We start from the raw sequence: 57,671 nt of genomic DNA on the forward strand, positions 1-57,671 counted from the left end.
CGACCTGGCCGCTGGCTGAGGCGCACGGTCACTCGCGGCGCGGTGAGCGTGTTCTCGACGACTCCGGCCGCCGCGCCGCCGCTCGCGCGAACGCACCTCACTCGGCTGAGGGTCGCACCGGGCCCGTCGGCGGCGATCATGCGTCCGTCCCGCGGGTGACGTGCGCCGAACGAGCAACCAGTGGCGTCACTGAGCGGCGGAGACTCCGGGCACGCCACGGCCGGACCGGGGGTGGGGTAAACGGCCAGCGGCGTGCTACGCTCGCTGTGCACCGACGTTCTGCTGGTCGGTTTCCCATGGTGGTGACGTTCGTCTCCAAAGACCATGGTCTTCGTCCAACATCCCGGGTTCGTATGCGCGAACACAGGATAGGCGGCCCATCAGTTGCGTCGGAATTTCCTCGGGGAACCACCCGAGGTGTTCGATGCACCGGCCTGTCTGGTCGGTGCCGGTCCAGGGAAGGACCCTGAGTGACTAATACCGAGATCCCCGGCGTCGGCGATACGCCGGACGTCCAGGCGTCGGCAGACGCCGCAGCTGCGAAGCGACCGCGTCGTCGCGCAGCGGGCCTCGAGGGCATGGTTCTTGCCGAGCTTCAGCAGCTCGCCGCCGGCCTCGGCCTGAAGGGCACCGGCCGGATGCGCAAGGGCCAGCTGGTCGAAGCCATCAAGGCTGCTCAGTCCGGCGGCTCGGCGCCGGCAGCGGACAACGTACTTCCGGTCGGCGCGGACTCCGCCCCGGCTACCTCGGACGCTTCCGCCGGTTCGGCCGCGCCGGCCACCGGTTCGGCCGGGTCGCGACGGCCGACGCGTCGCCGCGCCGAGCGCCCGCAGGCCGCCGCCGAGAACCGCGCTGACGAGGTCGTCGCCACCGCGGAGCAGAGTGCCGCGTCGCAGGACGCCACCCAGGCCGCCGCGCCCGCCGAGACCTCGGCCGCGCCGGCCGCCGCCGAGACGACGGCGGAGCGGGCCACCGGCCGCGACGAGACCGCCGGCGACACGAGCAGCCGGGACGACTCCGGCCGCGACGACCGCCGCGGCGAGCGCGAGAACCGCCGGCAGGGCGGCCGCAACCGCGACAACGACCGTGAGGGTGGTCGTAACCGTGACGGCGACCGCGAGGGTGGTCGTAACCGTGACGGCGACCGCGAGGGTGGTCGTAACCGTGACGGCGACCGCGAGGGTGGCCGTGAGAGCGGACGCAACCGCGACAACGAGCGCAACCGCGACAACGACCGTGACGGCGACCGTGAGAGTGGTCGCGAGGGCGGGCGTAACCGTGACGGCGACCGCGATGGTGGCCGTGACGGCGGGCGTAACCGTGACGGCGACCGCGACGGTGGTCGCGAGAGCGGCCGTAACCGCGACAACGAGCGCAACCGCGACAACGAGCGCAACCGCGACAACGACCGCGACGGCGGCCGCGACAACGGCCCGCGCGACGATGACGACGACGACCGCGGCCGGCGGCGCCGCCGGCGGGACCGGCGCGGCGGCAACCGTGACCGCGACCGTCGCGGCGGCGGCTCCAACCGTGAGCGCATCGAGGAACCGCAGGTCTCCGAGGACGATGTCCTCATCCCGGTGGCCGGCATCCTCGACATCCTCGACAACTACGCGTTCGTGCGGACCTCCGGCTACCTGCCCGGTCCCAACGACGTCTATGTGTCGTTGGCCATGGTGCGCCGGTACGGGCTGCGCAAGGGCGACGCCGTCACCGGTGCCGTCCGGCAGCCGCGCGAGGGTGAGAAGCAGCAGAAGTTCAACGCGCTGGTCCGGGTCGACACCATCAACGGCGCCGACCCCGAGGCCGCGAAACAGCGTGCCGAGTTCTCCCGCCTCACCCCGCTGTACCCGCAGGACCGGCTGCGTCTGGAGACCGACGCGGCCACCATGTCGACGCGCATCATCGACCTGATCGCGCCCATCGGTAAGGGCCAGCGTGGCCTGATCGTCTCGCCGCCGAAGGCCGGCAAGACGCTCATCATGCAGGCGCTGGCGCACGCGATCACGCAGAACAATCCCGAGACCCACCTGATGGTGGTGCTGGTCGACGAGCGGCCGGAGGAGGTCACCGACTTCCAGCGCACCGTCAAGGGCGAGGTCATCGCGTCGACGTTCGACCGCCCGCCGGTCGACCACACGATGGTCGCCGAGCTCGCCATCGAGCGAGCCAAGCGGCTGGTCGAGCTGGGGCACGACGTCGTCATCCTGCTCGACGGCATCACCCGGCTGGGGCGCGCCTACAACCTGGCGGCGCCGGCCAGCGGCCGCATCCTCTCCGGTGGTGTGGACTCCAGCGCCCTGTATCCGCCCAAGCGGTTCTTCGGCGCGGCCCGCAACATCGAGAACGGCGGCTCGCTGACCATTCTGGCCACTGCCCTGGTCGAGACCGGCTCGAAGATGGACGAGGTCATCTTCGAGGAGTTCAAGGGCACCGGCAACATGGAGCTGCGGCTGCGGCGGGACCTCGCCGACAAGCGGCTGTTCCCGGCCATCGACGTCGACGCCTCCAGCACTCGCCGTGAGGAGATCCTGGTCTCCCGCGAGGAGCTGGCCATCATGTGGCAGCTGCGCCGGGTGCTGTCCGCGCTCGACCCGCAGCAGGGCATCGAGTTGCTGCTGGACCGGCTCAAGAAGACCAAGAGCAACGCCGAGTTCATGCTCACGGTCCAGAAGACCACCCCGGCTGTGGGCGGCAACGGCAACTCGAAGGACGCCGACTAGCCCGCGCTATCCGCTGATCGTGTTCCCTGGCGGTCGCTGAGCGTCCGCCAGGGAACACGATCACGGTTCCGGGCGTTTATACTCACCTGTTGGTTCCGGTTCACGGTTCGGCACCCTGCCGCACCGACCCGGCGGCCCTTGAAATCCCAGGAGTACGCATGAAGTCCGACATCCACCCGGCGTACGTGGAGACCACGGTCACCTGCACCTGTGGCAACACGTTCACCACCCGCAGCACCGCCGAGAACGGCGTCATCCACGCCGACGTCTGCTCGAACTGCCACCCGTTCTACACGGGCAAGCAGAAGATCCTCGACACCGGCGGCCGCGTCGCGCGCTTCGAGTCGCGGTACGGCAAGAAGAAGGCCGACGCCAAGTAGGTCTTGGGTGGGGGTGCCCGTACTGCGCTGCCGGCCGCGCCGGCTCCCGCGGTACCGGCACCCCCACCGTTTTTGTGTCATCGTCGCTGCGTGGTGAAGGAGCTTGTGGTGTTCGAAGGGGTCCAGGCTCTCGTCGCCGAGCACGCCGAGCTCGAGCAGCGGATGGCCGACCCGTCGGTGCATGCCGACCCCGCCCTGGCCAGGCGGCTCGGCCGGCGCTACGCCGAGCTGAGCGCCATCGTGAAGGCCCACGAAGCCTGGCGCACCGCCGGTGACGACCGCGCCGCCGCGCTGGAGCTGGCCGCGGACGACTCCACGTTCGCCGCCGAGGCCGAGCAGCTGGGCCGGCGGGAAGCGGAACTGGCCGACCGGTTGCGCCGGCTGCTGCTGCCGCGCGACCCCAACGACGACCGCGACGCCATCCTGGAGATCAAGGCCGGCGAGGGCGGCGCGGAGTCCGCGCTGTTCGCCGCCGACCTGCTGCGCATGTACCTGCGTTTCGCCGAGCGGGCCGGTTGGAGCACCCAGGTGCTCGACGCCGAGGAGTCCGACCTCGGGGGCTACAAGGACGTCTCGGTCGCGGTGAAGGCTCGCGGGGCCTACGAGCCCGGCACGGCGCCGTTCGCCCGGCTCAAGTACGAGGGCGGCGTGCACCGGGTGCAGCGCGTCCCGGTCACCGAGAGCCAGGGCCGCATCCACACGTCGGCCGCGGGCGTGCTGGTGCTGCCGGAGGCGGAGGACGAAGCTGAGGTCGAGATCAGTCCCAACGACCTTCGCATCGACGTGTTCCGGTCCTCCGGGCCCGGCGGCCAGAGCGTCAACACCACGGACTCCGCCGTGCGCATCACCCACCTGCCCACCGGCATCGTCGTCTCCTGCCAGAACGAGAAGAGCCAGCTGCAGAACAAGGAGCAGGCGATGCGCATCCTGCGGGCCCGGCTGCTGGCCGCCGCGCAGGAGGAGGCCGACCGTGAGGCCGCCGATGCCCGGCGCAGCCAGGTCCGCACCGTCGACCGGTCCGAGCGGGTGCGCACGTACAACTTCCCGGAGAACCGCATCTCCGACCACCGGGTCGGCTACAAGGCCTACAACCTCGACGCCGTGATCGACGGTGACCTCGAGGCTGTAGTACAGGCGCTGGTCGACGCTGACGCCGCCGCCGCGCTCACCGCCACCAGCGAGGCCGGGACGGCATGAGCGCACCGTCGCTGCGCGAGCAGCTGAGGTCGGCCACCGACCGGCTCGCCCGGGCCGAGGTGCCGTCGCCGCGCCACGATGCGGAAGCGCTGGCCGCGCACGTGCTCGGCGTCGAACGCGGTGCGCTGGTCACGCACCCGGAGCCGGGGGAGAAGTTCACCGCCCGCTACGACGACCTCGTGCGTCGCCGGGCCGAGCGGATCCCGCTGCAGCACCTGACCGGGCAGGCGCACTTCCGGCACGTCACGCTGCAGGTGGGCCCAGGTGTGTTCATCCCGCGCCCGGAGACCGAGCTGACCGCCGGGGTCGCGGTCGACGAGGCCCGGGCTGTGGTGGCGGCCGGCCGGGTGCCCGTCGTCGTCGACCTGTTCTCGGGCTCCGGCGCCATCGCGGTCTCGGTGGCCACCGAGGTGCGCCCGTGCATGGTGCACGCCGTGGAGCGCGAGGACGACGCCGTGGCCTGGCTGCGCCGCAATGCCGCCGGCAACTCCATCATCGTGCACCGCGACGACGTCGCCCTGGTGGCGCAGCGCAGCCTGTCCATGCTGCTCGGCCAGGTCGACGTCGTCGCCGCGAACCCGCCGTACGTGCCGGCGGCCGCCGACATCCGCGACCCCGAGGTGGCCGAACACGACCCGGCCGCGGCGCTGTGGTCCGGCGACGACGGCCTGGACGCGATGCGGGTGCTCGCCGACGTGGCGGCGCGGCTGCTGCGGCCCGGCGGCCTGGTGGTGGCCGAGCACGCCGACGTGCAGGGCGAGGCGGCGCCGGAGGTGTTCCGCCGGCACGGCGCGTGGGCCGACGTCGCCGACCACCTCGATCTGGCCGGCCGCCCCCGGTACGTGACTGCCCGCCGCGCCACCCCCGTGCACGCGGAGAAATGATCACGTTCACCATGGGTGCGGACACACGCCTGGCAAATGGGCGGACCGGTGACGCACAACACGACCCGCGCGAGGGATGATGACGGCGTGAGCCCCTTGTACGACTGCTCGGACGAGACCAAACGCCAGCGCGGAGTGGGCGCGGCCAAACGCGCCGTGCGCAACGGCAAGCTGATCGTGCTGCCCACCGACACCGTCTACGGCGTCGGCGCCGATGCCTTCTCACCCGACGCGGTCACCGCGCTGCTGACGGCCAAGGGCCGCGGCCGCGACATGCCGGTGCCGGTGCTGGTCGGCTCGACCGCCACGCTGGGCGGCGTCGCCGTCACCGACGACACCATCGAAGCCCTGGTCAAGGCGTTCTGGCCGGGTGGGCTGACGCTCGTCTGCGCCGAGCAGCCATCGCTGCGCTGGGACCTCGGCGACACCGGCGGCACCGTCGCGGTCCGCATGCCCGACCACGAGATCGCCCTCGAGGTACTCACCGAGACCGGCCCGCTCGCGGTCAGCAGCGCCAACGTGTCCGGCCAGCCGCCGGCACAGTCCGCCGCCGACGCCCGCGCCCAGCTCGGCGACTCCGTCGCGGTCTATCTCGAGGCCGGCCCGACCGGCAAGGACACACCGTCCACCATCGTCGACGTCACCGGCCCACTCCCGCGGGTGCTGCGACAGGGCGCCATCGGCCTCGCCGAGCTGCAGGCCGTCGTGCCCGAGCTGCGCGGCCTGGACCAGTAGGAAGCGCGGGAAGCCGATGCGCGAGTATCTGCTGACGTTCTTCATCGCCGCTTCGGTCACCTACCTTGTCGCCGGGCTCGCCGGCCGGTTCGCGTACTGGGTGGGCGCCGTGCCGCCGACCCGGGAACGCGACGTCCACCGCGAGCCGGTGCCTCGGCTGGGCGGGCTGGCGATGCTCGCCGGGATGCTCGTGGCGATGCTGGTCGCCAGCTACCTGCCGCACCTGCGCGGCGTCTTCGAGGAGTACGCCGACGCTCGAGCGCTCGTCACCGCCGCCGTCGTCATCTGCCTGGTCGGTGCCGCCGACGACATCTGGGACCTCTCCGCGCTGGCGAAGTTCGCCGGCCAGCTGGTCGCGGCCGGGCTGCTGGTGGCCCAGGGCGTGCAACTGCTGTACCTGCCGCTGCCGGGCGGGACGTTCGTGCTCGACCAGACCCAGGGTGCGCTGTTCACCGTCATCCTCGTCGCCGGCGCGGCGAACGCGGTCAACTTCGTCGACGGTCTGGACGGGCTGGCCGCCGGCGTGGTGGGTATCGGGGCGGCGGCGTTCTTCTCCTACGCCTACCTGCTGGACGTCGAGAACGGCGTCAGCCGCATGAGCACGCCGGCGCTGGTCTCCGTCGTCATCATCGGCATCTGCGCCGGCCTGCTGCCGCACAACTTCCACCCGGCGAAGATCTTCATGGGCGACTCCGGCGCCATGCTGATCGGCCTGCTGCTGGCCGCGGCCTCGATCAGCCTGACCGGCCGGCTGCCCAGCCAGGACGTGCAGTCGTCGAGCTTCCTGCCCACGCTGCTCCCGCTGGTGCTGCCGCTCGCGGTCATCCTGCTGCCGTTCCTCGACATGATGATGGCCGTGGTGCGCCGTACCCGGGCCGGCAAGTCGCCGTTCGCGCCGGACAAGCAGCATCTGCACCACCGGCTCCTGCAGATCGGGCACTCGCAGGTGCGGGCGGTCACCATCATGTGGGTCTGGGCGGCCATCGTGTCGTTCGGCGTCGTGGTCATCGCCATGGTCGGCGGATGGACGACGTACGTCCTGCTGGCTGTCGCGGTCCTGGTGATGATCGCGTTCACGACGGGGCATCCGCGGCGGTTGTTCCGGCGCGGCGTACCCGTCGGCACCTGATCGTTTAGGAGCTGCGGCGGTCGTGCCCGTACGCTGGTGGCGCCATGACTGAGGAACTGCGTTCTAACTCTTTCCGCGCACCGATGCGCCGGGTCCTGGTGGCCTGCGGCGTCGGCTTCGGGGTCGCCATACCGGTGGCCACGGTGGTCGGCTGGCTGGCCGGCGGGTCGACGGTGGGGCTCGGGCTGCTGCTCGGGCTCGCGGTGCCGGCGCTGTTCTTCGGCTTGACCGTGCTCGCGGGGGTGTTGGCGGCCAGGCTCGACAACGGCCCGTTCGTCGGCGTCGTGATGGGCTCGTGGTTGCTCAAGGTCCTCGCGTTGATGCTGCTCATGGCCGCGATCCGCGATGCCGAGTTCTACGACTCCGTCGCGTTCTTCGCCGGGTTCGTGTGCGGCGTGGTCGGCTGGCTGGCCGCCGAGATCGTCGTGGTGCTTCGCGCCAAGACGCCGTACGTGGAGGTGTCGGGGGGTGCCTGACATGGCACGGGCCGGCACTTGGTATGGTCAGGGCACGTCATGAGTGGCAGTTCGAACGAATCCCCCCATGGCGGGGAATCGATCGTCTGGTCCATCATGGCCACCCTGATCGCCGGTCCAGTGCTGTACGGCCTGATCGGCCTCGGGGTAGACAGCTTCTTCGCCACGTCCTTCGGTGTTCCGGTCGGGATCGTGGTGGGTTTCATCTTGTCCGGCTACATCATCTACCTGCGGTACGGCCGGGAGTGACCTCCCGAGCCCTGATCTCACGGAGACCATCCTGAGTACGCTCACGACGACGACGTACCTCGCCGCCGAGGGCGGAGGCGGGTTCCATCCGCCGTCCCTGGTCGACTTCTTCCCGCCGGCGATCATGTTCGAAGGCACGATCTTCGAATTCACCCGCATCAACCTCGTCCAGGTCATCATGACCGTCGCGGTCGCGGCGTTCTTCATCGTGGCCTTCCGCAACCCCCAGGTCGTCCCGCGGGGCGTGCAGAACCTCGGCGAGATCGCCATCGACTTCGTCGACAAGCAGATCATCCAGTCGATCATGGGCGCGAGCGGCCGCAAGTACCTGCCCTACCTGGCGACGCTGTTCTTCTTCATCCTGGCGCTGAACATGGCCGGCGTCGTCCCGGGCCTGAACATCGCCGGCACCAGCATCGTGGCCATCCCGATGCTGCTGGCCGTCGTGGCCTGGGTGACCTTCAACGTCGCCGGCATCCGCAAGCACGGCTTCCTGACGTACATGAAGTCGAACCTCTTCCCGCCCGGCGTGCCGGCACCGATCTACATCCTGCTGACGCCGATCGAGTTCCTGTCCACGTTCATCCTGCGCCCGATCACGCTCACCATCCGTCTGCTGGCGAACATGATGGCCGGGCACCTCATGCTGGTGCTGTTCTTCTCCGGCGCCACCTACCTGTTCCTCGACGCCGACACCGTGCTCAAGCCGCTCGGGATCGGCGCCGCCGCGATGGGCTTCGCCATCACGGCGTTCGAGATCCTGGTCGGCTTCCTGCAGGCCTACATCTTCACGTTGCTCACCGCGCTGTACATCGCCGGCGCGGAGAGCGAACACCACTGACGCACCAATCGACGTCCGGGTAAACGCACCCGGACGCCAAACAGAAAGGGAATCCCGTGGAGCTTCTCGCTGCGGTCGAGGGCAACGTCAACGCCATCGGCTACGGCCTGGCCGCCATCGGCCCGGGCATCGGCCTGGGCATTCTGATCGGCAAGGCGCTCGAGGGCATGGCCCGTCAGCCCGAGGCAACCGGTGTGCTGCGTATCAACATGTTCATCGGTATCGCGCTGGTCGAGGCCCTGGCCCTGCTCGGTATCGTCGCCGGCTTCCTCTTCACGTGAGCCCGGACATGATTCGCGCCGCCGCCGAAGGGGACGTTCCCGAGGGGATCGACCTGTTCATCCCGCCCCTGTACGACATTTTCTGGGGCGCGGTCATGTTCGTCGCGCTGTTCCTCATCTTCTGGAAGTACGTGCTGCCCAGCCTCAAGACCACTCTCGAGGCACGCAGCGACGGCATCGAGAAGAAGCTGGAGCAGGCGGAGGAGGACCGCAACGAGGCCCGCGCCCTGCTCGAGCAGTACCGCGAGCAGCTGGCCGAGGCGCGTTCCGAGGCGGCCAAGATCCGCGCCGACGCCCAGAGCGACCGGCAGTCCATCCTCGCCGAGGCCCGCGCCGAGGCGCAGGAGGCGGCCGCGGCCGTCACCGAGCGGGCTCAGGCGCAGCTGGCCGCCGAGGCGGCGCAGGTGCGGGCGACCCTCTCGCGTGACGTCGGCCGCCTGGCCGTCGAGCTCGCCGAGAAGGTCGTCGGCGACTCGCTGGACCAGCAGCGTGTCTCGGGCACGGTCGACCGGTTCATCGCCGACCTCGAGACCGCGACGGCGGACGGGACGACACGCTGATGCTCGGGACGAGCAAGACATCGTTGGCCAAGGCGCGCGAGGCGCTCACGGCCCGCGTGAACGCGTCCAACGCCGACGACGTCGCCGACGCGCTGCTGTCGGTCACCGAGGTGATCGCCACGTCGGCCGCGCTGCGCGGTGCGCTGGGCGACAGCGGTGCGGTCAGGGGCTCGCGTGCGGCGCTGGTCGGCTCGGTGTTCGCCGACCGTGTCGACGCGACCGCCCTCGAGGTGGTCCGCGACGTGGTCGAGCGGCGTTGGTCGACCGGCCGCGACATGGTCGACGCCATCGAGTCGCTCGGCTTCGAAGCCGCGCTGATCGGGGCGGAGGCGCGGGGCGTCCTCGACACCGTCGAGGACGAGCTGTTCCGGGTCGACCGCGTGGTGGCGGGCGACCAGCGGCTGCGTCTGGTGCTCACCGATCCGGCCGTTCCCGACACCACCAAGGGCGACATCTTCGCGGACCTGCTCGGCGGGAAGGCGGACCCGACCACCATCACGTTGGTCCGGTACGCGGTCACGCATCCGCGCGGGCGCAAGCTGGAAGACGTGCTCGCTGCCCTGGTCACCGAGTCCGCCCGGCGGCACGAGCGGCTGCTCGCCCGGGTGACGGTGGCCGACCAGCTGACCGAGGACCAGCACCGCCGGCTGGCGGCCGCGCTGAGCCGCGTCTACGGGCGTGACGTCGACCTGCAGGTCGACGTCGACCCGTCCGTGGTCGGCGGCGTGGTCGTGCGGGTCGGCGACGAGGTCATCGACGGCAGCGTTCGACACCGCGTCGACCAGATCCGGCGCCGGCTCGGCGTCGCTTAGGCCCCCTAGCCCTTCCCACGAGTTCAACCAGGAGACAGGACCAACCATGACGGAGCTGACGATCCGCCCGGAGGAGATCCGCGACGCGATCGAGCGACACGTCCAGTCGTTCACTCCGGAGGCCTCCCGCGAGGAGGTCGGCCGGGTGGTCGACGCCGGCGACGGTATCGCTCACGTCGAGGGGCTGCACTCGACGATGGCCAACGAGCTGCTGGAGTTCGAGGACGGCACCCTCGGGTTGGCCCAGAACCTCGAGGTCACCACGATCGGTGTGGTCGTGCTCGGCGACTACGCCGGCATCGAGGAGGGCCAGACGGTCCGCCGTACCGGTGAGGTTCTGTCGGTGCCCGTGGGCGACGCGTTCCTCGGCCGGGTCATCGACCCGCTGGGCGCGCCGCTGGACGGACTCGGTGAGATCCAGGCCGAGGCTCGTCGTGCCCTGGAGCTGCAGGCGCCGTCGGTGATTCAGCGCAAGAAGGTCGACGAGCCGCTGCAGACCGGCATCAAGGCAATCGACGCGATGACGCCGATCGGCCGCGGCCAGCGGCAGCTGATCATCGGTGACCGGCAGACCGGCAAGACCACGGTCGCCATCGACACCATCCTGAACCAGCGCGAGAACTGGCGCTCCGGCGACAAGTCGAAGCAGGTCCGCTGCATCTACGTCGCCACCGGCCAGAAGGGCTCCACCATCGCCGGCGTGCGCCAGCAGCTGGAGGAGGCGGGTGCTCTCGAGTACACCACCATCGTCGCCTCGCCGGCGTCGGACGCGGCGGGCTTCAAGTACCTGTCGCCGTACACCGGCTCGGCCATCGGCCAGCACTGGATGTACCAGGGCTACCACGTCTTGATCGTCTTCGACGACCTGTCCAAGCAGGCCGAGGCGTACCGCGCGGTCTCGTTGCTGCTGCGCCGCCCGCCGGGTCGTGAGGCGTACCCGGGCGACGTGTTCTACCTGCACTCGCGGCTTCTCGAGCGTTGCGCGAAGCTGTCGAACGAGCTCGGCGGCGGCTCGATGACCGGCCTGCCGATCATCGAGACCAAGGCCAACGACGTGTCGGCCTTCATCCCGACCAACGTCATCTCGATCACCGACGGCCAGTGCTTCCTGGAGTCCGACCTGTTCAACTCGGGCGTGCGCCCGGCGGTGAACGTCGGTATCTCGGTGTCGCGAGTCGGTGGCGACGCGCAGATCAAGGCGATGAAGTCGGTCGCCGGTACGCTGCGCCTGGACCTCGCCCAGTACAACGAGCTCAAGGCCTTCGCGGCGTTCGCGTCCGACCTGGACCCGGCCAGCAAGGCACAGCTGCAGCGCGGTGAGCGTGTGACCGAGCTGCTCAAGCAGCCGCAGGGTGCGCCGCTGGCGGTCGCCGAGCAGGTCGTGTCGATTTGGGCGGCCACCACCGGCCGGCTCGACGAGGTCCCGGTCGAGGACGTCCGGCCGTTCGAGACCCAGTTCCTGGACTACGTGCGGCGCGAGCAGGCGGGCGTGCTGGACTCGATCACCAACAGCGGCAAGCTCAGCGACGACGACGTGCTCCTCCTGGAGCAGGCGATCGGCCGGTTCAAGGACCAGTACGTCACCGTCGCCGGCGAGCAGCTGGTGAAGGACGAGCCGGTCGCGGCGCTCGAGGACGAGGACGTGGAGCAGCTGACGCTCAAGCGGCGGCGGCACTCCAGCACGGACGTCGAGAACGTCGCGGGTCCGGCCGGCGACACCGGCGGGCCGCCGGCGTGATCCCTGGAACGCTCGCAGAGACCCGCGAAGGGAGGATGACGTCCGATGGCCGCACAGCTGCGTGAACTACGACGCCGGATTCGCTCGGTCGAGTCCACAAAGAAGATCACCAAGGCGCAGGAGCTCATCGCCGCATCGCGGATCATCCGTTCGCAGCAGCGGGCGGAGGCCGCGCGGCCGTTCAGCCGCGCGCTCGTCAGTGCGCTGGAGGCCGCGGCTTCCCGGGCGCAGCTGACCCACCCGCTGCTGTCCAGCGACGTGGCGCCGCGCCGGGCCGCGGTGCTGGTCGTGACGTCCGACCGTGGCTTCGCGGGCGGTTACACGGCCAACGTGCTGCGGCAGGCCGAAGGGCTGCGCGGGTTGCTGGACAGCGAGGGCGTCGAGGTGCGTCCGTACGTCGTGGGGACCAAGGGCGTCACCTGGTTCCGCTTCCGCGGCCGGGAGATGGACGGCGCATACGAGGGCTTCACCGGTGCGCCGAATCCCGCGAATGCCCGCGAGATCGCCAACGACGTGCTGGCGGCCATGAACACGCCGACGGACGAGGGCGGCGTGGACGAGATCCACATCGTCTCGACCCACTTCCGCAACATGGTCAGCCAGGAGGTGCGCACGCGGCGGCTGTTCCCGATCGTCGTCGAGGACGTCGAGGAACCGCTGCACACGGCGTCCGGCTCGGGCGACGGGGGCGGCACGACCGCCGCCGGCGGTGGCGAGGTGCGCGAGCGGCCCGGCCGCCCGGCCGAGCACGACGAAGTACTGCCGCTGTACGAGTTCGAGCCGTCGCCGGAGGCAGTGCTCGACACCCTGCTCCCGCAGTACGCCAGCAACCTGATCTACACCGCGTTGCTGGACGCGGCCGCCTCGGAGTGGGCGGCGCGGCGGCGAGCCATGAAGTCGGCCACCGACAACGCCGGGGAGTTGCAGCAGAGCCTGACCCGGCAGGCCAACTCGGCGCGCCAGGCCGAGATCACCCAGGAGATCAGCGAGATCGTCGGCGGGGCGGACGCCCTGGCGGCCGCGACCACGGAATGAAACGGTGAGTGAGGACATGACCACCACAGTCGAGGAGACCGCTGTGCGGACCGGACGTGTCGTCCGCGTGATCGGTCCCGTCGTCGACGTGGAGTTCGACGACGCACACATGCCCGAGATCTACAACGCCCTCACGGTGGACGTGAAGCTCGCTGAGGAAGCGGGCGGCGACCGCACGCTGACCCTGGAGGTCGAGCAGCACATCGGCGACGGCATGGTGAAGGCCATCTCCATGCAGCCCACCGACGGCCTGGTCCGCGGTACCGCGGTCACGGACACCGGCGGCCCGATCACGGTGCCGGTGGGCAACGGCGTCAAGGGCCACGTGTTCAACGCCCTGGGCGAGCCGCTGGACGTCGACGCGTCGAAGATCGAGGCCGACGAGCGGTGGTCCATCCACCGCAAGCCGCCGGCATTCGACCAGCTCGAGGGTTCCACCCAGATGCTGGAGACCGGCATCAAGGTCCTCGACCTGCTGACCCCCTATATCCAGGGTGGAAAGATCGGCCTGTTCGGTGGTGCCGGTGTCGGCAAGACGGTGCTCATCCAGGAGATGATCACCCGTGTGGCCCGGAACTTCGGTGGCACCTCGGTGTTCGCCGGCGTCGGCGAGCGCACCCGTGAGGGCAACGACCTCTGGGTCGAGATGGCCGAGGCCGACGTGCTGAAGGACACCGCGCTGGTGTTCGGCCAGATGGACGAGCCGCCCGGCACGCGTATGCGCGTCGCGCTCTCGGCCCTCACCATGGCCGAGTACTTCCGTGACGTCCAGAAGCAGGACGTGCTGCTGTTCATCGACAACATCTTCCGGTTCACCCAGGCCGGCTCCGAGGTGTCCACCCTGCTGGGCCGGATGCCGTCGGCCGTGGGTTACCAGCCGACGCTGGCCGACGAGATGGGCACTCTGCAGGAGCGCATCACCTCGACCAAGGGTCACTCGATCACCTCGATGCAGGCCATCTACGTCCCGGCCGACGACATCACCGACCCGGCGCCGCACACCGCGTTCGCGCACCTCGACGCCCGGACGGTGCTCTCGCGCCCGATCTCACAGCTGGGCATCTACCCGGCCGTGGACCCGCTGGACTCCTCCAGCCGGATCATGGACGCGGCGTACATCGGCGAGGACCACTATCGCGTCGCGACCCGGGTGAAGGAGATCCTGCAGAAGTACAAGGACCTGCAGGACATCATCGCCATCCTCGGTATCGACGAGCTGTCCGAAGAGGACAAGGTCACCGTGCAGCGGGCACGGCGGCTGCAGCGGTTCCTGTCGCAGAACATGTTCGTGGCCGAGTCCTTCACCGGGCAGCCGGGTGTGTTCGTCCCGCTGGCGGAGACGCTTGAGTCGTTCGACGCCATCGCCAAGGGTGAGTACGACCACCTGCCCGAGCAGGCGTTCAGCTTCGTCGGCAACGTCGAGGACGCCGAGAAGAAGGCACGGCAGCTGGCATCGTGACCGCACTGGTCCAACGGTTGACCCGGCTCACGGGCCGAGGAGAGGAGCCGACGTGGCGCGCGAGCTGAACGTCGAGGTCGTGGCGGCGGACCGCAAGGTCTGGTCCGGCGCCGCCTCGATCGTGGTCGCGAAGACCCCTGAGGGTGAGATCGGCATCATGGCCGGGCACGAACCGGTGCTGGGCCTGCTGGTCCCCGGCGCGGTGAAGGTCCGGCCGTCCGAGGGCGAGCCGGTCGTGGCGGTCGTGTCCGGCGGCTTCCTCTCGGTGTCGCAGGACACCGTCGCCATCATGGCCGAGCAGGCCGAACTGGCGGAGGAGATCGACGCCGCGGCCGCCCGGGCGGAGCTGGAAGCGCTGGAGGAGGGCGAGGACGACGCCCGGCGTTGGGCTCAGGCCAGGGTCGACGTCGCGGCGAGCCGGTAGATCTGAGAACATCGGATCGACGCTCGGGGGAGGTGATCGGTGGCGCTGGTGTCGTGGACCCTGCTCGTGCTGGGTGCGCTCGCGTTGGTCGCGGTGCTGGTGCTCCTCGCCCTGTACGTGCGGCGCGCCGTCCTGCAGCGTGACGGTGGCTTCGACATGTGTGTGCGTGCCGAGAGCCATGACGGTTGGGCGGGCGGCTGGGCGTTCGGCATCGGTCGCTACCGTGAGGACACCCTGGAGTGGTTCCGCACGTTCAGCTTCACGACGTGGCCGAAGCGTTCGTTCCGCCGCACCGAGCTGGGCGTCGAGCGTCGTCGTGAGCCCGACGCCGAGGAGACGTACGAGCTGCCGGCCGGTCACGTCGTCCTCATCTGCACCGCCAGCGGCCGCATGGTCGAGGTCTCCATGACGGACGCCGCCGCGACGGCGTTTCTCGCCTGGCTGGAGGCGGCGCCGCCCGGGGGTCAGTTCGTCGACTGAGCCGGCCGGGGCGTACCGTTCTGCACGTTCCGCCCTTCCGCGGGGCATGATGGCCACCACGGGTGGACATACGGTGAACGTGCAGGGTGGAGACGGCGAAAGGTTCGCACTCGCGTGGAGAGATTTCGGGTCACAGGCGGTAGCTCGCTGCGCGGACAGGTCCGGGTCAGCGGGGCGAAGAACAGCGCGCTGAAGCTCATGGCGGCCGCGCTGCTCGCCGAGGGCCGCACCGTGCTGCACGACGTGCCGGACATCACCGATGTCGGCTACATGGCCGAGCTGCTGCGGCAACTCGGCGCCGGCGTCGAACGCGACGGCTCCACCGTCGTCATCGATGTGCCGGAGAAGATCAACCACGAGGCTCCGTACCACCTGGTCCGGCGGCTGCGGGCGTCCATCTGCGTGCTGGGGCCGCTGGTGGCCCGCTGCGGTGCCGCGGACGTCGCACTGCCCGGTGGCGACGCCATCGGCTCGCGCGGTCTCGACATGCACATGTCCGGGCTGGAGAAGCTCGGTGCCGAGGTCGGGGTCGAGCACGGTTTCGTCGTCGCTCGCGCCTCCGGCGGGCTGCGCGGCACGAACATCTGGCTCGACTTCCCGAGTGTCGGCGCCACCGAGAACATCCTCATGGCCGCCGTGCTGGCCAAGGGCACCACGGTCATCGACAACGTCGCCCGCGAGCCGGAGATCGTCGACATCTGCCAGATGCTCAGCGACATGGGTGCCAAGATCGACGGTGCCGGCACCTCGACGTTGCGGGTCGAGGGCGTCGACCGGATGGTCCCCACCGAGCACACCACCATTCCCGACCGCATCGTCACGGGCACGTGGGGGGTGGCGGCGGTCATGACCCGCGGCGACATCACCATCGCCAACGGCCGCCCGGAGCACCTGGAGATCGTTCTCGACAAGCTGGCCGCGGCCGGCGCGGTGGTGGAGTCCACTCCTGGCGGCCTGCGGGTGGCGATGTCCGGGCGGCCTCGCGCCATCGACGTGGTCACGCTGCCGTACCCGGGGTTCCCGACCGACCTGCAGCCGATGATCGTCGCGCTGGACGCCGTGTCCGAGGGCACCGCCATGATCACCGAGAACGTTTACGAAGCTCGCTTCATGTTCGTCAACGAGCTGGTCCGGCTCGGTGCCGAGGTGCGCATCGACGGCCACCACGCCATCGTCCGCGGCCGGCCCGCGCTGTCCGGCGCCCCGGTCGTCACCACCGACATCCGGGCCGGTGCCGGCCTGGTGTTGGCCGGGCTTGTCGCTGAGGGGGAGACACTGGTGTCGGCGGTACATCACATCGACCGGGGATACCCGGATCTCGTCGGGCAGCTGCGGAGTCTCGGTGCGGATGTGGTCCGTGAACCGGACCCGGACCACTTCGATGACTGACCTCAAGAGCGAGTCGGTCGCCGGCGAGCCGGTCGGCGACGACGAGCCACCGGCGAGTCCTGCCCGCCGGTTCCTGACGCCCGGGCGCACCGGCCTGGGCGTCTATCTGATGGTGCTGGTCTGCTACAGCGCCCTCGAGGGCATCCCGATGGACCGGGTCGGCCAGACCGGCTGGATCATCATCGGGATGATCGCGGTCAAGGTCGGCCGCCCGTGGCGCGAGCACGTGCGCACCTTCCTCGACTGGCTGCCGCTGCTGGCGGCGCTCATCCTCTACGACCACACGCGGGGCATCGCCGACACCCTCGGCATGCCGGTGCGGGTCGCCGAGCTGGCCGACCTGGAGAGCTGGCTGTTCGGCGGCACGGTGCCCACGGTGTGGTTGCAGGAGCACTTCTTCCAGTCCACGGTGCGCTGGTGGGACGTCGCCATCGCCATCGTGTACTTCAGCCACTTCGTCGTCCCGTGGGCCATCGCCGCCGCGTTCTACATGTGGTCACGGGATCGTTGGGTCTCCTACATCCGCCGGGTGCTCCTGCTGACGTACGCCGGGCTGCTCACCTACGTGCTGCTGCCCGCCGCCCCGCCGTGGTTCGCCGCCGCCCGCACCGGCGACATCCACGAACCCGTGTACCGGCTGGTCGGGCGGGGATGGAACGAGCTCGGCCTGCGCAGCGCCAACGCCTGGCTGTCCGACGCCCAGGGCGGCGCCAACGAGGTGGCGGCGCTGCCGTCGCTGCACGCCGGCTTCGCGATGCTCGTCGCCGTCACGCTGTGGCCGCTGGCCCGGCACTGGGCGTTGCGGGCCCTGGTGGTCGCGTTCCCGCTGGCCATGGCGTTCACCCTGGTGTACGGCGGCGAGCACTACGTCGTCGACGTCGTGATGGGCTGGTTCTACGTGGCCGGCGTCATGGGGGTAGCGCACCTGTGGGAGCGTTGGCGTGCCGGCCGCGCGACGGTCGTCGCCGTCGGTCCGGAGCACGAGGCACTGAAAGGAAGGCAGGAAGTATGACGCGCAAGGTGGCGGTCATCGGCGCCGGGCTGATGGGGTCCGGCATCGCCCAGGTGGCGGCGGTCGGCGGGTGGGACGTCGTCCTGCGCGACCTCGACGACGACGCCGTGGCCCGCGGCCGGGGTGCCATCGAGGCCAGCACCGCGAAGTTCGTCGAGAAGGGCCGGCTGTCCGAGTCCGACCGCGAGGCCGCGCTGGCGCGCATCACCGTCACCACCGACCTGGACGCGGCCGCCGAGGCCGACGTCGTCGTCGAGGCCGTCTTCGAGAACGTCGACGTCAAGCGGGAGCTGTTCGCGGCCCTGGACCGGATCTGCCGCGACGGAGCGGTCCTGGCCACCAACACCAGCGCCATCCCGATCACCAAGATCGCCGCGGCGACGGCGCGCCCCGAGGACGTCGTCGGCACGCACTTCTTCTCGCCGGTGCCCATGATGGCGCTGTGCGAGCTGGTCCGCGGCCAGCACACGTCCGACCACGCCCTGGCCACCGCCCGTGAGTTCGCCGAGTCGGCCGGCAAGACGTGCATCGTCGTCAACCGCGACGTCGCCGGGTTCGTCACCACGCGCCTGATCAGCGCGCTGGTGGTCGAGGCGGTCAAGCTGTACGAGTCCGGCGTGGCCACCGCCGAGGACATCGACGTCGCCTGCAAGCTCGGCTTCGGCCACGCCATGGGCCCGCTGGCCACTACCGACCTCACCGGCGTCGACGTCCTGCACCACGCCACGTCGAACATCTGGGACGAGACCGCCGACCCGAAGTTCTTCCCGCCGGAGCTGCTGCGCCGCATGGTCGACGCCGGTCAGCTCGGCCGGAAGAGCGGCCGCGGGTTCTACGGGTACTGAACTCCGGTTGATCTTGGAGTAACCGCGGAATCAATCGGACATATCGGGCGGGGTTTCCGCGATTTCTCCAAGATCAACGAGGTTGCGCGGGGCCGCGTGCGGGCAGGCGGTCAGGTGACCGTGCGCCGCCAGGTTCCGTTGCCGCGCCGCGACTGCACCGGCTCGATGGCGGTGCCAGTGCCCTTCACGACGGCCGTGGCGCGGCGGGTGTTGCGCCGCGCGGGGGCGGGGTGGTCGAGCTCGACGCGGCGGCGCGGCAGCAGCAGCCGGGTGGTGACGAGCTTGGCCCGGTCGCGACGGCGGGAGCGTTCCCGGCGGGCGAGGTCGGCGGCGCCTATCAGGCCGGCCTCGTTGCCCAGGGCGGCCCGCACGACCTGGGCCTCCGGCCGGAAGCCGCGGCCGGTGAGGGTCCGCCGGAACGACGTGCGCGCCGGCTGCAACAGCAGGTCGCCGACGTCGGATACACCGCCGCCGATGACGAACAGTCCGGGGTCGAACGCGGCGGCCAGGTTGGCCAGCCCGACCCCGAGCCACTGCCCGATGTCCTCCAGCAGCTCCAGCGCCGCCGGGTCGCCCTGCGCGGCCAGGGCGCTGATCATCGGGCCGGTGATGCGCAGCGGGTCGCCCTGGCAGGCCTCCGCGATGCGGTAGGCCACCGGCGAACCGTTGACCACCAGCTCGCGTGCCTCGCGGACCAGCACGTTGCCGCTGGCGTACTGCTCCCAGCAGCCGCGGTTGCCGCACTCGCAGCGGTGCCCGCCGGGCACGACGACCATGTGGCCGAACTCGCCGGCCACCCCGAACCGGCCGCGGTGCAGCACGCCGTCGAGCACCACGGCGCCGCCGATGCCGGTGCCGAGGTTCACGCACACGACGTGCGACTCGCCCTGAGCGGCGCCGAACCGGCACTCCGCCCAGAGCGCGGCGTTGGCGTCGTTGTCGACGACGACGGGGAGGCGGATGCGCCGCTGGACGGCGTCGCGCAATGGCTCGTTGCGCCAGGCCAGGTGCGGAGCGAAGAGCACAGAGGACTGGGTGCCGTCGACGAAGCCGGCGGCGCCGATGCCCACCGCCAGCACGTGGTGGCGCGAGCCCAGTTCGGCCACGATGTCGGCGATGGTGTCCTCGACCTCGCGGGCGCTCTTGCTCTTGCTGGGTGTCTCCCGCCGGGTGCGGTCGATGATGTTCCCCTCGACGTCGACGACCCCGGCGGCGACTTTTGTGCCGCCGATGTCGATGCCGATGGTGGGCCGCAACGCCAGCCGGGAGACCCGTGTGCGCGTTGGAGACATTCCCCAAGTATGTCTGGGCGGGGTGGGGCGGGTGGGCGACGGGTTCAGCTCGGGCCGCCCGGCGGGTCGAGGATGCCCATGCGGTAGGCCGTCGTGACGGCCGCGGTGCGGTCGTCGACACCGAGTTTGGCGAACACTCGCAGCAGGTGCGTCTTGACCGTCGCCTCGCCGATGTGCAGCCGCCGCCCGATCTCCGCGTTGGACAGCCCGGTGGCGACCGCCGCGAGCACCTCCCGCTCCCGCGGGGTCAGCTGCGGCGCGGCCGGGGTGCGCAGGCGCCGTACCAGGCGGGCCGCGACCGGCGCTGCCAGCACCGTCTCACCCCGATGGGCGGACCGGACCGCCTCGGCCAGTTGCACCCGCGGGGTGTCCTTGAGCAGGTAGCCGGTGGCGCCGGCCTCGACCGCGCGGACGATGTCGGAATCGGTGTCGTAGGTGGTGAGCACGAGGATGCGGGCGCCGGGCTGCTCGGCGATGATCCGCGCGGTCGCCTCGGCGCCGTCGAGCCTCGGCATCCGCAGGTCCATGAGGATGACGTCGGGGCGCAACTGCCGGGCCAGCGTGACCGCCTCGTCGCCGTCGCCGGCCTCGCCCACGACCTCGAAGTCCGGTTCGGCGCCGAGCATGCCGGCCAGCCCGGTCCGCACGACCGGGTGGTCGTCGACCAGCAGCAGCCGCAGCGTCGTCACGAGCGACACGGTACCGGGTGCGCCCACTCCTGCCCCCACGTTGATCTTGGAGTAACCGCGGAATCGCGGGGCGAAATGCCCGATTGATTTCGCAGTTGCTCCAAGATCAACGCGGGCGGGGCAGTTCAGGAGACGGTGGCGCGGACCGTGCTGCCGGCACCGGGGGCGCTGATGACCTCCAGCCGGCCGCCGACCTGCTCGACCCGGGCCCGCATTCCGCGCAACCCGTACCCGTCGGCGGCCGCGTGTACCGGCTCGAAACCGCGTCCGTCGTCGACGACGGCGATGGTGGCGCTGCCGCGCGGTCCGGGCTGGAACCGCAGCGCCACGGTGACCCGGCGGGCACCTGCGTGCTTGCGGATGTTGGTCAGGGCTTCCTGGGTTGCCCGCAGCAGGACCACCTCGACGTTCGGTTCCAGCGTCCGTACCTCACCGTCGATCTCGACGGTGACGTCCAGCCCGGTCTCGTCGGCGAAGCGAGTGGCGACCCGTTCGACCGCCTCGGCCAGCGTCGCGTCCTGCAGCCCCACCGGCGCGAGCGAGCTGACCAAAGCCCTGGCCTCGGCGAGGTTGTCGCGGGCGGTGCGCTCCAACAGTGCGAGCCGTTCGCGCGCGGCGGCCGGGTCGCGGTCGAGCGTGACCTCGACGGCTTGGGCCAGAGTCAGGATGCTGGTGAAGCCCTGGGCGAGGGTGTCGTGGATCTCGTGGGAGAGCCGTTCCCGTTCGGCCAGCACTCCGCGCGAGTGTTCCAGCTGCGCCAGTTCGCTGCGCGTGCGCTCCAGCTCGTCAATGAGCGCGGCGCGCCGCTCGGCCTGGATGAACACATTCGTGATGAACAAGCCCATCAGCAGTGAGAGGCCGATGTGCATGCCGATCTGCGGGGCGACGTCGCGTGCCGCGCTCAGGGTCCAGCCGTCCTGGGCAACCTCGACCAGCGCCAGGCCTGCCATGGACACGAACGTCGCGGCCACGGCCATGCGGGTCGAGAGGAAGATCCAGATGTGCGGGATCAGGCCGAACAGCAGGAAGTACGCCTCGAAGATCTCGGCGCTGATGAGGACGTACAACCCGGCCCAGCTGACGCCCAGCTGGATCGGGGTGCGCCAGTCGCGTTGCTCGGTCTCCAGGAGCCGGCGCCCGAACAGCAGGTAGACGACCGCCATGGCGGCCACCACCAGCAGTCCGACCAGCCGCTCGCGGCTGGACAGGTTGTCCGAGCTGCCGATCATCACCACCAGCAGCCCGAGCAGCCCCAGGTACACGGTGTGGAAACCGACGGTGGTGCGCTGCCAGAAGGAGTCGAGATCGGCCAGGCTGCTCGGCGCGGCCGTGGTGACGGCCGGGTCGGACGGTGCCCGCTCCGGTGTCGTCAGCCGTCGTCCCGACGGCGCCACCGGAACGTCCGCACACACACGATCAGACCCACGATCAGCCACACCGACAGGATGAGTGCCGTCTGGCCGTGCTGCCATGATCCGGACACCTCCATGGTCTCGAAGTCGTCGGACAGGAACACCGAGCGCATGCCCTGTGCCAGCCACTTCAGCGGGAACACCGACGCGATGTTCTGCAACCAGCTTGGCAGGTCGGAGAAGACGAAGAAGACGCCGGAGATGAACTGCAGGATGAGCAGCGGCCCGACGACGACGGCGGACGCGCTCTTCGCGGACCTCGGCACCGAGGAGAACGCGATCCCGAGGACCGTCCCCGCGGCGGTGCCGAGAACGTAGCACCAGGCGAACGTCAGCCAGCGATCCGGCTCGGTGGGCAGGTCGGCGCCGAACGCCAACGCCGCGACGGCCAGCAGCAGCGCGATCTGCGCGATACCGACGACGAGGATCTTGCCGACCTTGCCGAGGAAGTACGCCACCGGCGGCATCGGGGTGCCGCGCAGCCGTTTGAGCGTGCCGTCCTCGCGTTCGATCGCCAGGCTCATGGCCATCGTCTGGAAGCTCACCAGCGCGATGCCGGAGGCGACCATGCCGGGCAGGAAGTACTGGGCGAAGTCGACCTCGCCGCCGTCCGGCCCGACCTGCTCGCTGAAGACCACGGCGAAGATGCCGAGCATGATGATCGGGAAGAGGAACGAGAAGATGACGGAATCGCGCTCCCGGAAGTACATGGCGATCTCGAGCCGGGTCCGGGCCAGCGCGATGCGCAGCGGGCTGGGTCGCGACGGCGTCCGGGCGCGGCGGCCGGTGTCGGTGCGGGTGAGACTGCTCATGACGGCACTCGCTCCTGTGCGTGGGTGGTACGGCCGGCCAGGGAACCGGCAGGCTGCGAAGCGCGCGCCGACGCCGTCGCCGGGTTCCCGATGAGCCTCAGGTAGACGTCTTCCAGCGTCGGCCGGCTCACGGTGAGCGACGGCACCTCGCCACCGAGCCGGGCGGAAAGCTCGGCCACCAGCGCGGTCGGCTGCCTGGTGCGGGCGGTGCGTGGCACGTCGTCCTCGGTCCAGCCGACGATGGCCTCGTCCTGGTCGCGCCCGCCCAGCCGGGCCGGGGTGTCCAGGGCGACGATGCGCCCGCCGGTGATGACGCCGACGCGGTCGGCCAGGTGTTCGGCCTCGTCGAGGTAGTGCGTGGTCAGGATGATCGTCGTGCCGCCGTCGGCCAGGGAGGTGATGAGCTCCCAGAACTCCCGGCGGGCCTCGGGATCGAACCCGGTGGTGGGTTCGTCGAGGAACAGCAGGTCGGGGTTGCCGAGGATGCCCAGGGCGACGTCGAGCCGGCGGCGCTGACCGCCGGACAGGTGCCGGGACCGGGTGGTGTGCTTCTCGTCCAGGCCGACGGCCGCGATGACCTCGTCGGGGTCGCGGGCATCGGGGTAGTAGCCGGCGAAGTGGTGCACCAGTTCGCCGACCGTGATCTCGTCGTGGCCGGTGGAGCTCTGCAGCACGATGCCGATGCGCTCCCGCCAGCCGGGGCCGGGCCGTTGCGGGTCCGCTCCGAGGACGCTCACGTCGCCGCTGTCGCGGGTCCGGTACCCCTCGAGGATCTCGACGGTGGTCGTCTTGCCGGCGCCGTTCGGGCCGAGCAGCGCGAACACCTCGCCGGAGTGGACGTCGAGGTCCAGCCCGTCGACGGCGGCCACGCCGGCATAGGACTTACGCAGCCCGCGGACCCGGATGGCGGTGTCGGTCGGTTCGGTCATGACACCACGATGTGCCTGGCAGCCGGGCCGCCACGAGCATCGCGCGGTGGGTTTCGAGGTCCACCGTTCGGTGGACCTCAGGTGCTACCGGGTCCTCCTAAGGCACCTCGGGCCGCGCCTTAGGAGGTGCCTACGCACCGACGATGCGGCAGTCTCCCGATGTGCCGCCCGCCGCCTCAGAACCATGCTGATGGTCAGGAGATCAGAGGAGTGGAGATCATGGGTGTCTACGGGGACTACGCGGCGTCGATCATTCACGAGCAGCGGTCCAGGGAGCTGCAGGCGCAGGTCCGCCAGGACCGGCTGGCCCGGTCCGGTCGCGAGGACGGCCGCCGGTCGGAGGAGCGCAAGGCGCGCGCCCGCGCCGGCGCCCGGCCGCGGACGGTCTGAGGCCGGCCGGGCGCTGCGCGGGGCGCGGCCGATCTGCGGGGAGCCGAAATTCGATGGCGCTGTCGGTGGCTGGTGGCAGGATGAATGACGTGGCCATTCACGTTGCTCGCACCGCCAGCCTGGTGGGCAGGGAACGGCAGCTCGCCGACCTGCGCCAGGCGTACGCGCAGGCGTGCACGGGGGAGCCGGTCACGGTACTGATCGGTGGCGAGGCGGGTATCGGCAAGACCCGTCTCACCGAGGAGTTCACCGCCGAGGCCGGCCGGCTGGGCGCGCGTATCGTCGTCGGCCAGTCGGTGGCGCTCGACGGCGACGGCCCGGCGTTCGCGCCGTTCGTGGGCGCGGTGCGCGGGCTGCACGGTCAGGTCGGTACTGAGGCTCTGCTCGAACTGGCCGGGCCCGGCGGTGAGCGGCTGGCCAGTCTGGTGCCGGAGCTCGGTGACCCACCGGCCGACGGGCCCGAGGGCCGGGGCCGGCTGTACGAGGTCGTCACGTCGCTGCTGGAGCGGTCGGCCGCCGAGCAGCCGCTGGTGGTGCTGCTCGAGGACCTGCAGTGGGCAGATCGCGCCAGTCGCGACCTGCTGCGGTTCGTGGCCCGCGGGGTGCGCGACACCAAGCTGCTCATCCTGGTCACCTATCGCACCGACGAGCTGCACCGGGGCCATCCGCTGCGGGCGTTGCTGGCCGAGCTGGACCGGATGCGCCAGGTGCACCGCATCGAGCTGCCCCGGCTCGGCCACGACGAGGTGGTGGCTCAGCTGCGCGGGTTGCTCGGCCGGCCGCTGGAGCGCGGTTACGTCGAGCGCATCTTCCAGCGCAGTGAGGGCATCCCGTTCTTCGTCGAGGAACTGGCCTGGGTCGACGACGACACGGGCCAGGCGGAGTTGCCCGGTTCGTTGCGCGACCTGTTGCTGGTGCGCATCGAACCGTTGTCCGAGGACACACAGCGGCTGCTGCGGCTGATGTCGGCTGCCGGCAACCGGGTCGACCACTCGGTGCTGGAGAAGGTGGCCGACGAGCGCAGCGGCCCGTTGGAGGCTGCGTTGCGTGAGGCGGTGTCGTCCGGAGTCATCGTGGTCGACGGCGACGGCTACGCCTTCCGGCACGCACTGCTGCGCGAGGCCCTGCACGACGACATGCTGCCCGGCGAGCACGCCCGCATGCACGCGCGGTACGCCGAGGCGCTGGAGACGCACCCCGAGCTGATGCCGAACGGGCCCACAGCGGCGGAGGTCGCGCACCACTGGTACTCCGCGCACGATGTCGAGCGCGCTTTCGCCTGGTCTCTCACCGCCGCGGACGAACTGGTGCGCGGGTATGCGCATGCCACCGCACAGCAGCTGCTCGAGCGGGCATTGGAGCTGTGGGATCAGGTGGCCGACCCGGAGACCGTCGCCGGTTCCACCCGGCTCGACGTCGTGGTGCGGGCCGCCACCGAGGCGTACTCGGCGGGCGAGTTCGACCGGGCTCTGTCGCTGGTCAAGGAGGCGCTGCGGCTGGTCGACCGCGAGGCCGACCCGGGACGGGCCGGCTGGTTGCTCGCACGCAAGGGCAACGTCCTGAACCGGTTGGGCCGGCCCGGTGCCATCGAGGCGCTGCGCGAGGCCCGCGAGCTCATCCCGGCCGACCCGCCGTCCGCCGAGCGGGCGGAGGCGCTGGACTGGCTGGCCACCACCCTCATGCTCGACTGGAGCTTCGCGGAATGCCTGGAGGTCGCCGACGAGGCCGAACGAGTGGCCGAGGCGATCGGCATGGCCCGCATCGTCGCCTCCGCCCGCATCACGCGAGGCACCGCGTGGGTGCACCTGGGCGATTCCGAGGCGGCGCTGGCCGAGATGCACCGGGCCGCCGCCACTGCCACCGCCGGGCCCGATCACCTGCATCGGTACTACGTGAACCTGTCCGATGCCTACATGCTGCTCGGCCGGTACGGCGAGGCGGTCGACGTCGCCACCGAGGGCTACCAGCACGCCCGCGAGCAGGGGCGCAAACGCACCTCCGGTGTGGTGCTCGCCGGGAACGCCGCGGAGCCCATGCTGGCGCTGGGTCACTGGGACCGCGCCGACCGGATGATCGAGCGCGGCCTGGAGATGGTCCCGCCGGCCAACCACGAGCGGCACATGCTCGGACTGCAGGCCTGGCTGGCGCTGTGGCGCGGCGACGTCGAGGCTGCCGCGGCGGCGGTCGAACGGCTGCGCGCCGGCATGACCCGGCGGACGGTGCTGCCACAGGACAGCCGGCTGGTCGCGCGGCTGCACGCCGATGTCGCGCTGGCCGCCGGCCGGCCGGAGGAAGCGTGGTCGGTGGTCACCGACGCTGTCGGCGACGACGTCCGGGCCGCCGTGCCCGGCTACGACCTGCCGCTGGCGTTCGCAGGAGCGCAGGCCCTGGGCGAGCGGCTGCGCGCCGCCGCCGACCCAGCCGACCTCGCTGTCGACGTCGCCTGGCTGCGTGACCTGGCCCGGCACACGGCCGCCGGCTGGCCGCTGCAGCTGTGGTCGGTACTGATCGAGGCCGAGCTGTCCGGCCGAGCCGGCGACGACCCTGCCGCCTGGCAGCAGGCCCTGGACGCACTACAGCAGGCCGAAGGCCCGGTCTACCTGGTGCCGTACGCGGGGTACCGGCTCGGGCGGGCGCTGATCGCGGCTGGCGATCGCGATGCCGCCGGCGACGCGTTGCGCGAGGCCGCCGGGCGGGCGGACCAGCTCGGGGCCGGGCTGCTGCGCGGCTGGATCGACGACCTGTCCCGCCGGGCGCACGTGCCGCTGGTCACCGGGGTGCCCGCCGGCCGTGGTCCGGCCAGCGCCGGGCTGACCCTGCGCGAATACGAGGTGCTGAAGCTGGTGGCGGACGGGCGGAGCAACCGTGAGATCGGTGAGGAGCTGTTCATCAGCGCCAAGACCGCCAGCGTGCACGTGTCGAACATCCTGGCCAAGCTGGGGGTTTCCGGCCGCGGCGAAGCTGCCGCCGTCGCTCACCGCGACGGTCTGCTCGACACCGCCGCGTCCTGACCGGAGCGCGGGGCCGGCGTACGCGAGTGATCGTCAACGGTTGGGTGCGTGATGGCGCATCCACCGGTTGACGATCATGGACCCGGCGCCCCGGAGCCCCAGCGCGTTCTCAGACCGACCGGCCGGCTGAGGCTGCCGCGAGCCGGCACAGCCCGCCGTCGCCCTCGGGAAGGCCGGGGGCATAGGCCTCGGCGTCGAACCGGGGCCGGTAGCCCAGTTCATCGGTGGCGTTCGTGTAGTCGAAGATGCCGCGGGTGTTGGCGGACACCCCGAAGTAGGTGCCGTACCGCACGTCGGTGGCCAGCGCGGCGCTCACCAGCTGCTGGAGGTCGCCGGGGGCCAGCCACCCCAGCGTCGTCCCGAGGTCGGTCGGTTCCGGCTGGCAGCCGCCGAGGCGCAGGCAGATCACCGCAGGCCCGCCGCCGTCGGCGATCGTGGCGCCGTAGGCCTCGGCGAACGCCTTGCTCGCACCGTAGGGACAGCAGGGCCGGGCTGGCCAGGACGGGTCGACCATCGGGCCGCCGTGGCGGACGTATCCGCCCATCGCGTGCACCGAACTGGCCAGCACCACGCGGCGGACGCCCGCCTCGGCGGATGCCTCGAGCAGGTTCACCACCGCGTCCGCGTTGGGTCCGCGCAGGTCGCGCCACGGTGCGGCGGGGCGAGGATCGGCAGCCAGGTGGACGACGTCGTCGACGCCCTCGACGGCTGCGGCGGTGAACGCCGGGTCGGCCAGGTCACCGACCGCGGTCTGGGCGCCGTCCCAGCCTGTCACGTGCTTGATGTCGACGGCGCGCACGGACAGGTCGTCCAGGGCGGGCCGGAGCAACTGGGCGACCTTGCCGGTCGCGCCGGTCACGAGCACGGTGGTCATCGCACCCCCAGCGTCGGATGGAGTCGACCTTAGCGAACATCGCCTTCGACAATGCCTACGGACAGCCCTCATCATGTTGATGATTGTGTGCATGATGTGGGAGAGTTACGCATATGTTGAATGACCCGAATTCCGGTTCGGATGCGCAATGCTGATTCGTGATGTCGAGACCTTCGTCCTCAAGCTCTCCGCCGACGAGGCGTATCTCGGCGCGCTGCGCGACGGTGCCGCGATCGGGCCGGAGTACACCGTGCGCGAGCCCTGGCGCAGCCTCTACTCGGCCCGCTTCGAGACGCTGCTCGTCAAGGTCACGGCCGAGGACGGCACCAGTGGCTGGGGCGAGGCGCTGGCGCCGGTTGCGCCGGAGGTGCCGGCCGCCATCGTCGACCGGTTGCTCCGGCCGGTGCTGCGGGGCATGGATGCCCGCCGGCCGCGGCCGGCGTGGTCGGCACTGCGTGACCTCATGCGCGAGCGCGGGCACCTGGTCGGGCACCAGGCCGACGCGCTGGCCGCCGTCGACATCGCACTGTGGGACCTCGCCGGTCGGCTCGCCGGTCGCCCGGTCTCCGAGCTGCTGGGCGGAGCATTCCGCGGCCGGGTCCCCGTCTACGTCTCCGGCCTGCCGCGCACCACCGACGACGAGCGCGCGGCGTTGGCCGCGGAGTGGGCCGGGCGCGGCGCCACCGCGGTCAAGCTGCACCTCGGTCACGGGGTCGAGGCCGATCTGGCCACGGTCGACGCCATCCGGGCCGCCGCGCCGGAGCTGCGGATCGCTCTCGACGCGCACTGGGTGTACGACGTGTCCGCGGCGCTGCGACTGGCCGACGGGCTGGCCGCACGGGGCGGCTGGTTCCTCGAAGCGCCGCTGGCCCCGGAGGACGTCGCCGGCCACGCCGAGCTGGTCCGCCACGCCCGGCTGCCGGTGGCCGTGGGCGAGGCGTTGCGCAACCGGTACGAGTTCGGCCACTGGCTGGACGCGAGGGCGCTGCTGTTGGCCCAGCCCGACGTCGCCCGCACCGGGATCACCGAGGCGATGGTCGTCGCCGAACTCGCGGCCGCCCGGCACGTCCCGGTCGCGCCGCACCACTCCACCGGACTGGCAGTCGCGTTGGCCGCGGGCCTGCAGGTCAGTGCCGCCGTGGAGAACCTGGCGGCGTTCGAGTACCAGCCCACGTCCGTGGATGTCGGTCAGCGCATTCTCCAGCAGCCGCTGGCGGTGCACCCCGGTGCCGTAGAGCTTCCCGCCGGGCCGGGGCTCGGGGTCGACGTCGACGAGGAAGCCGTCCGCAAGCTCGCCGAGGAGTCAGGAACCGTATGAGCCACACCGTCCATGGCCTCGTGCCCATCCTCGCCACGCCGTTCGGCCCCGACGGGTCGCTGGACCGCCCCGGCCTGCGCCGGCTGGTGGACTTCCAGCTGTCCAGCGGCGTCGACGGCGTGGCCGTGTTCGGCATGGCCAGCGAGGGGTTCGCGCTGACCGCCGCGGAGCGCCGGCTGATCCTGGGCGACGTCGTCGCCGTGGTCGCGGCGAGTGTCCCCGTCGTGGCGGGAGTGAACGGCACCTCCACGGCCACCGCGCTGGAACAGGCCGCCGAAGCTGCCGACGGTGGTGCCCGGGCACTCATGGTGCTGCCGCCGTTCATGGTCAAACCGAGCCCGGACCAGCTGGTGGAGTTCTACGGACAGCTCGGCGAGTTCGCGCACGGCGCCGGCGTCGAGGTGATGGTGCAGGACGCGCCCGGCGCCACCGGCATCGCGATGTCGCCGTCGCTCATCGTCGAGCTGAGCAAGCTGGACGGTGTCACGTCGGTCAAGGTGGAGTCGCCGCCGACAGTGCCCAAGGTCGGCGCGGTCGTGGACGCCGTCGGCGATGAGGGCGACTTCGCGGTGCTCGGCGGGCAGAACGCGCAGTTCGTGCTCGACGAGTACGCGCGCGGCTCCATCGGCACCATGCCGGCCTGCGAGTTCCCCGACCTGCTGGCGCCGGTCCTGGAGTCCTGGAATGCCGGCCGGCGGGGGGAGGCTCGGGCGGCATTCAGCCGGCTGTTGCCGCTGATCGTGCACGGCTTGCAGCAGGGGATCGCCTGGGCGGTGCACAAGGAGATCCTGGTGCACCGCGGCATCATCGACCACGCGACGGTGCGGCTGCCGGCCAAGCCGCTGGACGCCGGTGGCCGGGCGCTGCTCGACGACGTCCTGGACGATCTGGGTCTCGCGCCGGGTGACCGGCGGACCGCGAGGTGACGACGTGAAGGTGGCCATCGTCGGCGCGTCCACACCGATCGGCATCGCCATCGCCGAGCGGTTCGCCGCCGACGGCGGCCGGGTGGTGGGCATTTCGCTGGAGCCGGCCGGCAGCCCGGTGCTGGCCGCGGACCTGACGGCGGACTGCTCGGTTCCGGCGGCCGCGGCCGACGCCGTCGAGGACGCCGTTAACGTGCTCGACGGGCTGGACGTGCTGGTTCCGGCGGCTGCCGTGATGCCGGTGGCGCCCGCGCACCACACCAGCGACGAGCAGTGGCGGCGCGCCCAGGCCGGTGGTCTGGACACCTTCTTCTTCACCGCTCGCGCCGCGTTGCCGCATCTGATGGCCGGCGACGGCGGCGCGATCGTCGCGGTGTCGTCGGTGAACGCGTTCCTGGCCGCGCCCTGGGTGCCCGCCTACGCCGCGGCGAAGGGCGGCGTCGACGCCCTGGTCCGGCAGCTCGCGCTCGACTACGCCGGGCGCGGCGTCCGGGTCAACGCCGTCGCACCCGGCATGGTGACGTTCTCGGGCGTGCCGGACGCGGCCGCCGGCTACCCGATCCGGCGCACCATCGAGCCGTCCGAGGTAGCCGCGGCGGTCGCGTTCCTGGCCGGCGCGGAGGCGTCGGCCATCACCGGTGTGGTGCTGCCGGTCGACGGCGGGCTGTCCATCGCCTCGCCGGCAGCGTTCGCCCGAGCCGACCTGCGGGCCCGCCTCGACGACGAGTCAGCGGCGGGCGCGCACGGCGGCCGCGAGGTCGGCTAGTAGGCCCTCGGTGGTGTCCCAGCTCATGCAGGCGTCCGTGACGCTCTGGCCGTAGACGAGGGCGTCGCCGCCGAGGTCCTGGCGGCCGGCGACCAGGAAGCCCTCCAGCATCACACCGGCGATGCCGTGTTGTCCGGCGGCTACCTGGGCGGCGATCTCACCGGTCACGACGGCCTGCCGCTCGTGGTCCTTGCCGCTGTTGCCGTGGCTGGCGTCGATGACCAGGCGGCCCGGACGCTGGGCCTTCTGCAGCAGGGCGAGCGCGTCGCGGACGTCGTCGGGCCCGTAGTTCGGGCCGGCGCTGCCGCCGCGCAGGATGACGTGGCAGTCGGGGTTGCCGGCGGTGCTGACCGCTGCGGCCCGGCCGTCGTGGTCGACGCCGAAGAAGACATGCCCGTGGCCGGCCGCGGTGCAGCCGTCGATGGCAGCCTGGACGTCGCCGCTGGTGGCGTTCTTGAACCCGACCGGCATGGACAGACCGGATGCCAGCTGGCGGTGTACCTGGCTCTCCGGGGTGCGCGCGCCGATGGCGCCCCACGAGACGGTGTCGGCGATGTATTGCGGGCTGATCGGCTCCAGGAACTCGCAACCGGCCGGCAGCCCGACGCTCAGCACGTCGAACAGCAGCTGGCGGGCGATCCGCAGGCCGCGCGGCACGTCGAAGGTGCCGTCCAGGCCGGGGTCGTTGATGAGGCCCTTCCAGCCGACCGTCGTGCGCGGCTTCTCGAAGTACACCCGCATGACGACGCACAGGTCGTCGCGCAGGGCGTCGGCCACCGGCTTCAACCTCCGGGCGTACTCCAGTGCCGCGGCCGGGTCGTGCACCGAGCACGGACCGACCACGACCAGCAGGCGGTCGTCGTCGCCGGCCATGATGCGGCGGACCTCGGCGCGGCTGGAGCGGACCAGCGCGGCGTGCTCCTCGTCCATCGGCAGTTCCGCGAGCATCTGGGCGGGCGACAGCAGCGGCTGGAACCCGGTGATGCGAAGGTCACCGGTGGGGGAGTGGGGCTGGGACATGTGCGGCGTCTCCTTTGCTGAGTGAGCGGGACGCCCGTGCGGTCAACCCGAGCCGGCCCGTCTCATGACGAAGGGCAGAGACGGTGCGTCTCTGCCCTGCTGGCTCCGGGTGGGTCGGTCGATCAGCGCGCGACTCCACCCGGAGCCGGCGCAAAATAGCTCGATCGACGGACCATGACCACGGCGACGACTATACCCCGTTTGATGAACGTCGGCGATCGGCCGCGTCATGGCGGGGGTGGACAGCCGGTGATCACGAGTAGGTCAGCGCGGCGTGGTAGCCGAGGTTGGACGAGATCTGGTCGGCGTGCTCGATGACCGTCATGCTCAACTCGCTCTGCCGGGCGGCGTTCATGGCCGACAGGGGTCCCGACACCGACAGCGCGGCGACGATCTGCCCGGACCGGCCGCGGACGGGCGCGGCCAGGCAGGTGCGCCCGAACGCCAGCTCCTCCAGTTCGGTGGCGTAGCCGCGCCGGCGCACCTCGGCCAGCGCCTCCAGCAGGGCATCGAGATCGGCGATCGTGTGCGGGGTGTACCGGGCGTACTCGGTGCCCAGCAGATCGCCGATCTCGTCCGGCGGCAGCTCGCAGAGCAGCGCCTTGCCCAGCGCCGTCGCGTACAACGGGCCGCCGCGGCCGATCAGGGTGGCCGGCCGCGGTGCGTTGGGACCTTCGAAGTGGCACAGGTAGAAGAGGCTGGTGCCGTGGCGTTCGGCGACGTTGACGCCGAGGCCCAGGGAGGCGGCCAGGTTCTGCGCGAGCTGCCGCGACTGCTGGTGCACCGGTGACTGATTGAGCCCGATGCCGGCCAGCGTGACGACCCGCGGCCCCACGCCGTACAGGCCGCTGCGGGTGTCGTGGCTGAGGAAACCGAGGTTGACCAGCGCACCGACCAGCCGCGACACCGTGGACTGTCCCAGGCCGGTGGCGGCCACCAGTTCGGACGTGCGCAGTTCGGGATGCTCCTCGGTGAACGCCGACAGCAACGACAGCGCGCGTTCGACGCTCTGGGTGCCACCGGCGGACTCACGAGCTGGGACTCGAGGCATGGTTCACTCTCCCACCCATCGCGCTGATCACAGAACACGTATCCACATTATGGATTGCATGGTCGTTGATCGCGCGACTCTGTGCGACTCTGGCGCTCGTGGTCGTCGAGCGGCCTGCGTCATTGCTTGACACATGGCAACATATGCGTAACCTACTCACATACTGAATGCAACCTCCATTCAGTGCATGGAGGCACGGTGACAGTCACGCACAGCACAACCCATGAGCCGGTGAGAGGCCCGCGCCGGCTCGGCGACGGCGCGTTCGCCGTCGCGCTCACCCTGCCCGGCTTCGCCCTGCTCGTGGCCGTGGTGCTCTACCCGTTGGTGGCCGCGCTCGTCACCGCGTTCTTCGAGCAGAGCCTCGTGGTGCCCGGGCGGGAGTTCGTCGGGCTGGAGAACCTGCGCGCCGTGCTGGAGAACGACTTCTGGCGCATCCTCCGGCAGACCCTGGTGTTCACGGTCGGCAGCACGCTGCTGCCGTTCGTCATCGGCTTCGGCCTGGCGCTGGCCCTGAACACCGGCCTGCGCGGGCAGCGGGTCTTCCGCGGCCTCTTCCTGGTGCCCTGGCTGGTACCGGGCGTCGTCGTGTCGTTCCTCTGGATGTGGATCTTCAACGCGAACTACGGCGTCGCGAACGGTGTGCTCGAATCCCTCGGGATCATCGATGCGCCGCAGGCCTGGCTGGCCGAACCGGGCACGGCCATGGCGGCGGTCATCATCGCCAAGACGTGGGCCAGCTTCCCCTGGATGATGGTGATGCTGCTGGCCGGGCTGCAGACGGTGCCGCCGGAATTGCACGAGGCGGCCGAGGTGGACGGCGCCGGCACCGTCCGGCGGTTCGCCTCCATCACCCTGCCGCACCTCAAGGGCATCATCGGCCTGGTGCTCCTGCTGGAGTTCATCTGGAACTTCCAGCACTTCGACATCATCTACGTCCTCACCGGCGGCGGCCCGGCCGGTTCGACGCAGACGTTCGCCACATCGGTGTACGAGATCGCCTTCCGCGGCTTCGATCTCGGGCGGGCGGGCGCGCTGGGGCTGCTGTGGATGCTCATCCTGCTCGTGCTGGTCGTCGTCTACGTCCGCTTCTCCGAGAGGGGTGAGCAGCGGTGAGCACCGCGACGCCCACGTCCGCGACCTCCGCACCGCCGGACACCGAGCTCGCCGGTCCGGCACCCGCGCAGCCCCGGTGGCGCCGGCGCTCGTCCCGCGACCGGCGCGGCCCGCGCATCTCCGCATGGGTAGCCGTCATCGTGTTCGGCGGGTTCGCGCTGGCCCCGGTGTACTGGCTGCTCGTCACGTCGCTGAGCCCGCAGGACCGCGTGTTCAGTTACCCGCCGTCGTTCATCCCGCTCGACATCACCTTCGACCACTACGCGGCCCTGGCCGACGATCCGGCCCTGTTCCGCTACCTGGTCAACAGCGTCGTGGTGTCCGTGGTGACGGCGGTGCTCAGCGTCCTCGTCTCGGCGTACATGGGGTACTCGTTCTCGAAGTTCCGCTACCGCGGGCGCCGCTCGCTGATGTACCTCGTGCTCTCGTCGCAGATGTTCCCGCAAGCGCTGCTCCTGGTGACCCTGTACGCGGTGTTCAGCGCGTACGGTCTGCTGAACACCTATGCCGCGCTGATCCTCTCCTTCACGACGTTCACGCTCCCGCTGTGCGTGTGGATGCTCAAGGGGTTCTTCGACACCATTGCCGACGAGCTGGTCGAGGCCGCCCGGGTCGACGGCGCGTCCAGGATGCGCATCATCCACTCGATCGTGCTGCCGTTGTCCGCACCCGGGCTGGTGGCCGCGGGACTGTTCGCGTTCGTGCGCGGCTGGAACGACTTCATCTTCGCCTTGACCCTGGCCGGCCCGGACAAGCAGACACTGCCGCCCGGCCTGGTGAACACGTTCGTCGGCGAGGCCCAGACGGCCTGGCCGCAGCTCATGGCGGCGTCCCTTGTGGTCTCGCTGCCCGTCGTCATCGGCTTCATCATCCTGCAGCGCTACCTCGTCGGCGGCCTCACCGCCGGCGCCGTCAAGGGCTGACGTCCGAGCCCTTCTGTCTTCGGAGGTCCACGTGAGCACCACCTACTCCCGCCGCCGCCTGCTCCAGCTGATGGGCTTGGGCGCGGGCGCGGTCGGCCTCGGCGGCATGGCCGCCTGCGCGCCGTCGGCGAACGACAGCGACACCAGCAGCGGCTCCTCCGGCGCGCCCACCAGCGGCGGCGAGGCGCAGGACTTCGGGTTCGCCTCCTGGTCGCTCAGCGAGGACGCGCCCAAGCCCGTCATCGAGGGCTTGATCAGCACGTTCGAAGGTGACGCCGGCATCGCGATCTCGCCGGTCACCTATCCGTACAACGAGTACCTCAACCAGCTCATGCTGCAGGTGCGCGGCGGCCAGTTCGCCGGTGCGGCGCAGATCGACGTCGCGTGGCTCGGTGCGCTCTCGGCGCTGGGCAAGCTCACCGACCTCAGCTCGTTCGCCGACGGCCGCGGCTACACCGACGCCGCGCTCCAGGCCGGCCAGTTCGACGGCACGCAGTACGGCCTGCCGTGGACCATCGGCGCGATCGGCCTGGTCACCAACACCGAGCTGATGCAGCAGGCCGGCATCACCGCGGCGCCCACCAGCATCGAGGACTTCGAGGCGGCGCTGCGCGAGCTCAAGGGCCTCGGCGACGACATCATCCCGTACGCCGCGTCGACGAAGGTCGCGCAGCTCAAGGACATCCTCATCTGGATGCAGACGTTCGGCAGCCCGCTGATCGAGAACGGCCAGGTCACCATCGGCGACGACGCCAGCGTGGAGGCCGTCACCTGGTACAAGAAGCTCTACGACGACGGCCTGATCGCGCCCGACGTCGACCGCTTCGATGCCCGCGCACTGTTCAGCCAGGGCCGGGCCGCCATCTACGACGACGCCATCGTCGGCAAGAGCGCGGTGGTGTCGGAGTCGCCCGACCCGGACTTCGCCAGCAAGCTGGACCCGATCTCACGGCCGGTCCTGCAGTCCGGCGACGACCCGCGGGCGCTGTTCTGGGGACACGCCGTCGTGGTGATCGACGGCGACGGCGCCGGTACGGCGGCGGAGTTCGCCCAGTGGCTGACCTCGGACGAAGCCACCACCATCGACTTCTTCGAACAGCTCGGCCTGCCGCCGACCACGCAGGGCGCCCTGGACTCCGACGCCGTCACCGGCGATGCGTTCACCACTGCGTTCAGTGAGCGGGTGACGGCCACCGCGACGGTGAACCCGTTCTGGCAGTACCCGCAGTACGCCCAGATGGAGTCCGCCGTCGCCGAGCAGGTGCAGGCCGTCATGGTCGGCAGCGCGTCGCCGGCCGACGCCATGACCGCCGCGGGCGAGGCGGTGCAGGCGCTCATCTGATCCGCCACCCTCCCGGAGGCGCGGAGGGCGTAGCGGGGTGCTGTACCGGGCGGGCGCTCGTCGCCCGCGCGGCTTGTCGTGCATCGAGACCTGACCCTCATCCGACGACGCATCGAGGAGACGCCATGACGCCACACCTTGCCCCGCTGCCCCGCAGACGCTTCCTCACCCTCGCCGCTGCAGCGGCGGCCGCGGCCGGGACCGGAGCCGCCGGTGTCGCCCTGCCGGCGGTGGCGGCCGCCGACGGCCGGCGGGTGGCTCTCAAGGGCGAACGGGTCCGCCTGGAATGGGTGCGCGACGCCGGCGGTTGGGTCACGGGGTCGGTACGGGTGCGCGACCGTGCCGGCTGGCGGACGGTGTTCACTCCAGCCGGCGGTTACGGGGTGTTGTCGTACGCGGAGCGGGCGGCGCCGGACCGCGAAGCGGTGCGGCGAGCCCAGGTCGGCCGGTATCTCGAACTGCGCGCCCGCAGCGCGGCCGCTGAGGGCGACACGGTCCGGTTCGGTTGCGTTCATCCCAGCGGGGACCTGGTGGCTGACTGGCGCCTGGACCCGTCGGCCCCCCACGACCTCGTGGTGACGCTGACCTGGACGCCGTCACGAGCCGCCTGGTACAGCCTGCCCAGTCCCACGCTGGCCTCGGTGGAGGAGGCCGACCTCGGCTGGGCGGTCGTGCCCGGCTACTGGACCTCCTCGGTGGCCGCGACCGACGCCGAACTGAGCCGGCGCTTCAACATCGGTGTCCCGGCCGTCCCGCTGCTGGCGGAGGAGCGCAGCGCCACCAGCCTGGTCTCAGTGGTGGAGAGCGCGGCCGACCGCGCCACCATCGCGGTCGCGGCCGAACCGGAGCTGGCGCGCGATCCGTGGCCGGCCGACGTCAACGACCAGGCGGCCTGGCATGTGGGCCTGTCGCCCCGAGACCTGGGCGGTGCACTGAGCCCGACGGCGTTCTCGCCGGTCCTGGGCCAGCGTGGCTCCTGGCTGGAGGCCGGGCAATCGGTCAGCGTCACCTTCCGCTACGTCCTGACCCGAGGCCCCTGGCAGGACGTGACCGAGCACATCACGGCCGACGTGTACCGGCTGGCGGACCACCTGAAGCTGGCCCGCAACGTCGACTCGCTCTCGAACCGGATCAACCGGATCCAGGACTTCCTGGTCACGCCGGACTCCCGGTGGCACACCTGGACCTACGACGGCCGGACCCTCGGTGCCGAGAGCGGCAAGCTCTCCGACGTCGGGGCCATGTGGATGATGACGCGGCTGACCGGCGACCCGGTGTTCGTCAACGAGCGGCTGCCGTACGCCCGCAACTTCAAGCTCGGCCAGCAGCAGACGGCCGAAGGCCCGTTCCAGGGTGCCGCGCTGGGTGAGTACTTTCGCGACGGGCAGTGGATCAGCGAGATCGTCTGGGCGAACCGCGAGAGCACGTACGGCCCGGACTACGTGTCGCCGATGATGACGACGTTCTACACGCTGGCCGACGGTGGCAACGTCGCGCTGTTCGACCCCGACGACGCCGAGATCCGCGAGCGCCTCCGGCTGGGCGCGGAGCGGCTGCTGCAGTGGCAGCACGACGACGGCAGCTTCGACATCGGCTACCTGCGGGCTGACCCGGCGACGACGAAGTTCCCGGAGCTGCCGGACCTGCGCGCCACCTGGTACGGCTTCCTGCCGGCCTACCGGATCCTCGGCGACGAGCGGTACCTGGCCGCGGCCCGGCGCGGTGCGGACTGGTTCATCGAGCGGGCCGTGCGTACCGGCGACTTCATCGGCGTCTGCGACGACATCGGCCTGCTACGCGACTTCCAGGTGATCTTCGCCGCGCAGGCGCTGCTGGACCTGCACGAGATCACCGGCGAGCAGACGTACCTCGACGCGGCCGTGGCCTGCGCGGAGTTCTACACGCTGCACCTGTACGACCACCCGATCGCCACGGACCAGCCGAAGACGTTCAACGGCGGCCCGGTCGAGGACTGGCAGCTCAGCCAGGTCGGGCTGCCGTTCGAGCATGCCGGCTTCCACGGCAGCGTCAACGGCTTCGGCCCGATCACGCTCGCCAGCCACGCCGGCGCGTTCGTCCGGTTCCACGAGCTCACCGGCCGGCGGATCTTCCTGGACCTGGCGCGGATCGCGGCGCGCGGCCGGGACGAGTGGGTCGGTGAGCGCAGCGGCATCCCGTCGTACTACTGGCGGGCCGGGAACGGCGGTTCGGCCGTGTACCCGTGGCACGGCTGGTGGCACATGGGGTGGCTCGTGGACTATCTGCTGGCCGAGGCGCACCTGCGCACCGGCGGCGAGATCTCCTTCCCGGCCGGGTTCTGTACCGCCAAGGTCGGCTCGCACCGCCCGTACGGTTTCGCGCCGGGCACGATCTTCGGCCATGACGCCGAGCTGTGGATGCCACGGCCGCTGGTGACCGTGGACGACCCGGAGGTGGACTGGCTGACGGCGCGTTCCGCCGACGGCAGCCGGCTGTTCGTCGTCGCGCTCAACGAGTCGCCGGAGGCGCGCACGGCGACGCTCCGGCTCGAGCCGCGAGGCCTGGTAGCCGGCCAGCGGGTGAGCTGGGGTGCCACCGAGGTACTGGCCGGATCGGCCGAGACCGGCGGCGACGACGACACCTGGACGCTGCGGCTGACCGGTGACGGCGCGACCGTGCTGGCCATCGAGACCACGCTGACGCCCGACCCCGGTGGACCGCTGCTGCGCTCGTTCAGAGTGAACGGTTCGGAGACGTCGCTGCGGGTGGACTGGGCCTACTGGGCGACCGTCGGCACCTGGGCCGAGTGGCGGGTCAACGGTGGCGCTTGGACGCCGACGCCGCGGCAGGAGGGCTACACGCTGACGGCCACCGTGGACCTGCGGGGGGTCACGGCTCCGGCCAGGATCGAGGTCCGGGTGGCCGCCGAGGTGGAGGACACCGTCGGGTACTCCGAGCCGGAGGAGTGGCTGATCCCGCGGCTCGGGCCCAACATCGCGCTGGGGCGGCCGGTGGAGGTCAGCTCGACCTACGCGCCGCAGTACGTGGGCGCCAACCTGGTGGACGGCAACCGGACCTCGAACGCCAGCCGGTGGCTGTCCGCCGTGGGCGACGCGCAGCCGACGGCGACGTTCTCGCTGGCCGCCGTCACGACGCCGAAGCTCCTGCGGCTCTACACCGGGACCCTGGACGCGCAGATCGTCGGGGGCTGGGCGGTGCAGGTCCTGGCCGCCGACGGCACCTGGGTCGACGCCGGGTCGGTCACCGGCAACGCATCGTTGCGGCGCGACCTCCGGCTCGACGCCGTCCCGACCGACACGGTGCGTCTGATCGTCACGGATCGCTCCAGCGACCAGCTCGACGTGGCGCGCATCTTCGAGGTCGAGATCTACGACGACGTGCAGTGGGAGGCCTGATGATGCGCCGGATCCGTGCTGCGATTACCCCCGGTTCACCTCAACTGATGGAGATCACGATGACGCGAACACGTCGCTCCATCCGTAAGGTGGTAATGGGGCTCAGCACCTCGCTGTTGCTGGCAGGGACACTGGCACAGGCCGCCGCCGAGCCGGCCGCACCCGAGCTGGACATCGAGCCGGTGCCGTACTCGATGGACACATCGAACCAGGCCGGCTGGTGGCACCCGCTGGCCGAGTATGACGGAAGTACCTACGTCATCTTCAATGCCCCGGCGGCCAGCGAGAACCTGCATCAGGTGCACGTGGCCCGGCAGGATCCATCAGGGGAGTGGACCACCGGCTGCCTGCAGACCTCCGGTGGAGCGTGTGCCGAGTACCGCGACGACATCGGCCACAACCAACCGTCGCTGGCCATCGACGGTGACGGGTACCTCCATGCGTTCGTGTCAATGCACAACGACGGCTGGCGCTACTTCCGCTCCGAGGAGCCGGGTTCCGTGACGACGATCGTCGATCACGCCGCAGACCTGCCTGACCAGGAAGGCGGCGTGACGTACCCGGTGACGGCCACCGCCCCCAGGGGCGGTGACGTCTACCTGATGGCGCGGGTGAACATGCCGGGAGTCGGGCACACCGGTCGGCTCTACCGGTGGAGCGTCGAGGAGCGCACGTGGCAGCGAGAGGCCGTGTTCACGCCCGGCCACGTCGAGACCGGTTACGTCCCCTATCCCGACGATCTCGAGGTCGACGACCGAGGCCACGTGCACATCCTGTGGGAATGGGCGCGGGGCAGTACCAGCAACCTGCGCTACTACGGGTCGTATCTGGTCTACCGGCCGGCGGAGGACCGGTTCGTCGGCATCGACGGACGCGACGTCGACGTCCCGGTGAGTCCTGCTGACGAGGTGATCCGTTACGAGCCGCAGGGCGGAGTCGTGCAGAGCGCGCGGCTCGCCTTGGTCAACCACACGCCCAACCTGGCCGGAATCGCCTACCGGTATCAGCCGCCGGGCGAGGCGGCCTTCGAGGTGCGCTGGGCGGCCTGGGACGGACAGCAGTGGGTTCGGGAGACCGTCGACGCCGGCCGCTTCAACAGCTATCCGGCCATCGAGGTGACCCACCATCGCGCCACAGCGCGCATCTACTACATCAAGCACCCGTCGTGCGAACCTGAGCAAACTACCCGTGGCACGGTATTCGTGGCCGAGAAGCACGTCACGGTCAGTTCCGACGACCGGTCGGCGGACTGGCAGCCTCGGTTGTTGGGCGGTGCGCCGGGGACCGAGCGGCTGGCGGCGACGACCAGGGTCGACGGCACCGACGTGCTGTATCTGGCCGCACCGCGTCTGGAGAACCCCACTCAGGATCCTGCCCTGTACGTCGCGACGCTGAGCCGGACCCCGTCCACGGCTCCGGCGGAGCCCGTCAGCGCCGACCAGGTCCGGATCGAGTCCACCAACAGCGGAACAGACGCTGCCACCGGGCGGAAGAACTGGGCGTTCGGCGCGCCGGTGTCGGTCAGCTCCGCGCTGAACGAGACCAGCGGCGGCGAATGCGCCGTCGACGGGAACAGCTGGGCCGATTACAGCCGGTGGATGTCGACTCGCAGCGACCCTGAACCAACGCTGACGATGGCCTTCGAGGAGCCAATCCAGGTCGACGAGGTCCATGTATACAGCGGGTACCGGGGCGGCACGACCGACTTCTTGGAAGACTTCGCCATTGACCTGCTCGTGGCCGGCGAGTGGCGTGAGGCCGCACGGGTCAGCGGGAACGACGCGAATCCCGCGGTCGTCCGGGTGGACGACCTGGCCTTCACCGGCGAGTTGCGGTTGCGTGCGCTGAACCTGCAGCACGTCAATCACCTGGCCCGCATCTACGAGGTCGAGGTCTACTCTCGCGATGACGCGCCAGCCCTGGACATGTCGCTGTCGGCGAACCCGCCGCACCTGCTGTTCGCCGGCGACTCCACCGACGTCGAGATGACGCTGACCAACCGATCCGGCGAACCGGTGAGCGGCACGGTCGAGTTCCAGGCGCCCGACGGGTGGACGATCGAGCCCGCCGAGGGTTCCTTCGGCCTGGCGCCGAACGAGAGCACGTCGATGCCGGTCACGGTGACCTCCGCGACGGGCGCGGCGGCGGAGACGTTCCAGATCGTGGCCAGAGCGCCCGCGCACGACGTGGAGGCGACGCTGGCCCTGCCGGTGCGTGACGGCATCGTCTACAGCGGGGACGGCGCACCGTACTACACCGAGGATGGTCCGTGGGCTGCAAGCGGCCTCGTAGGCCATGCCGGTAGCACCACCCGCTACACCCAGGGCGGCACCGGCGCGAGCGCGACCTGGACCCCCGAGCTTTCACAGGCGGGGAGATATCAGGTCTACGCCTGGTACCCCGCCGCCCCGACGAACACCACCGAAGCGCAGTTCACGGTGCGGCACGCCGGTGGCACCGCGCACCTGGTGGTCGATCAACAGCGGACCGCGAACACCTGGCATCTACTGGGGGAGTGGGAGTTCGACGAGGGCAGCACCGGCTCGGTGACGCTGACCTCCGTCGCCGCTGGTCACCACCGCGCCAACGCGGTGCGCTTCCAACCGCAGTGGTCCGACCGACGAGAGCCCAAAGGTAACGAAGATGCTGAATGACACCGCGAGAACGGACACGAGAACCGCACGGAGCCGAAAGCACCGGATGCTCGCGTCCGTCGCTGCGGGGGCTCTGGCGCTTGGTTTGGCGGGCGTGTCCGGCACCTCCATGGATTCGACGGCCGCGGCCGCCGATGTGCCCGAGGTGGTCGCGACCACCACGCACCCGAGTTACACCGAGACCGGCACATGGGCGGAGGCGCGCGACCCCGGCTACCAGGGCGGGCGCACCCGGTTCACCCGCGAGGCCGACGCGACCGCGTCGTGGGCGCTCGAACTGCCGGCGTCGGGCGAGTTCGCGATCGACGTCTGGTACACCGCGTCGGTCGAGAACGACAAGGTCATGACGTACACCTGGACCGGCCAGGACGAGCCGGTCGTCTACGACCAGTCGGTGGGCGGCGGTTCGTGGCGCCCGGTCGGAACGGTGACCGGCACCGCCGGCCAGGAGGTGCGGATCACCGTCACCGCGGTCACGGCCGGAGCGATCACCCGCACCGACGCGATCCGGCTGGCCCTGCCGCGATGCGTGCTCCAGCCGGAGGCGACCGGCCCGGCCGAGCCCGCGGAACGGGAGTTCGACGGCTACCGGCTCACCGAGACCGCCGAGCAGGTCGGCATCGAGACCGACGCGTGGTCGATGCGGATCGAGCGGGCCGGGTTCCGGTACGCGCTGTCCCGCGGCGACGAGCAGGTGGCGGCCGCGCACCCGGAGTCCGGCCTGCTGGCCGGTCCCGCCGGGTCGGGCCCGTGCGGCGCGGTCACCACGGAGGTGACGGCCGCCGACGACGACGCGGTGACGCTGGCAGTGGTGTTCGCCGACGGCACGCCCGCCGAGGTCACGGTGCGGCCCGGAACCGACGACCTCGGGTTGGCAGTACGGCCCACGGGTCCCGGCGCGGACGCCGTCGGGCGCATCGTCGCGCGCACCGCAGGCGGCATGAACCCGGCCTACGGGCTGGGAGACGACGGCGGCGCGCGCTCGCGCAACCTCAACGTCTACGGCTCGGACTTCGACCAGATGTACGCACAGAACGGCGGGCCGCTCTACCGCTTCGTCAGCACGTTCACCGTCTTCCCCGACCGCGGCCTGGGCCAGGTGGTCTTCTCCCGCGACCGGATGAGCGCCCAGGTGGACGCGGACGCGACGGCGCTGGGTGTGCACGCCGGGTCGATGCCTGACCTGCATTACTTCTTCGGCGACATGCCGACGGTGTACGCGGCCTACCGGGACGCGCGGGCCGACGCCGGCTACGTCGACTCCGAGCCGGACTACGACTTCTTCGGCGTCGGCTACGAGTCGTACGGCGCGCTGTCCTACAACACCAACCAGCGGACCATCACCGAGTCGGTGACCCGGTACCTCGCCGAGGGCTACCCGCTGCGGTGGGCCGTCACCGGTTCCGGGTTCTGGCCCTACGGCGACGACGGCAATCAGGGGACGACTTCCAGCTTCGGCATGTGGGGTGAGAAGTACCCGGACCCGGACGCGTACAAGGAGTTCTTCGCCGGCCACGACATCGATCTGATCCTCGGGTTGCGGCAGAGCTTCAAGGCCCTGCCGGAGGACGGCGGGACGTACGACCCCGCGCTGGACGGGCCGTGGACGGTGGAGGGCCTGGAGAAGGGCTACTTCATCACCGACGAGTCCGGGGCGGCGAAGGTCTTCACCACCCCGAACTTCCCGTACTCCAACATCTACCTCGTCGACCCGGACAACCCGGAGGCCGTCGACTGGTTCGCCGACAACATGGCCGTGTGGGGCGCCGACGGTTACAAGGAAGACCACATGTTCGACGGCGGCGACAACGCGTTCTACGACAGCGCTCTGGTCAACGCGGTCAACGAGGAGTTCGCCGAGCGCGGTGACCTCGTCATGGTGCGCAACTCGGCGTTCTCGGTCGGCGGGTCGATCCTGCGCATCAACGACACCGACTACAACCACGCCGCCTCCGACCGCGACCGCACCGTGGTGAACAGCCTGGCGTACCCGGCCAGCGGGCAACCGAACTTCTACCCGGACATCGTCGGTGGCCGGCCCATGCCGGATCTGGAGACCAACCGGTCCAAGCAGGTGTTCCTCGCCAGGAACGCGATGTTCGCGGCGATGTCGCCGTCCATGTCGTTCGGCAACGAGCCGTGGCGCATCTCCGACCCGCAGCTGCGCGACGCGACGCTGAAGGCCGCGCAGTGGCACGACACCTACCTGCCGTACATCTACAGCGCGGCGGCGCAGAGCTGGCGGACCGGCTACCCGGGGACGGCGACGCCGCTGCCGATCGCGTACCCGGACGACCCCGCCACCTATGACCTGGTGTCGTACCAGGCCAAGCGGTACCAGTGGATGCTGGGCCCGTCGTTGCTGGTGTACCCGCTGTTCGGGTCCGACGTGACGACGGCGCAGTCGCGGGACGTCTATCTTCCGGCCGGGGAGTGGATGGACCTGGAGACCGGGGAGCGGTTCACCGGCCCGGTCACTCTCGACAACCACCCGCAGCCGTTCGGGAAGGTCCCCGCGTTCGTCGGCGGCATCGGCATCCTGACCAGCCAGCGCGGTGACGACGTCGTCGCCGAGGTCTACCCGGTGGCCTCGCCCGGCGCGAGCTACACGTTCACCGCCGCCGACGCAGACACGACGTCCACCATCACGGCGGACAACACCGGCTGGGACGCCGTGCGGGTACTCGACACCACCACCGGCGCCGAGGTGCCGTTCGAGATCGACGACACGACCGGTGCCGTCACCTTCCCGATCGTGCCCGGCCACGACTACCGGGTGGCCGACGACGCCTGCCCGGCCGGGCACACGCCGGGCGAGAACATCGCCTTCGGCTCCGAGGACTCCGGCGTCCCGGACCGCGACCGCGGCGACGGGTGCACGTTCCTCGACGTGGTGGCCACGGCCGAGCCGTTCGCCGACCACGGCGCGTTCGTCCGGATGGTCCGCGAGACGACGGTGACCTGGCGGGCCGCCGGGTTGCTGAGCCGAACCGAGAGCCAAGCGGTGGTGGCTGCCGCCGCCCGATCCGATGAGGGACGTGGATGACGATGACGCGAACACGACCACTGACGGGACTGGCCGGTCTCGTCGCCGGAACGATGGTGGCCACCGGTGCGGCTCTCCCCGCCGGCGTGACGCCCTCGGCGGCAGCTGCCGCGGCCGGCCGGCCCGGGGTCAGCGAGACCGCCGACACCGTCATCGTCCGCGGCGACACCTACACGATGACGATCGTCAAGGACGGGTTCCGGTACGGCTTCGCCGACGCCACCGGCCGGCCGACCCTGCCGCCGCACTCGGAGTCCGGGCTGCGCGTGCAACCGGACGGAGCCGGCGCGTTCGCCGACGCCGTCGACACCGACCTGGTCAGCAACCCGAACGCCGCCACCGCCGTCCTCGACGTGGAGCTGGCAGACGGTTCGGCGGTACGGGTGCACGTGCACCCGTCGCCGACCACGGTGCGGATCACCGTGGACGAGCTCGCCGCCGCGCCGGCCACCGTCGACCTGCGCACAGCACCGGCCGGTCCCGCCTACGGGCTGGGCGACTACGGCGCGCACGCGGACGGGCAGCCCGACGAAGGCACTCCGTGCAGTGGCAACGTGGAGGCCCGGCCCACCCTCGAGCTGACCGGCATCGTGCTGGACAACGTCACCAACCAGGGCTCGTGCAAGCGGTTCATCAGCACGTTCATGGTGTTCCCGCAGCAGGGTGTGGCCCAGGTCCTGTTCGACGACGGGCAGAAGCGGGTCGCGCTGACCGAGACCGAGAACCGGCTTGGAGTGGCTGGTATCGCCGACCGGCTGGACGCGGTGCACTACTTCCTCGCCGGCGACATCAAGCGCGTCTACGCCGACTACAAGAAGGCCCGCGAGGCGCACGGCTACGTCGACGTGGAGCCGCGGCCGGACCTGTTCGAACTGGGCTGGGAGGCGTACGGCGCGCTGGCGTGGAACACCTACCAGACCTCGGTCGAGGAGACCGTGCAAGGCTTCCTCGACCACGGCTACCCGCTGGGGTGGGGCGTCGTCGGCTCCGGGTTCTGGCCCGGTCCGCGAGGCCGCCCGGCCGAGGGCACCACGAACAGCTTCGGCATGTGGGACGACACCGAGGAGCCGGGCCGCGAGGACTCCCAGCCGGGGCTGCCGAATCCGCGTTATCCCGACCCGGACCGGCTGAAGTCGCTGTTCGCCGACAACGAGCTGGACCTGCTGCTGGGCGCGCGCAACAACTTCAAGGCGCTGCCCGCCGACGGCGGCAACCACAACCCGGTCCACGACGGGCCGTTCATGGAGGAGGCCGTGGCGGCGGGTCACTTCCTCGAGGACGCCGACGGAACCCCCGCCGTCGTCACTCGGGCGCAGTTCCCGAGCGGCGCGAGCTACGTGCTGGACGGCTCCGACCCCGCGGCCGTGGAGTGGTACGTCGACAAGATGCGCGCCTGGGGCGTCGACGGATGGAAGGAGGACACCATGCTCTACGCGCCGGACCTCCACCGCGACGGCAACTGGAACCCGGTGCAGACGGCGCTGGCCGGCGCCGGCGACCTGCTCATGGTCCGCAATGCCGCCTACTCCGTACCCGGCGACATCATCCGGATCAACGACACCATCTACGGCACCGGGGGCGTGTACCACGAGGACCCCGACCGGATGCCGGTGAACCTGCTGAACATGGCGGCCAGCGGCGCCGGCAACCTCTACCCGGACTACGTGGGAGGCACGCCCGGGCCGTCGCTGACCGACCCGGCGTACATGGACTACTTCATGCGCAACGCGCAGTTCAACGCCATGACGCCGGTGCTGTCGTTCGGCAAGGGCCCGTGGGACCTGGGCCGGGCCGACTACGCCGAGCAGGTGAAGGAGCTGGCGCTGTGGCACGACGGGTTGCACCCGTACGTGTACGACGCCGTGCTCGACGGCCACGCGACCGGCTATCCGGCCGCGATGACCCCGCTGCCGATCGCCTACCCCGACGACGAGAACACCTACGGCCTGGTCAACGACGAGACGCGGCAGTACGAGTGGATGTTCGGCGAGTCGCTGCTGGCCACGCCGGTGTTCGGAGCCGACTTCGAGACCGCGCGGACCCGCGACGTCTACCTGCCGGCGGGGAAGTGGATCGACTACGAGACCGGCGCGGTGTTCACCGGTCCGCGCACCCTGGACGACTACGCCATCGGCACCGACCGGGTGCCGGCGTTCGTCGGCGGTAAGGGCGTGCTGGTGACGCGCGACCGCGACGACTCCGGCGATGTCGCCGGCATGACGGCTGAGGTGTACCCGATCGCCACCGGCTCCCGGTACGAGTGGACCGACGGTTCCGCCCGGAGCAGGGTGCTCAACGCCAACACCGGCTGGGACGCCGCCACGCTGCGGATCACCGACCGGACCGCCGGCCAGGCGGTGCCGTTCGAGGTCGACGAGGTCACCGGGGCGTTCCGGTTCGCGTTCGAGCCCGGCCACGACTACGTCCTCAGCGGCGGTGGGCGGGCCGCCCACTCCCTGCCGGTCGAGACCGCGGTACCGGCGGCTGCACCCGCCGGCGTGGCGTACGAGGTCGGCGCCGACGGCCAGGTCACCCTGAGCTGGCTGCCGGTTGACGGCCGCCCGGTCGTACACCGTCGAGGTCACTGGCGGCGGGCGGTGCGTCTCGGGCGTCGCCGGCAGCACCACGGCGACGTCCATCGGGCTCGGCACGCTGGATCAGGCGCCCGGCACGTACACCGTCGCCGCCGTCAACGCCGTCGGTTCCGGTCCACGCTCCGCACCGGTCACGGTGGAAGCGGCCGACAGCACGGGCGTCGTCACCGTCACGAACGAGGGCTCGCCGCCCACGTGCGATCCCGAGGTCCTCGCCTACGCCGAGACCGGCCGATGGGCGGCCAGCAGCCTAGCGGGCTTCGACGGGTCGAAGACCCGCTACAGCTCCACCGTCGGCTCCACGGCGACCTGGTCCGCCCGGCTGCCGGCCGGCCGGTACGACGTCGCGGTCTGGTACCCGCCGCACACCAACAGCACGACGCAGGCCGCCTACACCATCACGCACACAGGCGGCACCACGGACGCAGTTCTCGACCAGACCTCCGGTGGCGGGAGCTGGGTGTCGCTCGGTGAGCACGAGTTCACCGCCGACCAGCTGGCTGCGGTCACGCTGACCGTTGGCACCGCCGGAGGATACGCCCGCGCCGACGCGGTCCGGTTCACCCCGGCCGCCGCGGCACGCACCGAGCGCTCCCAGGAGGCATCGTGACTCACCGGTTCCGAGCTGGCCGGCGTGCCCTCTCGCTGATGCCGGCCCTCCTCCTCGTCCCCATGGTTCCGGCGCTGGCGGCCACCCCGTCGGCAGCGGCGGAGACGATCTTCGCCGACGACTTCTCCGGCGGCCTCGGCGGCTGGCAGGCCGTCACCGGGGAGGCGTCGGAGTGGACCGTCACGGACGGCGTGATCGGTATCGACACCCGCCAGCAGTCCTCCGGCCGATACATCGCGCCGTCCGCCACGATCGACCTGCCGGACCAGTACGAGGTGCGTACCTGGGTCCGGTTCGAGGCGTCCTCGACCAGCCCGACGGTCAACCTGCTCACCGACTGGCGGGCACCGCTGGTCGCCAACCAGCGCAACCTGGCCGGGCAGCTCACCGGCGCGGGCACCCTCCAGGTAGCGCGACCGCTGGGCGGCGGCACGGTCTGCTCCGGCCCGGTGCCGACCCGGCTGAACGAGTGGCACGAGCTGACCATCCGGCGGGCGAACGGCGTCTCCGTCGTGGAGGTGGATGGCGAGCGGGTCGCCGCGGTGGCGTCACCGCAGGCCGGCGGCACCGTCGGGCTGGGGGTCTATCACGCGAAGGCGTCCTTCGACGCCGTCGAGGTCGTGAGCCTGGACAAGGCGCCGCCCGGCCATCCGGCCACTGCGACCGGCTGCGACTGGCGGCCACCGGGCTCTCCGGACGAGGACCAGCCGATCATGGTCAACCAGAGCGGCTACAACGTCGACCAGGCCAAGCGCTTCACCGCGCCGCTCGCCGAGGACGGCGCCACCTTCACCGTCGCCGACGCGGCTGGCACCGTCCGCCACGAGGGCGCCATCAGCGGCGGCGTCGGCGACTTCACCGATTTCCGGCCGGCCGACACCGGGCCGTTCACCATCACCGTCACCGGTGAGAACGGCACCGCCACGTCAGTGCCCTTCGGCGTCGGCGCGTTCTGGATCGACCGGGTCTCGTACCGCAACGCCATCGGCTTCATGACCGATGTGCGCTGCTACTGGGGCGACTTCGCCGCGTTCGTGCACGGCGGTACAGACTCGCGCAACTGCGCCCTCGGGGTGGCGTGGCGCGACTCGCATCAGATGTCGTATGAGTTGCCGACGCTGATCGACCTGTACCTGGCCAACCCGTCGGCGTTCGAGCGGATCACCGACACCGATGCGGTGTACGACGGGCTACCGGTCGAGCTGCCGGCCGACACGCCGGAGATCGTCCGGCTCATCCACTGGGCAGTCGAGGTCTACCTGGACGCCGAAGTCAACCACACGCTGCTGAAGGAGCAGCTGGCGGCGTTCCTGGCGGCGTACCCGTACCTGGAGGAGTACATCCCGCGCGACGTGTACGACCGGGCCCGCGACCACCTCTTCCCGATCTGGGGGGAGACGGACAAGAACCGGTACGCGTGGCACGACTACACCGAGCACACCGCCGACCTGTTCCAGACCTACACGCAGCTCGGCACCGGCAAGGGCGAGTTCCCGGTCGGCCACTCGATCCTGCCCAACCTGCACATGTACCAGGTGGCACTGCGAGAAGGGCGCGACGACGCCGACGCCTTCCTCACCGCCGCGCACGACCAGGCCGCCTGGATCCTCGAGAACGTCGACCCCGCCGACCCAGCGGTGACCAAGGGCCAGCGGCAGGGCGAGTACCACCTGATCACCGGGCTGGCTCGGTTCCTCGAGGCGTACCCGGACCACGCACCGGCCGGCACCGCGGAGTTCGTCGCCGCCTGGGCGCAGGTGGTCGTGGACCGCTCGGCGAACCTGTGGGACTTCCGCCGCTACTCCGACGAACGCTGGACCATCCCGTCGTTCACCGGCGGCGGCAGTGGCGAGGACCCGAACGAGACCGGCAACGTGGCCGGCTTCCCAGCCGCGGCTCTGGCCGCCGCCCAGGTGCTCGGCGACGACCCGCTGGCCGGCCGGTTGCGGGAGATCGCCACGGCGCACGTCGACAACATCTTCGGCCGCAATCCCACGGGCCGGCACGCGTCGCACCGCGGGCCGACCGAGGCATGGGGGTTCGAGGGCGTCGAGCTCGGCTGGTTCTCCGAATACCAGGGCGGCGCCGGCCTGCTGCAGGGCTCCCGCGGTGTCCTCGACGGCAGCCCGAAGAACGCGCACTATCCGTACGACCCGGAGGTCGGCAACATCGGCCACTCCGAGGGCTGGGTCACCTTCAACACCGCGTGGAACGAGGCGCTGGCCTGGCGGGCAGCCGACGCGTCCGAGCTGGCGGTCGTGGACGGCAACGGCGACGCGGTGGGTGTGCTGCCGCCGTCGGGAACCGCGACCATCGACCTGACGGCTCCGCTCGAGTTGGACCCGGCCGGCCTCGACGAGGGCGAGGTTCAGGTGCGGGTGGGCGACGGCGACACGATCGCGGTGCCGGTGACGCAGACGGCGGTGAACGCCACCACCTTCTCGGGCCGCCTCGATCTGACGGCACTTGGTGCCTCACCTGGTGACGTCGTGACGGTCTCCTACGGTTACGGGCACTTCGCGCAGGAGACGACGGTCACCGTGGTCGCGCCGGACGCCTGCCCCAACGGGCACCCGGCGGACACCACGGTGACCTTCGGCAACGCCGACTCGGGCGTGCCGAACTACGACCGTGGCGACGGCTGCACGTTCCTCGACGCCGTCGAGGCGCTCGGGCCGTTCGCCGACCACGGCGCGCTGGTCCGTGCGGTGCGCGCCACGTCGGCGCAATGGCGCGACGACGGCCTGCTGACGCGGCAGGAGTTCCAGGACGTCCTGACGGCGGCCGCCCGATCAGGAGCGGCCGGTTGAGCGGAGCCGGCGAGGGTCGCCCGCTGCGCAGCTCCGGCGCACCGTACTCCCTGGGCGTCAGGCGCGCAGGTTGATCAACGTCGGGCCGGTGCGGGTGCCGTCGGAACGAGACAGCGCGACGACGCAGTGGCCGGGCGGGATGCGGGTGACGATGTCCGACACCGTCCACCGCGGCCGCTCCACCCGACGCAGGTTGGTGCCCTTCGTGGTGCCCCAGTTGCGGGTCTCGCCGTCCGAGCGGTTCCAGCCCCCGCGGCCGTCGCGGGAACTGCCGGCGGTGCGGGCCAGGCCGACCGCCTCGCCCTGGCTGTAGCTGACCTCGGAGACCCAGTGGTCGCCGAACCAGTCGGAGAAGACCTTCGCGTCGACCGGATCGATACCGCCGAACACCGCCTTGCAACCGACCGAGCCGAACACCGTCGCCCGCACCTGCACGGGGAAGTCGCTGATGGTCTGCGCGAGCAGGATCAGCCCGGCGTTGTTGGACCGCAGCTTCTGCACGCCCCGGGCCACGTAGTCGTCGACGAAGCGGCCGGCCTCGTCGATGGCCAGTGCCTTGAAGATGTCCCGGTTGGTGTCCGGTGCGGACGTGACCTGCACGAACTGTGACACAACCAGCCGCGCGAGGATACGGGTGGCGTCCGGGAACTCCGCCTCCGGCAACGACACCCGCACCCGGGTGGGCTTGTTGATGTCGTGCATGCGGAAGGCGTTGTCGCGGTCGAACAGCTCCATCAGCCGCGGCCGCGCCAGCAGCTGGAACCGTTCGACCAGGGACGCGGCCGGGTCGGCGTTGCGGGCCAGCTGGTCGCGCCGGCTGTCCAGCAGCGACTTGGCCTCCTTGCCGTCCGGGCCGCGCAGGTTGGCCTTGACCTGGTCGGTCATGCCCTGCTCGGAGCGCAACAGCGCGAGCATCTCGCGGATCTTCGGCCAGCGTCCGAAGGCCAGGTGGAACGGCGCCAGGCAGGCATAGAGCGCGTTGCGCGAGCCGTCCATGAAGTAGGCCATGTCGTCGGTGACGTATGGCGGGAGCATGGCGCTGGCCAGCCGGTCGGCCGCGGTGTCGGGATGATTCGTGCCGCCGTACAGGTCGAACCCGGTGGTGGGGTTGAGCGGGTCGATGGTGACGTCGAACCAGCCCGGGTGCGCGAAGTCGTTGCCCTTGGGGTCGACCACCACGACGCTGGCCTGGCCGGCCAGCGCCGACAGCGACAGGTGCTCGACGATCGGCAACGCGAAGCCGCGTGTCTTGCCCGACCCGGGCGGTCCGATGACCAGCAGCGACGTGCGCAGGACGTCGCGGTCGACGCCGAAGTCCTGGGTGATGACGGTGTCGGCGTGCGGGTCCTGGACGGTGCGACCGAGCCGGACCTGCCCCAGCGCGAGGTTGTGCCTGGCCAGCCGCGGCACCGGGAGGTCGTGCTGGGCCGACGGGTGCGCCAGCGCGGCCGGGCCGTAGCGGACGATTTCGTCGGCCACCTGTGCCGTGGCAGCCGGGTCGCCGGCGCGAGCTTCGAGCGCGCCCATGATGCGGGCGGTGTCGACGTCGGAGAGCCGGCCGTCCTGGACGAGCCGGTCCAGTGCGGTGGCCGCGTCCGGGTGGTCGGCGCGCAGAGCGTCCCAGGGTGTGGCGCGGGTGCGTCGTCTGCCGAGCATCAGGCGTTCTTCCTCAGGTAGGTGTCGAGCTTCTTGATGCGGGCCGCCAGCGCCGGGTGGGTGCTGAACATCCGGGCCCGCAACACCGCGGTGCGCCGTTCGTCGTCCATGCCCTGGCGCAGCCAGTCCTCGAAGACCTCGATGAGTGCGTGGCCGTAGCCGAGCTCGGCGGCCACCCGGTCCGCCCGGAACTCGCTGCGCCGGGCCAGCCAGGGCAGCAGCAGCGGCGTCGTGATCACCAGGAGCACCGTCGGCGGCGCCCACGCGTGGCCCGACTGGACCGCGGTGATCATGAGCATGGTCAGGAAGAACGCCACGAACAGCAGCACCGACCAGGTGATGAGCCGGCCGATGAACGCGGCCAGGCCCGGCATCTTCGCCAGCACGGCGAAGACGATGGAGAACAGGCTCACGAACACCCGCAGCACCCGGCGCAGGGTCCGGGTGAGCAGCCTGGCCGGTACCGAATACCAGTAGGCGAGCAGGTTGCCCCACGGATGCCCGCCCAGGTGATGGCCGAGCTCGTGGCAGAGCACCGCGGCCAGGTGGTGGTGCGGCATGGCGTCGAGCGTCTTGCGGGTGACGGTGACGATGTGCCCGGACGCGGCGTAGGCGTTGAGGGCGTCGCTGTCCTCGATGAACAGCTGGTAGCGCCGCCCGTCGCGCCCGGCGGCCTGGGTGACCTCGGTCCAGGCGTGCTCCAGGCGCTCGCGCTCGCTGGGGGTGGGCCGGCGGGCCTTGAGGAAGAACCGTGCGAGGAACACCTCGACCGGCCGCAGGAAGATGAGGGCGCCGCTGAGCAGCCACAGCGCCATGGCGACGACGGAGACCGTGCCGGCATCGCCCACGAAGGAGCCGACGCCCAGCCCGATGAGGCCGACGACGGTGAGGCTGCAGACGAACCACGGCAGCGCCAGTACCAGCGACGCCCAGGTGGAGACGTCAACGGTGCGCCGGTGCCGCATCGGCCGTGGCGTGGTGGCACGCGACGGCCCCGACCAGCGTTGGCGTAGTCCGGTGGCCGGAGGCGGATCAGGATCCTGGAAGCCGCCGGGCGGCCCGGTGGGCTGCGCCCGCGAGGCCGTGCCGGGTGCGCTGGACCCGACCTGTCCCTGGTCGCTCATCGCCGCCTCCGATAGAGCTACTGATCATCGATTACAGCCGCCCGCGTGACCGGAGCGCAACTGTGAAAGTCACAATATGGCCGCCCGGTGACAGTCCGGGGCCGAATCGATACGCCGCACCGGCATCCCCGTTGCCCCGTTGATCATGGAATAGGTCATGATCATATCGCTGTTGATCAGGATCTACGCCATGATCGACGCGCGAGGTGCATAGGGTCGAAGCGTGACCGAGATCCACGACCTCACCGCCTTGGAGCTGGCCGTCGCCGTGCGTACGCGCGAGGTGTCGCCGTCGGAGGTGGCCGAGCACACGCTGGAACGGGCCGAGCGCCTGGGCCCGTCCATCGGAGCCTTCGTCACCATGACCCCGGACCTGGCTCGCGAACAGGCAGCCGAGGCCGAGGAAGCGCTGCGGCAGGCCAGGTCCGACGACCAGTTGCCGCCGTTCCTCGGTGTCCCGTGCCCGATCAAGGACCTCGCGATGGTCGCCGGCGTACCGTTCCGGGCCGGCAGCGCGGCCTTCGGCGACATGGTGGCGCCCACCGACGACGGCGTCGTCACGCTGCTGAGCCAGGCCGGCACGCTCATGGTCGGCAAGACGAACACGCCGGAGTTCGGGCTGCCGCCGTACACCGAACCGGACGCCATGCCGCCGGCGCGCACACCATGGGACACCGGCCGCTCGGCCGGAGGTTCCAGCGGCGGCGCGGGCGCGGCGGTCGCGGCCGGCATCGTGCCGGTGGCGCACGCCAGCGACGGCGGCGGCTCCATCCGCATCCCGGCCAGCGCCTGCGGGCTGGTCGGTCTCAAACCCACCCGCGGCCGGGTCAGCCCCGGACCGTACCGGGCCGAGGGCGCCGGGCTGGCGCAGGACGGCGTGCTCACCCGCGACGTCCGCGACACCGCGGCGTTCCTCGACGTGCTGGCGCAGCCATGGCCCGGCGACACCTACACGCTGCCGGAGCCGGCAGAGACGTTCCGAGCTGCCTGCGAACGCCCGCCCGGTCAGCTGACCGTCGGGCTGCTGACCCAGCCGGTCATCTCCGCCGACGCCGTCGTCGACGACGGCGTCCTGGCCGCCGTCGTACGTACCGCCCGGCTCCTGGAGGACCTGGGTCACCGGGTCGAGCCGGCGCCGGTGCCGTTCGAGGCGGAGCGATGGGCGTCGTTCGAGGCGTTGTGGTCGGTGTCCGCGCTCGGCGCGCCGGTGCCGCCGGACCGCGAGCACCTGCTGGTACCGCTCACCCGGTGGCTGCGTGAAAAGGGCCGCTCGGTCAGCGGCCACGACTACGCCACCGCTGTTTCGCTCATCCAGATGACCACCCGCGAGGTCGCCGCCACCTGGGCCGCCTACGACGTCATCGTGACGCCGACACTGGCGCGGCCACCGGCACCGGTGGGGTCACAGCGCGACGACGCCGACCCGGCCGGCGATTTCGCCGCCCAGATGGCCTTCACGCCGTGGACCAGCGTCTGGAACCTTACCGGCTGGCCGGCCATCAGCCTGCCGCTGGAGGAGACGACCGTCGACGGTGTCACGCTGCCAGTCGGCGTCATGCTGGGTGGCGAGCACGGCGCGGAGGCGACGCTGCTCTCGCTCGCCGCACAGCTGGAGGCCGCCCGGCCGTGGCGGCACCGGCGCCCACCGCTCTGGGACGGAGACGGCACATGGTGAGCTTCGGGTACTTCCTGGTCCCGAACGCGGCCGACCCGCTGCTGGACACCGCACGCTCGGCCGAAGAGCTCGGGCTGGAGTGGGTCGGCATCCAGGACCACCCGTACCAGCGCCGCTACGTCGACACGTTCGCCCTGATGAGTGCGGTGCTGGCGAGCACGTCCACGCTACGGGTGTTCCCCGACGTGGCCTGCCTGCCGCTGCGGCCGCCCGGCGTCCTGGCCAAGACGGCGGCGTCGCTGGACGTGCTGTCCGGTGGCCGGTTCGAGCTCGCCCTGGGGGCGGGCGCGTTCTGGGACGCCATCGAGGGTTACGGCGGCGAGCGCCGCACCCCGGGGGAGTCGCTGGCGGCGCTCGGCGAGGCGATCGAGGTGATCCGGCGGCTGTGGAGCGGCGAACGCGGGCTGCGGTTCGAGGGTGAGCACTACCATCTGCGCGGCGTGCACTCCGGGCCGGTGCCGGCGCACGACCTCGGCATCTGGCTGGGCGCCTACGGGCCGCGCGCCCTGCACCTCACCGGGCGGCTGGCCGACGGATGGGTGCCGTCGCTCGACGCCGACCTGCTCGCCCGCCTGCCGGAGCTCAACGACCGCGTCGACGCCGGCGCCGCCGAGGCCGGACGCGACCCGTCGGCGGTCCGCCGGGTCTTCAACGTCGCCGGCACCATCACCGACGGCGAGTCGAACGGCTTCCTGGCCGGTCCGGCGGCCCAGTGGGCTGACGAGCTTGCGGCCCTGGTGGTCGAGCACCGGGCCGACGTGCTGGTGTTCGGCGGCGCACCCGGCGACCAGCTGCGCCGCTTCGCGACCGAGGTGGTGCCCGCCGTCCGCGCCGCCCTCCCGCCATCCCCATGATCATCAAGACTTGACCCGGCGATAGCCGGAACAACCCTTGATGATCATGGGGACAGCGCCCGGCAGTCCGGGCCGCACGCGAGGACTGCGCCGGTCCAGCCGCGGGCACGGAGCACACGAGCCTGCTCGGCCGCCACTCCGCACGGGTCGCCGAACACGTCCGCATGGCCGTATCTGAGCGTGGCGTGACCGTCGACGGTGGCACGGTTGTCGCGGCGCCGGTCCCGGAACCGGCCCTCGCCGACGTGGCCGACCCGGCCGTCCAGCTCGACCCGGACGCCGTACCGCTCATAGTCGACGTCGATCCAGATGACCCGGTGCCCGGCGACCCGGCGCTGCCGGGACCCGGCCGGCAACCCGTGCGCGCGCTCCACCCGGCGCAGATGCCGCAGCTCCAGCGGTGACTGTGCCCCGTGCGCGACGTCGGTGAGCATCGCTTCCAGGATCGGCCGCCAGCGGATCTTCTTGCGCAGGCCCAGTGCCGCGGCGAGCCGCTCCGGCGTGGTCCTGCGGCGCTGGCAGGCCGCCGTCACCCAGGTCTCGACCTCGCAGGGATGGGGCGCGACGTCGACGAGATCGAGGACCGTCTCCTCCGCCCGGGTCCGGGGCGGCGACGCGGCCGGATGGCGGGTCCTGGCCAGCCGGTGAGCGTAGTGCACCTGGACGCCGTCGATCTTGCCCGTGACGTGACGATCCGCGGGAGCCGTGACGTGGATGAGCGGCCCGGGGT

Annotated in this window: 47 protein-coding genes and 1 pseudogene (2 of these 48 running past the window's edge); 37 read left to right on the plus strand and 11 right to left on the minus strand. The window is 71.0% G+C overall.

Features of this window, described 5'->3' with window-relative positions; translation table 11 throughout:
• The 21 genes from thrB to JIAGA_RS0107745 all read left to right on the plus strand — a co-directional run.
• Positions 1–19 carry the end of a homoserine kinase gene (gene thrB / locus JIAGA_RS0107645; RefSeq protein ID WP_026875208.1) on the plus strand. It extends 911 nt beyond the left edge of the window, so only the last 19 of its 930 coding nucleotides appear in the window; its start codon lies off the left edge, out of view; the stop codon is at positions 17–19.
• Between the two features lie 451 nt (positions 20–470).
• Entirely contained in the window at positions 471–2,726 is a 2,256-nt protein-coding gene (rho, locus tag JIAGA_RS0107650) for a transcription termination factor Rho (RefSeq protein ID WP_051425840.1), read from the plus strand.
• A 158-nt stretch (positions 2,727–2,884) separates the two neighbouring features.
• Positions 2,885–3,106 carry a 50S ribosomal protein L31 gene (rpmE, locus tag JIAGA_RS0107655; RefSeq protein WP_026875210.1) on the plus strand — a complete coding sequence of 74 codons (222 nt, stop codon included), beginning with the start codon at positions 2,885–2,887 and terminating at the stop codon, positions 3,104–3,106.
• Between the two features lie 108 nt (positions 3,107–3,214).
• Positions 3,215–4,303 (plus strand): peptide chain release factor 1, encoded by a 1,089-nt coding sequence (gene prfA, locus JIAGA_RS0107660; protein WP_026875211.1) that lies wholly within the window; start codon positions 3,215–3,217, stop codon positions 4,301–4,303.
• Positions 4,300–5,187 carry a peptide chain release factor N(5)-glutamine methyltransferase gene (prmC, locus tag JIAGA_RS0107665; RefSeq protein ID WP_026875212.1) on the plus strand — a complete coding sequence of 296 codons (888 nt, stop codon included), beginning with the start codon at positions 4,300–4,302 and terminating at the stop codon, positions 5,185–5,187. The genes prfA and prmC overlap by 4 nt, the downstream gene beginning before the upstream one ends.
• A gap of 87 nt (positions 5,188–5,274) precedes the next feature.
• Entirely contained in the window at positions 5,275–5,922 is a 648-nt protein-coding gene (locus JIAGA_RS0107670; protein WP_026875213.1) for an L-threonylcarbamoyladenylate synthase, read from the plus strand.
• A 16-nt stretch (positions 5,923–5,938) separates the two neighbouring features.
• Positions 5,939–7,051 (plus strand): MraY family glycosyltransferase, encoded by a 1,113-nt coding sequence (locus JIAGA_RS28235; RefSeq protein ID WP_035812240.1) that lies wholly within the window; start codon positions 5,939–5,941, stop codon positions 7,049–7,051.
• 44 nt (positions 7,052–7,095) lie between these two features.
• On the plus strand, positions 7,096–7,527 hold the full coding sequence (locus tag JIAGA_RS0107680) for a Cg1360 family ATP-synthase-associated protein (RefSeq protein WP_157552846.1): 432 nt from the start codon (positions 7,096–7,098) through the stop codon (positions 7,525–7,527).
• 96 nt (positions 7,528–7,623) lie between these two features.
• Positions 7,624–7,776 carry a hypothetical protein gene (locus tag JIAGA_RS34405; protein ID WP_157552849.1) on the plus strand — a complete coding sequence of 51 codons (153 nt, stop codon included), beginning with the start codon at positions 7,624–7,626 and terminating at the stop codon, positions 7,774–7,776.
• A gap of 124 nt (positions 7,777–7,900) precedes the next feature.
• On the plus strand, positions 7,901–8,617 hold the full coding sequence (gene atpB, locus JIAGA_RS28245; protein WP_051425841.1) for a F0F1 ATP synthase subunit A: 717 nt from the start codon (positions 7,901–7,903) through the stop codon (positions 8,615–8,617).
• Positions 8,618–8,673: 56 nt separating this feature from the next.
• Positions 8,674–8,898 (plus strand): F0F1 ATP synthase subunit C, encoded by a 225-nt coding sequence (gene atpE / locus JIAGA_RS0107695; RefSeq protein WP_026875215.1) that lies wholly within the window; start codon positions 8,674–8,676, stop codon positions 8,896–8,898.
• On the plus strand, positions 8,895–9,458 hold the full coding sequence (locus JIAGA_RS0107700; protein WP_026875216.1) for a F0F1 ATP synthase subunit B: 564 nt from the start codon (positions 8,895–8,897) through the stop codon (positions 9,456–9,458). Before atpE ends, JIAGA_RS0107700 begins: the two co-directional genes overlap by 4 nt.
• Positions 9,458–10,270, plus strand: a complete 813-nt coding sequence (locus tag JIAGA_RS0107705; RefSeq protein WP_026875217.1) for a F0F1 ATP synthase subunit delta — start codon at positions 9,458–9,460, stop codon at positions 10,268–10,270. The genes JIAGA_RS0107700 and JIAGA_RS0107705 overlap by 1 nt, the downstream gene beginning before the upstream one ends.
• Positions 10,271–10,316: 46 nt before the next feature.
• Positions 10,317–12,008: a F0F1 ATP synthase subunit alpha gene (gene atpA, locus JIAGA_RS28250; RefSeq protein WP_051425842.1), complete on the plus strand. Its 1,692-nt coding sequence runs from the start codon at positions 10,317–10,319 to the stop codon at positions 12,006–12,008.
• Positions 12,009–12,053: 45 nt separating this feature from the next.
• A complete protein-coding gene (locus JIAGA_RS0107715) occupies positions 12,054–13,043 on the plus strand; it encodes a F0F1 ATP synthase subunit gamma (protein ID WP_026875218.1) in 990 nt (329 codons plus the stop codon).
• A 16-nt stretch (positions 13,044–13,059) separates the two neighbouring features.
• Positions 13,060–14,502, plus strand: a complete 1,443-nt coding sequence (atpD, locus tag JIAGA_RS0107720; protein ID WP_026875219.1) for a F0F1 ATP synthase subunit beta — start codon at positions 13,060–13,062, stop codon at positions 14,500–14,502.
• Positions 14,503–14,554: 52 nt separating this feature from the next.
• Entirely contained in the window at positions 14,555–14,926 is a 372-nt protein-coding gene (locus JIAGA_RS0107725; protein ID WP_026875220.1) for a F0F1 ATP synthase subunit epsilon, read from the plus strand.
• Between the two features lie 39 nt (positions 14,927–14,965).
• The gene (locus JIAGA_RS0107730; protein ID WP_211239564.1) at positions 14,966–15,406 is read left to right on the plus strand and encodes a DUF2550 domain-containing protein; all 441 of its coding nucleotides are present in this window, start codon (positions 14,966–14,968) and stop codon (positions 15,404–15,406) included.
• 114 nt (positions 15,407–15,520) lie between these two features.
• Positions 15,521–16,795, plus strand: coding sequence for a UDP-N-acetylglucosamine 1-carboxyvinyltransferase (murA, locus tag JIAGA_RS0107735; protein WP_026875222.1), 1,275 nt, complete (start codon positions 15,521–15,523; stop codon positions 16,793–16,795).
• Entirely contained in the window at positions 16,788–17,807 is a 1,020-nt protein-coding gene (locus JIAGA_RS28255) for a phosphatase PAP2 family protein (protein WP_051425843.1), read from the plus strand. Before murA ends, JIAGA_RS28255 begins: the two co-directional genes overlap by 8 nt.
• Entirely contained in the window at positions 17,804–18,652 is an 849-nt protein-coding gene (locus tag JIAGA_RS0107745; protein ID WP_026875223.1) for a 3-hydroxyacyl-CoA dehydrogenase family protein, read from the plus strand. The genes JIAGA_RS28255 and JIAGA_RS0107745 overlap by 4 nt, the downstream gene beginning before the upstream one ends.
• 110 nt (positions 18,653–18,762) lie before the next feature.
• Here the strand turns inward: JIAGA_RS0107745 and JIAGA_RS28260 are convergent, their stop codons facing one another.
• The 5 genes from JIAGA_RS28260 to JIAGA_RS28270 all read right to left on the minus strand — a co-directional run bounded on the left by JIAGA_RS28260 (position 18,763) and on the right by JIAGA_RS28270 (position 23,786).
• Positions 18,763–19,944, minus strand: a complete 1,182-nt coding sequence (locus JIAGA_RS28260; protein WP_084469544.1) for an ROK family glucokinase — start codon at positions 19,942–19,944, stop codon at positions 18,763–18,765.
• Positions 19,945–19,988: 44 nt separating this feature from the next.
• Complete coding sequence (locus JIAGA_RS0107755; protein WP_245597128.1) at positions 19,989–20,633, minus strand: response regulator; 645 nt, start codon at positions 20,631–20,633, stop codon at positions 19,989–19,991.
• Between the two features lie 125 nt (positions 20,634–20,758).
• Positions 20,759–22,027, minus strand: a complete 1,269-nt coding sequence (locus JIAGA_RS28265) for a sensor histidine kinase (RefSeq protein ID WP_051425844.1) — start codon at positions 22,025–22,027, stop codon at positions 20,759–20,761.
• The gene (locus JIAGA_RS0107765; protein WP_026875225.1) at positions 22,003–22,857 is read right to left on the minus strand and encodes an ABC transporter permease; all 855 of its coding nucleotides are present in this window, start codon (positions 22,855–22,857) and stop codon (positions 22,003–22,005) included. Before JIAGA_RS0107765 ends, JIAGA_RS28265 begins: the two co-directional genes overlap by 25 nt.
• Positions 22,854–23,786 (minus strand): ABC transporter ATP-binding protein, encoded by a 933-nt coding sequence (locus tag JIAGA_RS28270; RefSeq protein ID WP_084469546.1) that lies wholly within the window; start codon positions 23,784–23,786, stop codon positions 22,854–22,856. The genes JIAGA_RS0107765 and JIAGA_RS28270 overlap by 4 nt, the downstream gene beginning before the upstream one ends.
• A 219-nt stretch (positions 23,787–24,005) precedes the next feature.
• Between JIAGA_RS28270 and JIAGA_RS0107775 the strand changes: the two genes are divergently transcribed.
• Together JIAGA_RS0107775 and JIAGA_RS35900 are read left to right on the plus strand one after the other, a co-directional pair.
• Positions 24,006–24,176 (plus strand): hypothetical protein, encoded by a 171-nt coding sequence (locus tag JIAGA_RS0107775; RefSeq protein WP_157552852.1) that lies wholly within the window; start codon positions 24,006–24,008, stop codon positions 24,174–24,176.
• Between the two features lie 89 nt (positions 24,177–24,265).
• On the plus strand, positions 24,266–27,187 hold the full coding sequence (locus tag JIAGA_RS35900; protein ID WP_169738830.1) for a helix-turn-helix transcriptional regulator: 2,922 nt from the start codon (positions 24,266–24,268) through the stop codon (positions 27,185–27,187).
• Between the two features lie 109 nt (positions 27,188–27,296).
• On the opposite strand, the gene JIAGA_RS28275 is transcribed toward JIAGA_RS35900, so the two are convergent.
• Positions 27,297–28,061: an NAD-dependent epimerase/dehydratase family protein gene (locus JIAGA_RS28275; RefSeq protein ID WP_051425845.1), complete on the minus strand. Its 765-nt coding sequence runs from the start codon at positions 28,059–28,061 to the stop codon at positions 27,297–27,299.
• A gap of 148 nt (positions 28,062–28,209) precedes the next feature.
• On the opposite strand from JIAGA_RS28275, the gene JIAGA_RS0107790 reads away from it, so the two are divergent.
• From JIAGA_RS0107790 to JIAGA_RS28280, 3 genes are read left to right on the plus strand one after another with little or no spacing between them, the layout of a single operon-like run.
• A complete protein-coding gene (locus JIAGA_RS0107790; RefSeq protein WP_026875228.1) occupies positions 28,210–29,379 on the plus strand; it encodes a mandelate racemase/muconate lactonizing enzyme family protein in 1,170 nt (389 codons plus the stop codon).
• The gene (locus tag JIAGA_RS0107795) at positions 29,376–30,305 is read left to right on the plus strand and encodes a dihydrodipicolinate synthase family protein (RefSeq protein ID WP_026875229.1); all 930 of its coding nucleotides are present in this window, start codon (positions 29,376–29,378) and stop codon (positions 30,303–30,305) included. The genes JIAGA_RS0107790 and JIAGA_RS0107795 overlap by 4 nt, the downstream gene beginning before the upstream one ends.
• A gap of 4 nt (positions 30,306–30,309) precedes the next feature.
• On the plus strand, positions 30,310–31,071 hold the full coding sequence (locus JIAGA_RS28280; RefSeq protein WP_157552855.1) for an SDR family NAD(P)-dependent oxidoreductase: 762 nt from the start codon (positions 30,310–30,312) through the stop codon (positions 31,069–31,071).
• Here the strand turns inward: JIAGA_RS28280 and JIAGA_RS0107805 are convergent.
• Positions 31,033–32,091 carry a 3-deoxy-7-phosphoheptulonate synthase gene (locus JIAGA_RS0107805; protein WP_026875230.1) on the minus strand — a complete coding sequence of 353 codons (1,059 nt, stop codon included), beginning with the start codon at positions 32,089–32,091 and terminating at the stop codon, positions 31,033–31,035. The genes JIAGA_RS28280 and JIAGA_RS0107805 overlap by 39 nt on opposite strands.
• 253 nt (positions 32,092–32,344) lie before the next feature.
• Positions 32,345–33,142 carry an IclR family transcriptional regulator gene (locus JIAGA_RS0107810; RefSeq protein WP_026875231.1) on the minus strand — a complete coding sequence of 266 codons (798 nt, stop codon included), beginning with the start codon at positions 33,140–33,142 and terminating at the stop codon, positions 32,345–32,347.
• A 231-nt stretch (positions 33,143–33,373) separates the two neighbouring features.
• On the opposite strand from JIAGA_RS0107810, the gene JIAGA_RS0107815 reads away from it, so the two are divergent.
• From JIAGA_RS0107815 to JIAGA_RS32910, 9 genes and pseudogenes are all read left to right on the plus strand, one after another.
• The gene (locus JIAGA_RS0107815) at positions 33,374–34,258 is read left to right on the plus strand and encodes a carbohydrate ABC transporter permease (RefSeq protein ID WP_211239565.1); all 885 of its coding nucleotides are present in this window, start codon (positions 33,374–33,376) and stop codon (positions 34,256–34,258) included.
• Complete coding sequence (locus JIAGA_RS0107820) at positions 34,255–35,181, plus strand: carbohydrate ABC transporter permease (protein WP_026875233.1); 927 nt, start codon at positions 34,255–34,257, stop codon at positions 35,179–35,181. Before JIAGA_RS0107815 ends, JIAGA_RS0107820 begins: the two co-directional genes overlap by 4 nt.
• Positions 35,182–35,251: 70 nt before the next feature.
• Positions 35,252–36,523, plus strand: a complete 1,272-nt coding sequence (locus tag JIAGA_RS0107825) for an extracellular solute-binding protein (RefSeq protein ID WP_051426613.1) — start codon at positions 35,252–35,254, stop codon at positions 36,521–36,523.
• 125 nt (positions 36,524–36,648) lie between these two features.
• Entirely contained in the window at positions 36,649–39,918 is a 3,270-nt protein-coding gene (locus tag JIAGA_RS28285) for a YyaL domain-containing protein (RefSeq protein ID WP_051425848.1), read from the plus strand.
• 59 nt (positions 39,919–39,977) lie between these two features.
• Positions 39,978–42,572: a golvesin C-terminal-like domain-containing protein gene (locus tag JIAGA_RS32905; protein ID WP_169738831.1), complete on the plus strand. Its 2,595-nt coding sequence runs from the start codon at positions 39,978–39,980 to the stop codon at positions 42,570–42,572.
• Positions 42,573–42,666: 94 nt separating this feature from the next.
• Positions 42,667–45,618: a golvesin C-terminal-like domain-containing protein gene (locus JIAGA_RS28295; protein WP_169738832.1), complete on the plus strand. Its 2,952-nt coding sequence runs from the start codon at positions 42,667–42,669 to the stop codon at positions 45,616–45,618.
• 1,898 nt (positions 45,619–47,516) lie between these two features.
• A pseudogene (locus JIAGA_RS36445) lies at positions 47,517–47,771 on the plus strand (hypothetical protein); the annotation flags it as partial.
• A gap of 577 nt (positions 47,772–48,348) precedes the next feature.
• A complete protein-coding gene (locus JIAGA_RS36450; protein WP_483790126.1) occupies positions 48,349–48,822 on the plus strand; it encodes a golvesin C-terminal-like domain-containing protein in 474 nt (157 codons plus the stop codon).
• Between the two features lie 38 nt (positions 48,823–48,860).
• Entirely contained in the window at positions 48,861–51,632 is a 2,772-nt protein-coding gene (locus JIAGA_RS32910) for an early set domain-containing protein (RefSeq protein WP_157552867.1), read from the plus strand.
• Positions 51,633–51,689: 57 nt separating this feature from the next.
• Here the strand turns inward: JIAGA_RS32910 and JIAGA_RS0107860 are convergent, their stop codons facing one another.
• Both JIAGA_RS0107860 and JIAGA_RS28310 read right to left on the minus strand, forming a co-directional pair.
• Positions 51,690–53,288, minus strand: a complete 1,599-nt coding sequence (locus JIAGA_RS0107860) for a type IV secretory system conjugative DNA transfer family protein (RefSeq protein ID WP_026875235.1) — start codon at positions 53,286–53,288, stop codon at positions 51,690–51,692.
• Positions 53,288–54,412, minus strand: a complete 1,125-nt coding sequence (locus tag JIAGA_RS28310) for a M48 family metalloprotease (RefSeq protein ID WP_051425853.1) — start codon at positions 54,410–54,412, stop codon at positions 53,288–53,290. The genes JIAGA_RS0107860 and JIAGA_RS28310 overlap by 1 nt, the downstream gene beginning before the upstream one ends.
• Positions 54,413–54,635: 223 nt before the next feature.
• Here JIAGA_RS28310 and JIAGA_RS0107870 point away from each other — a divergent pair, with 223 nt between their 5' ends.
• Positions 54,636–56,087: an amidase gene (locus JIAGA_RS0107870; RefSeq protein WP_026875236.1), complete on the plus strand. Its 1,452-nt coding sequence runs from the start codon at positions 54,636–54,638 to the stop codon at positions 56,085–56,087.
• Positions 56,081–56,941, plus strand: a complete 861-nt coding sequence (locus JIAGA_RS0107875; RefSeq protein WP_035812247.1) for an LLM class flavin-dependent oxidoreductase — start codon at positions 56,081–56,083, stop codon at positions 56,939–56,941. The genes JIAGA_RS0107870 and JIAGA_RS0107875 overlap by 7 nt, the downstream gene beginning before the upstream one ends.
• Before the next feature lie 44 nt (positions 56,942–56,985).
• Here JIAGA_RS0107875 and JIAGA_RS28315 read toward each other — a convergent pair whose 3' ends face one another.
• Positions 56,986–57,671: the 3' portion of a type IV toxin-antitoxin system AbiEi family antitoxin domain-containing protein gene (locus JIAGA_RS28315; RefSeq protein ID WP_051425854.1), read on the minus strand. Its footprint extends 271 nt past the window's final position; the window shows 686 of its 957 coding nt (coding positions 272–957); its start codon lies off the right edge, out of view; it ends in the stop codon at positions 56,986–56,988.

This window comes from Jiangella gansuensis DSM 44835, assembly GCF_000515395.1.
In the GTDB taxonomy this organism is placed as follows: Bacteria; Actinomycetota; Actinomycetes; order Jiangellales; family Jiangellaceae; genus Jiangella; species Jiangella gansuensis.

Coding starts and splice junctions, on each gene's coding strand:
- JIAGA_RS28235 (WP_035812240.1), top strand. CDS start 5,939: ATGCGCGAGTATCTGCTGACGTTCTTCATCGCCGCTTCGGTCACCTAC.
- JIAGA_RS0107680 (WP_157552846.1), top strand. CDS start 7,096: ATGACTGAGGAACTGCGTTCTAACTCTTTCCGCGCACCGATGCGCCGG.
- JIAGA_RS0107745 (WP_026875223.1), top strand. CDS start 17,804: ATGACGCGCAAGGTGGCGGTCATCGGCGCCGGGCTGATGGGGTCCGGC.
- JIAGA_RS0107825 (WP_051426613.1), top strand. CDS start 35,252: ATGGGCTTGGGCGCGGGCGCGGTCGGCCTCGGCGGCATGGCCGCCTGC.
- JIAGA_RS0107790 (WP_026875228.1), top strand. CDS start 28,210: ATGCTGATTCGTGATGTCGAGACCTTCGTCCTCAAGCTCTCCGCCGAC.
- JIAGA_RS0107775 (WP_157552852.1), top strand. CDS start 24,006: ATGGGTGTCTACGGGGACTACGCGGCGTCGATCATTCACGAGCAGCGG.
- JIAGA_RS32905 (WP_169738831.1), top strand. CDS start 39,978: ATGACGCGAACACGTCGCTCCATCCGTAAGGTGGTAATGGGGCTCAGC.
- JIAGA_RS28310 (WP_051425853.1), bottom strand. CDS start 54,412: ATGAGCGACCAGGGACAGGTCGGGTCCAGCGCACCCGGCACGGCCTCG.
- JIAGA_RS0107805 (WP_026875230.1), bottom strand. CDS start 32,091: ATGTCCCAGCCCCACTCCCCCACCGGTGACCTTCGCATCACCGGGTTC.
- JIAGA_RS28275 (WP_051425845.1), bottom strand. CDS start 28,061: ATGACCACCGTGCTCGTGACCGGCGCGACCGGCAAGGTCGCCCAGTTG.
- JIAGA_RS0107705 (WP_026875217.1), top strand. CDS start 9,458: ATGCTCGGGACGAGCAAGACATCGTTGGCCAAGGCGCGCGAGGCGCTC.
- JIAGA_RS34405 (WP_157552849.1), top strand. CDS start 7,624: ATGGCCACCCTGATCGCCGGTCCAGTGCTGTACGGCCTGATCGGCCTC.
- JIAGA_RS0107715 (WP_026875218.1), top strand. CDS start 12,054: ATGGCCGCACAGCTGCGTGAACTACGACGCCGGATTCGCTCGGTCGAG.
- atpA (WP_051425842.1), top strand. CDS start 10,317: ATGACGGAGCTGACGATCCGCCCGGAGGAGATCCGCGACGCGATCGAG.
- JIAGA_RS0107860 (WP_026875235.1), bottom strand. CDS start 53,288: ATGCTCGGCAGACGACGCACCCGCGCCACACCCTGGGACGCTCTGCGC.
- JIAGA_RS0107795 (WP_026875229.1), top strand. CDS start 29,376: ATGAGCCACACCGTCCATGGCCTCGTGCCCATCCTCGCCACGCCGTTC.
- JIAGA_RS32910 (WP_157552867.1), top strand. CDS start 48,861: ATGCCGGCCCTCCTCCTCGTCCCCATGGTTCCGGCGCTGGCGGCCACC.
- rpmE (WP_026875210.1), top strand. CDS start 2,885: ATGAAGTCCGACATCCACCCGGCGTACGTGGAGACCACGGTCACCTGC.
- atpD (WP_026875219.1), top strand. CDS start 13,060: ATGACCACCACAGTCGAGGAGACCGCTGTGCGGACCGGACGTGTCGTC.
- JIAGA_RS0107765 (WP_026875225.1), bottom strand. CDS start 22,857: ATGAGCAGTCTCACCCGCACCGACACCGGCCGCCGCGCCCGGACGCCG.
- JIAGA_RS28255 (WP_051425843.1), top strand. CDS start 16,788: ATGACTGACCTCAAGAGCGAGTCGGTCGCCGGCGAGCCGGTCGGCGAC.
- JIAGA_RS28285 (WP_051425848.1), top strand. CDS start 36,649: ATGACGCCACACCTTGCCCCGCTGCCCCGCAGACGCTTCCTCACCCTC.
- prmC (WP_026875212.1), top strand. CDS start 4,300: ATGAGCGCACCGTCGCTGCGCGAGCAGCTGAGGTCGGCCACCGACCGG.
- atpB (WP_051425841.1), top strand. CDS start 7,901: ATGTTCGAAGGCACGATCTTCGAATTCACCCGCATCAACCTCGTCCAG.
- JIAGA_RS28260 (WP_084469544.1), bottom strand. CDS start 19,944: ATGTCTCCAACGCGCACACGGGTCTCCCGGCTGGCGTTGCGGCCCACC.
- JIAGA_RS28270 (WP_084469546.1), bottom strand. CDS start 23,786: ATGACCGAACCGACCGACACCGCCATCCGGGTCCGCGGGCTGCGTAAG.
- JIAGA_RS0107810 (WP_026875231.1), bottom strand. CDS start 33,142: ATGCCTCGAGTCCCAGCTCGTGAGTCCGCCGGTGGCACCCAGAGCGTC.
- JIAGA_RS0107875 (WP_035812247.1), top strand. CDS start 56,081: ATGGTGAGCTTCGGGTACTTCCTGGTCCCGAACGCGGCCGACCCGCTG.